General features: G+C 69.8%; 43 protein-coding genes and 1 pseudogene. 19 read left to right on the top strand and 25 right to left on the bottom strand.

From position 1 onward, the window contains the following. Positions 1-267: 267 nt before the first annotated feature. Positions 268-468: a hypothetical protein gene (locus J0695_RS16695; RefSeq protein ID WP_206962850.1), complete on the bottom strand. Its 201-nt coding sequence runs from the start codon at positions 466-468 to the stop codon at positions 268-270. 100 nt (positions 469-568) lie between these two features. On the opposite strand from J0695_RS16695, the gene J0695_RS16700 reads away from it, so the two are divergent. Continuing rightward, positions 569-1,660 carry a DUF5937 family protein gene (locus J0695_RS16700; RefSeq protein ID WP_206962851.1) on the top strand — a complete coding sequence of 364 codons (1,092 nt, stop codon included), beginning with the start codon at positions 569-571 and terminating at the stop codon, positions 1,658-1,660. An 11-nt stretch (positions 1,661-1,671) separates the two neighbouring features. Here the strand turns inward: J0695_RS16700 and J0695_RS16705 are convergent, their stop codons facing one another. Beyond that, positions 1,672-2,649 carry a quinone oxidoreductase family protein gene (locus tag J0695_RS16705; protein ID WP_206962852.1) on the bottom strand — a complete coding sequence of 326 codons (978 nt, stop codon included), beginning with the start codon at positions 2,647-2,649 and terminating at the stop codon, positions 1,672-1,674. Positions 2,650-2,740: 91 nt separating this feature from the next. Between J0695_RS16705 and J0695_RS16710 the strand changes: the two genes are divergently transcribed. Beyond that, a complete protein-coding gene (locus J0695_RS16710; RefSeq protein WP_206962853.1) occupies positions 2,741-3,055 on the top strand; it encodes an ArsR/SmtB family transcription factor in 315 nt (104 codons plus the stop codon). A gap of 54 nt (positions 3,056-3,109) precedes the next feature. Here J0695_RS16710 and J0695_RS16715 read toward each other — a convergent pair whose 3' ends face one another. After that, positions 3,110-3,787, bottom strand: coding sequence for a response regulator (locus tag J0695_RS16715; protein WP_206962854.1), 678 nt, complete (start codon positions 3,785-3,787; stop codon positions 3,110-3,112). 44 nt (positions 3,788-3,831) lie between these two features. Then, positions 3,832-5,037, bottom strand: coding sequence for a sensor histidine kinase (locus J0695_RS16720; protein WP_206962855.1), 1,206 nt, complete (start codon positions 5,035-5,037; stop codon positions 3,832-3,834). Positions 5,038-5,133: 96 nt separating this feature from the next. Between J0695_RS16720 and J0695_RS16725 the strand changes: the two genes are divergently transcribed. Next, positions 5,134-6,066: an SAM-dependent methyltransferase gene (locus J0695_RS16725; protein WP_206962856.1), complete on the top strand. Its 933-nt coding sequence runs from the start codon at positions 5,134-5,136 to the stop codon at positions 6,064-6,066. A 23-nt stretch (positions 6,067-6,089) separates the two neighbouring features. After that, entirely contained in the window at positions 6,090-7,232 is a 1,143-nt protein-coding gene (locus tag J0695_RS16730; RefSeq protein WP_206962857.1) for an NADH-quinone oxidoreductase subunit D, read from the top strand. Between the two features lie 41 nt (positions 7,233-7,273). On the opposite strand, the gene J0695_RS16735 is transcribed toward J0695_RS16730, so the two are convergent. The 4 genes from J0695_RS16735 to J0695_RS16750 all read right to left on the bottom strand — a co-directional run bounded on the left by J0695_RS16735 (position 7,274) and on the right by J0695_RS16750 (position 10,685). Further along, positions 7,274-8,197, bottom strand: coding sequence for a hypothetical protein (locus tag J0695_RS16735; protein ID WP_206962858.1), 924 nt, complete (start codon positions 8,195-8,197; stop codon positions 7,274-7,276). Between the two features lie 86 nt (positions 8,198-8,283). Further along, positions 8,284-9,255: an ABC transporter substrate-binding protein gene (locus tag J0695_RS16740; RefSeq protein WP_206962859.1), complete on the bottom strand. Its 972-nt coding sequence runs from the start codon at positions 9,253-9,255 to the stop codon at positions 8,284-8,286. A 41-nt stretch (positions 9,256-9,296) separates the two neighbouring features. Beyond that, the gene (locus tag J0695_RS16745; protein ID WP_206962860.1) at positions 9,297-9,965 is read right to left on the bottom strand and encodes an ABC transporter permease; all 669 of its coding nucleotides are present in this window, start codon (positions 9,963-9,965) and stop codon (positions 9,297-9,299) included. A 3-nt stretch (positions 9,966-9,968) separates the two neighbouring features. Beyond that, positions 9,969-10,685 carry an ABC transporter permease gene (locus J0695_RS16750; RefSeq protein ID WP_206962861.1) on the bottom strand — a complete coding sequence of 239 codons (717 nt, stop codon included), beginning with the start codon at positions 10,683-10,685 and terminating at the stop codon, positions 9,969-9,971. Positions 10,686-10,816: 131 nt separating this feature from the next. Between J0695_RS16750 and J0695_RS16755 the strand changes: the two genes are divergently transcribed. Next, positions 10,817-11,965, top strand: coding sequence for an ABC transporter ATP-binding protein (locus J0695_RS16755; protein ID WP_206962862.1), 1,149 nt, complete (start codon positions 10,817-10,819; stop codon positions 11,963-11,965). Here the strand turns inward: J0695_RS16755 and J0695_RS16760 are convergent. Then, the gene (locus J0695_RS16760) at positions 11,955-13,079 is read right to left on the bottom strand and encodes an alpha/beta hydrolase (protein WP_206962863.1); all 1,125 of its coding nucleotides are present in this window, start codon (positions 13,077-13,079) and stop codon (positions 11,955-11,957) included. The two genes, J0695_RS16755 and J0695_RS16760, sit on opposite strands and share 11 nt — an antisense overlap. Positions 13,080-13,193: 114 nt before the next feature. On the opposite strand from J0695_RS16760, the gene J0695_RS16765 reads away from it, so the two are divergent. The 6 genes from J0695_RS16765 (at position 13,194) to J0695_RS16790 (ending at position 18,032) form a co-directional block, all read left to right on the top strand. Continuing rightward, a complete protein-coding gene (locus J0695_RS16765) occupies positions 13,194-15,035 on the top strand; it encodes a phosphatidylglycerol lysyltransferase domain-containing protein (protein ID WP_206962864.1) in 1,842 nt (613 codons plus the stop codon). Positions 15,036-15,065: 30 nt separating this feature from the next. Next, a complete protein-coding gene (folP, locus tag J0695_RS16770) occupies positions 15,066-15,926 on the top strand; it encodes a dihydropteroate synthase (protein ID WP_206962865.1) in 861 nt (286 codons plus the stop codon). Beyond that, positions 15,923-16,387 carry a nuclear transport factor 2 family protein gene (locus J0695_RS16775; RefSeq protein WP_206962866.1) on the top strand — a complete coding sequence of 155 codons (465 nt, stop codon included), beginning with the start codon at positions 15,923-15,925 and terminating at the stop codon, positions 16,385-16,387. Before folP ends, J0695_RS16775 begins: the two co-directional genes overlap by 4 nt. Positions 16,388-16,552: 165 nt before the next feature. Beyond that, positions 16,553-16,912, top strand: a complete 360-nt coding sequence (gene folB / locus J0695_RS16780) for a dihydroneopterin aldolase (RefSeq protein ID WP_105868679.1) — start codon at positions 16,553-16,555, stop codon at positions 16,910-16,912. Then, positions 16,909-17,523 (top strand): 2-amino-4-hydroxy-6-hydroxymethyldihydropteridine diphosphokinase, encoded by a 615-nt coding sequence (gene folK / locus J0695_RS16785; protein WP_206962867.1) that lies wholly within the window; start codon positions 16,909-16,911, stop codon positions 17,521-17,523. Before folB ends, folK begins: the two co-directional genes overlap by 4 nt. Positions 17,524-17,549: 26 nt before the next feature. Next, a complete protein-coding gene (locus tag J0695_RS16790) occupies positions 17,550-18,032 on the top strand; it encodes a DUF3180 domain-containing protein (RefSeq protein WP_206962868.1) in 483 nt (160 codons plus the stop codon). 48 nt (positions 18,033-18,080) lie between these two features. Here J0695_RS16790 and folE read toward each other — a convergent pair whose 3' ends face one another. From folE to dacB, 6 genes are all read right to left on the bottom strand, one after another. Then, positions 18,081-18,686 (bottom strand): GTP cyclohydrolase I FolE, encoded by a 606-nt coding sequence (folE, locus tag J0695_RS16795; protein ID WP_206962869.1) that lies wholly within the window; start codon positions 18,684-18,686, stop codon positions 18,081-18,083. A 93-nt stretch (positions 18,687-18,779) separates the two neighbouring features. Further along, positions 18,780-20,810: an ATP-dependent zinc metalloprotease FtsH gene (gene ftsH, locus J0695_RS16800; protein WP_206962870.1), complete on the bottom strand. Its 2,031-nt coding sequence runs from the start codon at positions 20,808-20,810 to the stop codon at positions 18,780-18,782. Positions 20,811-20,992: 182 nt separating this feature from the next. Continuing rightward, positions 20,993-21,535: a hypoxanthine phosphoribosyltransferase gene (hpt, locus tag J0695_RS16805; protein ID WP_206962891.1), complete on the bottom strand. Its 543-nt coding sequence runs from the start codon at positions 21,533-21,535 to the stop codon at positions 20,993-20,995. 128 nt (positions 21,536-21,663) lie between these two features. Continuing rightward, positions 21,664-22,707, bottom strand: coding sequence for a tRNA lysidine(34) synthetase TilS (gene tilS, locus J0695_RS16810; RefSeq protein ID WP_206962871.1), 1,044 nt, complete (start codon positions 22,705-22,707; stop codon positions 21,664-21,666). A 165-nt stretch (positions 22,708-22,872) separates the two neighbouring features. Then, positions 22,873-24,012, bottom strand: a complete 1,140-nt coding sequence (locus J0695_RS16815) for an Rv3626c family coenzyme F420 biosynthesis-associated protein (protein ID WP_206962872.1) — start codon at positions 24,010-24,012, stop codon at positions 22,873-22,875. A 75-nt stretch (positions 24,013-24,087) separates the two neighbouring features. Beyond that, positions 24,088-25,497, bottom strand: coding sequence for a D-alanyl-D-alanine carboxypeptidase/D-alanyl-D-alanine endopeptidase (gene dacB, locus J0695_RS16820; protein WP_206962873.1), 1,410 nt, complete (start codon positions 25,495-25,497; stop codon positions 24,088-24,090). A 92-nt stretch (positions 25,498-25,589) separates the two neighbouring features. Here dacB and J0695_RS16825 point away from each other — a divergent pair, with 92 nt between their 5' ends. Together J0695_RS16825 and J0695_RS16830 are read left to right on the top strand one after the other, a co-directional pair. Continuing rightward, positions 25,590-26,084, top strand: coding sequence for an inorganic diphosphatase (locus J0695_RS16825; RefSeq protein WP_206962874.1), 495 nt, complete (start codon positions 25,590-25,592; stop codon positions 26,082-26,084). A 170-nt stretch (positions 26,085-26,254) separates the two neighbouring features. Beyond that, positions 26,255-27,904 carry a threonine/serine exporter family protein gene (locus tag J0695_RS16830; RefSeq protein WP_206962875.1) on the top strand — a complete coding sequence of 550 codons (1,650 nt, stop codon included), beginning with the start codon at positions 26,255-26,257 and terminating at the stop codon, positions 27,902-27,904. Positions 27,905-28,108: 204 nt separating this feature from the next. Here the strand turns inward: J0695_RS16830 and J0695_RS16835 are convergent, their stop codons facing one another. Continuing rightward, the gene (locus J0695_RS16835) at positions 28,109-28,810 is read right to left on the bottom strand and encodes a DedA family protein (protein ID WP_206962876.1); all 702 of its coding nucleotides are present in this window, start codon (positions 28,808-28,810) and stop codon (positions 28,109-28,111) included. 159 nt (positions 28,811-28,969) lie between these two features. Here J0695_RS16835 and J0695_RS16840 point away from each other — a divergent pair, with 159 nt between their 5' ends. Then, positions 28,970-29,335, top strand: coding sequence for a YbjQ family protein (locus J0695_RS16840; protein WP_206962877.1), 366 nt, complete (start codon positions 28,970-28,972; stop codon positions 29,333-29,335). A 72-nt stretch (positions 29,336-29,407) separates the two neighbouring features. On the opposite strand, the pseudogene J0695_RS16845 reads toward J0695_RS16840, so the two are convergent. Beyond that, positions 29,408-30,212, bottom strand: a pseudogene (locus J0695_RS16845) (MerR family transcriptional regulator). Positions 30,213-30,311: 99 nt separating this feature from the next. Between J0695_RS16845 and J0695_RS16850 the strand changes: the two are divergent. The 3 genes from J0695_RS16850 (at position 30,312) to gad (ending at position 33,695) form a co-directional block, all read left to right on the top strand. Then, positions 30,312-31,595 (top strand): ion channel protein, encoded by a 1,284-nt coding sequence (locus J0695_RS16850; protein ID WP_206962878.1) that lies wholly within the window; start codon positions 30,312-30,314, stop codon positions 31,593-31,595. A 62-nt stretch (positions 31,596-31,657) separates the two neighbouring features. Beyond that, complete coding sequence (gene wrbA, locus J0695_RS16855) at positions 31,658-32,260, top strand: NAD(P)H:quinone oxidoreductase (protein ID WP_206962879.1); 603 nt, start codon at positions 31,658-31,660, stop codon at positions 32,258-32,260. Positions 32,261-32,282: 22 nt separating this feature from the next. Continuing rightward, positions 32,283-33,695, top strand: a complete 1,413-nt coding sequence (gene gad / locus J0695_RS16860) for a glutamate decarboxylase (RefSeq protein ID WP_206962880.1) — start codon at positions 32,283-32,285, stop codon at positions 33,693-33,695. 19 nt (positions 33,696-33,714) lie between these two features. On the opposite strand, the gene J0695_RS16865 is transcribed toward gad, so the two are convergent. From J0695_RS16865 to J0695_RS16890, 6 genes are all read right to left on the bottom strand, one after another. Next, complete coding sequence (locus J0695_RS16865) at positions 33,715-34,503, bottom strand: ABC transporter permease (protein ID WP_206962881.1); 789 nt, start codon at positions 34,501-34,503, stop codon at positions 33,715-33,717. Beyond that, positions 34,500-35,417, bottom strand: a complete 918-nt coding sequence (locus J0695_RS16870; protein ID WP_206962882.1) for an ATP-binding cassette domain-containing protein — start codon at positions 35,415-35,417, stop codon at positions 34,500-34,502. The genes J0695_RS16865 and J0695_RS16870 overlap by 4 nt, the downstream gene beginning before the upstream one ends. Positions 35,418-35,500: 83 nt before the next feature. Further along, positions 35,501-36,127, bottom strand: a complete 627-nt coding sequence (locus tag J0695_RS16875; RefSeq protein WP_206962883.1) for a PadR family transcriptional regulator — start codon at positions 36,125-36,127, stop codon at positions 35,501-35,503. 5 nt (positions 36,128-36,132) lie between these two features. Then, entirely contained in the window at positions 36,133-36,672 is a 540-nt protein-coding gene (locus tag J0695_RS16880) for a DinB family protein (protein WP_206962884.1), read from the bottom strand. A gap of 111 nt (positions 36,673-36,783) precedes the next feature. After that, the gene (locus tag J0695_RS16885; RefSeq protein WP_206962885.1) at positions 36,784-38,241 is read right to left on the bottom strand and encodes an aldehyde dehydrogenase family protein; all 1,458 of its coding nucleotides are present in this window, start codon (positions 38,239-38,241) and stop codon (positions 36,784-36,786) included. A 68-nt stretch (positions 38,242-38,309) separates the two neighbouring features. Then, positions 38,310-39,173 carry a Sco1979 family transcriptional regulator gene (locus J0695_RS16890; RefSeq protein WP_206962886.1) on the bottom strand — a complete coding sequence of 288 codons (864 nt, stop codon included), beginning with the start codon at positions 39,171-39,173 and terminating at the stop codon, positions 38,310-38,312. A 326-nt stretch (positions 39,174-39,499) separates the two neighbouring features. Between J0695_RS16890 and J0695_RS16895 the strand changes: the two genes are divergently transcribed. Further along, positions 39,500-40,009, top strand: a complete 510-nt coding sequence (locus tag J0695_RS16895) for an ATP-binding protein (protein ID WP_206962887.1) — start codon at positions 39,500-39,502, stop codon at positions 40,007-40,009. A 98-nt stretch (positions 40,010-40,107) separates the two neighbouring features. On the opposite strand, the gene J0695_RS16900 is transcribed toward J0695_RS16895, so the two are convergent. Further along, a complete protein-coding gene (locus tag J0695_RS16900; RefSeq protein ID WP_206962888.1) occupies positions 40,108-40,350 on the bottom strand; it encodes a DUF397 domain-containing protein in 243 nt (80 codons plus the stop codon). A 202-nt stretch (positions 40,351-40,552) separates the two neighbouring features. Here J0695_RS16900 and J0695_RS16905 point away from each other — a divergent pair, with 202 nt between their 5' ends. Continuing rightward, positions 40,553-41,035, top strand: a complete 483-nt coding sequence (locus J0695_RS16905; protein ID WP_206962889.1) for a hypothetical protein — start codon at positions 40,553-40,555, stop codon at positions 41,033-41,035. Positions 41,036-41,045: 10 nt separating this feature from the next. Here J0695_RS16905 and J0695_RS16910 read toward each other — a convergent pair whose 3' ends face one another. Next, positions 41,046-43,112, bottom strand: coding sequence for an FUSC family protein (locus tag J0695_RS16910; RefSeq protein ID WP_206962890.1), 2,067 nt, complete (start codon positions 43,110-43,112; stop codon positions 41,046-41,048). Positions 43,113-43,226 lie beyond the last annotated feature (114 nt).

Consider the following 43,226-nt stretch of genomic DNA (forward strand, 5'->3'; position numbering starts at 1 on the left):
GCTCCGCCCCCGGACCCCCGGTCCTCAATCGCCGGACGGGCTTGATTTTTCCCCCGGTTCACGGTCGCCCGCGGGCTGAATTTTCCTGTCCTGTGCAGCCCACATCAGGCAAAACCAGCCCGTCCGGCGATTGAGGACAAGCGGCGGGCTTCATCTTGCTGCTCCGGGATTGCCAGGTGCAGGCAAATCAAGCCCGTCAAGGGGGTCCCCCCTGCTCGAGCGAAGTCGAGAGCTTGGGGGAGATTGAGGACACGCGACCGGAGGTCGCTAGTGGAAGACGCGGGCGAGCGCCCGGCGGAGGCGGCCGCGGGCCGGGCGGTGGCCGGCCGCCAGGGCCGCAGTGAGGTCGCGGTGGTCGCCGAACTCGCGGACCACCTGCCAGTCGTGGCGGCCCGGCAGCGGCGGGGCCTGCTCTCCGCGCTGCGAGGCGCGATAGGCGTCGAGCATGTGCTGCTGGATGGCGTTCATGGGGCCACCGTGCGCCGCGGGCCGCGCAGTTGGCGCGTGGATTGACAGGGCGCGTCAATCGGTGGAGGCGTTGTCAGTGGGGGCAGGCACCATGGATGACATGAGCGTCTGCATCGACATCACCGGGCTGCCCCACGAGCGGATCACCTTCGGTCCCTCGCCCCTCGCAGAGCTCGGCGCCGCGCTGCACGCGCTGTCCGAGCCCGCCCATCACGCCCGGCTGCACGGCTGGATCACCACGACCAATGCTGGGCTGAAGCCCGAGCTCGCCGACCGGCTGACCGAGGCCGACTTCCTGTGGCGGTCCACCCGTTCCGACATCCTGCTGCCCGCCAGGCCGCGGGCGACTCTCACCGAGGAGCTCGACGACCTCGACCGCATGGAGGACGAGAAGTTCGTCGGTGCGGCGCTGGAAATATCGTGCGCCAGTCTCTACAGCGAGGGCGCGCCCTCCCCGCTGGTCGACGCCCGGATGCGGGAGCGTGCGCTCGATCTGGCCGCCGCGCGCGGACCGCGCCAGGCCGCGTTCGTCCGGCGGATGCTCGCCGATCCACCTGCTGTACGGGCCTGGATCCGCCGGCTTCTGGAGGACTGCGAAGACGCCTTCTTCGCCGACACCTGGGCGCGGGTGCGCGTCCAGCTGGCCGCCGACGCCCGGCACAAGACCGAGCTGCTGCGCCGCAAGGGGCTCGCGGAGGCCGTCGCCGCCGCCTCCCCCGCCCTGACGCTGGAGGAGGACGAGAAGGGCGTGCGTGTGGTGGTCGACAAGCTGACGCACGGCCGGACCACGGCCGCCGGGTCCGGGCTGACCTTCCTGCCGACCGCGTTCGGCTGGCCGCACCTCTTCGCGCTGCACGCACCCGGCTGGCAGCCCGTCGTGCAGTACCCGGTGCACACCCCGGACCTCGGCGCCGGGGCCGCGCCCGTCGAGATGGTCAAGCTGCGCCTGGAGGCGCTGGCCCACCCGATGCGGATGCGGATCTGCCGGAGCCTGGCCCGGGGGTCGTACACGACGAGCGAACTGGCCGACGCTTACGGGATCACGGCACCCGAGGTCTCGCGCCATCTCGCCGTGATGAAGAAGGCGGGCCTGCTGACGACGCAGCGGCGCGGGCGGTACGTACTGCACCAGCTGGACGCGGCCGTGGTGGCCCGGCTGGGGAGCGACTTCCTGGAGGGGGTGCTGCGTTAGGGGGTGCTGCGTTAGGGGGCGACGCGCAGGAGGAGCTTGCCCGTGGTCGTGCGCGTTTCGATCAGGCGGTGCGCCTCCGCCGCGTCCGACAGGGGCAGTTCGGCGGTGACCGGGAGTTCCGCCTTGCCGTCGGCGACCAGGGCGAAGGCCCGGTGCGAGAGGTCGCGCAGTGCGTCGGGGGCGGTGCCTGCGAGCGTCAGGATCGAGAAGGACGTCACCGAGCGGGCGCCCGGGTCGAGGTCGGCGCGGCCGAACTGCCAGGGGCCCTCGTCGCTCGAATTGCCGAAGTTGACGATCCGGCCGAAGGGGGCGAGCGAGTCCAGGCTGCGGCGCAGCGCCTCGCCGCCGTCGGAGTCGAGGATCAGGTCGGCGCCGCGTCCTTCGGCGGCGCGGGCGAGCTGGTCCGCCCAGTCGGCGCCGACGAAGACCTGGTCGTAGCCGTACTTGAGCGCGTACTCGGCCTTCTCCGGGCGCGATACGACGCCATAGACGGCGCCCGCGCCCGCGAGCTTCGCCAGCTGGCCGACGACCGTGCCGACGCCGCCCGCCGCGCCCTGGACCAGGACGGTCTCACCGGCGCCGAGCCGGCCCACCTCGTGGACGAGGGCGTGCGCGGTGGGCAGGACGGTGGGGAGGGTCGCGGCCGTACGGAGCGAAAGGCCGGCCGGGACCGGGAAGACGGTGGTGGCCGAGGCGACGGCGACCTCGGCGTAACCGCCGCCGGCGGTGAGGGCGGCGACCTCCTGGCCGACGGTCAGCCCCTCGACGCCCGCGCCCAGTGCGCGGACGCGGCCCGCGACTTCGAGTCCGGGGAGGAAGGGGAGGCTGGGAACGCGGTAGCCGGTGCTGCGGGCCTTGAGGTCGGCGAAGTTCACTCCGGCGTAGGCGACGTCGATCGAGACCTGGCCCGGGCCGGGCTCGGGCGTCTCCACCTCCGCCTCGCGCAGGACCTCGGGGGCGCCGAACTCGGTCACCTGGATTGCACGCATGGGAATCCCCTCCGGGTAAGGTGTTCGACGAAAGACGAACACTCGAAGTGTATGACCGTGATCGAACACCTGGCAAGGAGGGATCCGCCCCATGAGCCACCGCGCCGCCCCGGAACACACCCACCCCGACGACGTCCCCCTGCTCACGGCCCTCTCCGCGCTGGCCGATCCGGTGAGGATCCAGATCCTCAGGGAGCTGGCAGGGTCCCAGGAGTGGACGCGCACCTGCGGTTCCTTCGACGTGGACGTCCGCAAGGCAGCGCTGAGCCACCACTTCGCCGTACTGCGCGGAGCGGGCGTCGTCGAGCAGAAGGACGAAGGGGCGCGCCGGTTCAACCGGCTGCGCGGAGAGGAGTTCGGGACGCGCTTCCCCGGGCTTCTGGAGCTGGTGCTGCGCGGGGACTGAGCGGGCAGGGGCCCGGGTGGGCAGGGGCCCGAGCAGGCAGGGAGCGGCGCGGCCTCAGTGCGCGCCCGAGCCGCCTGCCCGCACAAGACCGGTCTCGTACGCGAGGACGACCACCTGGACCCGGTCCCGCAGGTTCAGCTTGGTGAGGATGCGGCCCACATGCGTCTTGACCGTGGCCTCCGACAGGACGAGGCGGGCCGCGATCTCGCCGTTGGAAAGCCCCTGGGCGACCAGCAGCATGACCTCCCGCTCCCGCTCGGTCAGCCGCTCGATCTCCTTGTGCTTCGGCTCGCCGCCCGCGCTCGGCAGCATCGGCGAGAAGCGGTCGAGGAGACGCCGGGTCGTCGAGGGGGCGACCACCGCGTCCCCGCTGTGGACCGAGCGGATCGCCGCCAGGAGCTCGCCCGGCGGCACATCCTTGAGCATGAAGCCGCTGGCGCCCGCCTTCAGCCCGGAGAACGCGTACTCGTCAAGGTCGAAGGTGGTCAGGATCAACACCTTCGGTGCATCGGGCGCCTCGCAGATCCGCCGTGTCGCCTCGACGCCGTCCATCCTCGGCATCCGTACGTCCATCAGCACGACGTCGACCGCCGTCGCCCGCAGGTTCTCGATCGCCTCCGCGCCGTCGCCCGCCTCGGCGACGACCTCCATGTCGGGCTGGGCGGCCAGCACCATACGGAAGCCGGTACGGAGGAGCACCTGGTCGTCGACGAGCATGACGCGGATTGACATGGCGGGGAGTGCCTTTCTGGTGGCTGGTGGCTGGCGGCTGGCGGCTAGTGGGCGGGCTTGAGCGGGAGCAGGGCGCTGATCCTGAAGCCTCCACCGGGCCGCGGCCCGGCGTCCAGCGTGCCGCCGACCATCCCGATGCGCTCGCGCATACCGATCAGGCCGTGCCCGGCCCCGTCGGCGCCGCCGTCCTCGTACATCTCGTGCGCCGCGCCCCGGCCGTCGTCCTCGACGAGCAGCCCGAGCCCGTCGTCGAAGTAGACCAGGCGCACGCTCGCGCCCGCGTCCGGGCCACCGTGCTTGCGGGTGTTGGTGAGGGCTTCCTGCACGATGCGGTACGCGGTGAGCTCGACGCCGCTGGGCAGCGGGCGCGCGGTCCCCTCGACGCGGAAGTCCACGGTCAGGCCCGCGGTGCGCACCTGCTCGACGAGATCCTCGATCTGCTGGACATCGGGCTGCGGTACGTACTCCCCCGCCTCCTGGTGCTCGCCCGTGCGCAGCACACCGAGCAGCCGCCGCATCTCGGCGAGCGCCTGGCGGCCGGTGGACGAGATGGTCTCCAGAGCCTGTTTGGCCTGGTCGGGCGAGGCGTCCAGGACATAGGCGGCCCCGTCGGCCTGGACCACCATCACCGAGACATTGTGCGCGACGACATCGTGCAGCTCGCGCGCGATCCTGGCGCGCTCGGCGGCGACGGCGACCTTGGACTGCGCCTCGCGCTCCCTCTCCAGGCGCGCCGCGCGGTCCTCCAGCTGGGCGAAGTAGGCGCGGCGGGTGCGCATCGAGTCGCCCATCACCCAGGCGAGGACGAAGGGGACCGTCATGATCACAGTGAGGGCGATGAACTGGAAGACACCGCGGGCGCCCGAGTCCGGCCAGCGCATCTGCGAGAGCGTCGCCGCGACGAGCCCGCCACCGAGCGCGGTGCGCGAAGCCCAGCGCTTCCCCTCGGCCGCGACGGTGTAGATGACCACCAGCATCGCGAAGTCGGCCGCCGACGGCCGTACATCGAGAACAAGCTGTGCCAGGCCCATCACGATGGCCAGCAGCAGCATCTTCTCGGGGGCGCGGCGGCGCAGCGCGACGACGGTGCACAGGCCCAGGAAGATCGGCAGGGATGCGATGAGCTCGACGCGGCTTGAGTCGGTCAGCATCGCCGCGTACTGCATACCGGAGAGCCCGAGCAGGAAGACGGCCCAGAAGCTGTCGACCCATGTCGGGTGTCTGCGGATGAAGTCATAGAGGCGTTGCACGTAACCCAGCGTAGGGATGCCGGACAGGTTCAAGGGTCAACCGGAGGACCGATCCGGTGACCGTCGGCGTACTCCCCAAGGTGGAGACTTGATGGCGTGACTGATGAGTGGCGCGGGTGGCGGGAGTCGGCGGAGGCCGCTCTGTACGGGGTGGACGGCTTCTATCTGCGGGCCGAGGGACCGGCCGGGCACTTCCGTACGTCCGTGCACGCATCGCCGCTCTTCGCCTCGGCGGTGGCCCGGCTGGTGACCGGTCTCGGCATCGAGGAACCGGCCGTGGTGGACATGGGGGCGGGACGCGGCGAACTGTTGACGGGGGTGCTCGCGGCGCTGCCCGAGGGCTTCCCCGTACGGGCGTACGCCGTCGAGCGCGCCCCCCGCCCGGCCGGCCTCGACCCCCGTATCGACTGGTGCGCCGAGCCGCCGGCGGGCGTGCGCGGACTCCTCTTCGCCAACGAGTGGCTGGACAACGTCCCCGTCGAGGTCGCGGAGTCCGACCCCGACGGGGTGGTGCGGTACGTGGAGGTCCGCCAGGACGGCGAGGAGCGCCCTGGCGCCCCGGTCACCGGGGCCGACGCCGACTGGCTGGCCCGCTGGTGGCCGCTGTCGGGGCCTGGCGAGCGCGCCGAGATCGGCCGCCCGCGGGACGAGGCCTGGGCGGCGGCGGTCGCCACGCTCGACGCGGGACTCGCGGTCGCCGTCGACTACGCGCACGCACAGGGCGCCCGGCCGCCCTTCGGCACGCTCACCGGTTTCCGCGCGGGCCGCGAGGTCCGTCCCGTACCCGACGGATCGTGTGACATCACGGCCCATGTCGCCCTGGACGCCTGCGCGCTGCCGGGCGCCGAGCTGCTGTCCCAGCGCGAGGCCCTGCACCGGCTCGGGGTGCGCGGCGAGCGCCCGCCGCTGTCGCTGGCGTCGACGGATCCGGCTGCGTACGTGAGGGGACTGGCGGCTGCGGGCGAGGCCGCCGAGCTGACCGCGCGCGGCGGTCTCGGCGACTTCGGCTGGCTGCTGCAGCGGGTCTGAACAGCTCTGAGAGACTGTGGCCCATGACGGAGACGACGGTAGGCATCGGCGGCGCCGCGGAGACCACCGACATGGTGCTCAACATCGGCCCCCAGCACCCATCGACCCATGGGGTGCTGCGCCTCCGCCTGGTCCTCGACGGGGAGCGCATCCAGCAGGCGGAGCCGGTCATCGGCTATATGCACCGCGGTGCGGAGAAACTCTTCGAGGCGCGCGACTACCGCCAGATCATCATGCTCGCCAACCGGCACGACTGGCTCTCCGCCTTCTCCAACGAGCTGGGCGTCGTGATGGCCGTCGAGCGGATGCTCGGCATGGAGGTCCCGGAGCGCGCGGTGTGGACGCGGACGCTCCTCGCCGAGCTGAACCGGACGCTCAACCATCTGATGTTCCTCGGGTCGTACCCGCTCGAACTGGGCGGGATCACCCCGGTGTTCCACGCCTTCCGTGAGCGCGAGGAGCTCCAGGCCGTGATGGAGGAGGTCTCCGGCGGGCGGATGCACTACATGTTCAACCGGGTCGGCGGCCTCAAGGAGGACCTCCCGCTGGGCTGGCTGGGCCGGGCGCGCGACGCCGTCGCCTCGGTGCGTTCGCGGATGGACGTGTACGACAAGCTGGTCCTCGGCAACGAGATCTTCCGCGGCCGCACGCGCGGGGTCGGCGTGCTGTCCGCCGAGGCCGTCCATGCGTACGGGGTGAGCGGCCCCATCGCGCGCGGCTCCGGTGTCGACTTCGATCTGCGCCGCGACGAGCCGTACCTCGCGTACGGCGAACTCCAGGACACCCTCAAGGTCGTCACCCGGACCGAGGGCGACTGCCTGGCCCGCTTCGAGGTGCTGCTCGGCCAGACCCACAACGCGCTGGACCTGGCGGACGCGTGCCTGGACCGGATGGCGGAGCTGGCGCCGGGGCCGATCAACCAGCGGCTGCCGAAGGTCCTCAAGGCCCCCGAGGGGCACACCTACGCGTGGACCGAGAACCCGCTGGGCATCAACGGCTACTACCTGGTGTCCAAGGGCGAGAAGACGCCGTACCGCCTCAAGCTGCGCTCGGCGTCGTTCAACAACATCCAGGCGCTCGCCGAGCTGCTGCCGGGGACGCTGGTCGCCGACATGGTGGCGATCCTGGGTTCGCTCTTCTTCGTCGTGGGCGACATCGACAAGTAATCGACAAGGAGCGGCAGGCCTTCCCCGGGCGGGTCCGACGCCTAGGAGATCGCGCTCCGCAGCTGCGCGACATCGATCTGCTCGGTCTCGTCGTGCGCGGTCAGGTCGATGACCTGACCGATTCCGCGGCTGTCGGCCGACTTCTCGTTGCGTACGGCTTCGAGTGCCTCGGCGCCCACCACGTCCGCCAGGTCCTCCTTCTCCAGGTCCGCGGCGGCCTTCTGCGCGACCTGGTTGCCGAAGAAGTCGAAGTTGCCCAGCTGGCGGCGTACGGCCCTGTTGTGCGTCGGGGCGTACGGAACGACCGCCGTTGCCGGGACATTGCGGGGCACGGGAAGGGCGGACGTCGGGCGGGAGTGGTCACTCCCGGCGGCCGCCGAGGGCTTCCCCTTGTGGTCCTCCGCCTCCCCGGTCCGGTCGCAGACCAGGTTCTCCAGGGCGCGAGCGGCCCTGGCGTACGCCGCGGGCGTCGGTGTGGAGACGGCCGCGGGCAGGGCCCGTACCGGTGATGCCGCCTCGATCGCGAGGAGGCGGCGGCTCTCCAGGACACCGGCCCGCTCGGTCTCGGCGTTGGCGTAACGGCGCAGCAGCGCGGCGTGCTCATTGCGCAGACCGGCCAGCTCGACGCGCTTGGCGCGGAGCCTGCCGTCCAGGCGGGTGCGCAGTTCGCGCGATTCCTCGAGGTCGGCCTCGAGCTCGGCTATGCGCTCCTCGGTCTTCCACTCGTCGGCCACGCGCGCGCGCGTCAGCTCGGCGACGCGGCGGCCCGCGGTCCGGTCCCAGCCGCGCATCAGTACGGCGCCGCCGACCGCGGCGGCAGCCGCGGCCGCGACGAGGCCGCGCAGCACCACAGGGTCGGCGAACAGCCAGGCGCCGGCGGCGCAGAGGATCGACGCACCGGCAATGGCCGAGGGCTGGAGGAGCTGGTGCAGGGGTGGGGAATGGCGGTGTCGTCCACGTGGCATGGGCGAAATTTACCGTGCGGAACCGCCGAATGGATGACCGCCCGGCCTATTGTTCCCAGCCGGTTACCTCCATTCCCCACAATCTCCTACTTGATCAGGCCCTTGGACTTCAGGTACTCCTTCGCGACGTCCGCCGGCTTCGCGCGCTCGCTGTCCACCTTGCGGTTCAGAGCGACCAGATCGTCGGTCGTCAGGGCCTGGGTGAGCTTGGCCAGAGCGTCGGCCACCTCGGTCGCACCCGCGTCCTTGGCATTGACCACAGGAAGCACGTTGTCCGCGTTCTGGAGCTTCTTGTCGTCCTCCAGGAGTACGAGACCGAAGCTGTCCAGCGTCGCGTCGGTCGTCGTGGTCAGCACCAGCTGGTCCGTGCCGTCCTTGACCGCCTGCTTGGCCTGCGGGGTGCCGACGCCCTTGGGGTCGATGCCGGTGACATCGATGCCGTACTTCGACTTCAGACCCGGCGCGCAGAACGGCCGGATCGTGCATTCGTCACCCGCGGCGATCTTGACCTTGACCTTCGACTTCCCCAGGTCCGAAAGCGTCTTCAGCTTGTTCTTCGCGGCGAATTCCTTGGTGACCGCGAAGGCGTTCTGGTCGACCGCCCCGCCCGCGGGCAGCACCTTGAGGCCGCGAGGCTCGGCGAGCTTGGTCAGCGCGGCGACGGTGGCGGCGACATCACCGGAGGCGACCGGAGCCGCCTTCGCGCCGTTCGCCTTGGCGTTGAGGAACTCGGCGAGCGTCGCCGCGTACTCCGGTACGACGTCGATCTCGCCCTTCTCCAGGGAGGGCTCGTACAGCTCGCGGTTCTTCACCTCCGTGACGGAGGTCTGGTAGCCGGCGTTCCCCAGCACCTGTGCGTACAGCTCGGCCAGCACCTTGGACTCGGTGAAGCCGGCCGCGCCGACGACGAGCGAGCCCTTCTTGGCGGTGTCCGAGCCGCTGGACGAGGCCTCGCCGCTCTTGTCCTTCTCCAGGCTGTCGCCGCCGCACGCGGCCAGCGAACCCGCGAGGGCCACCACACCGAGTACCGCGCCCGCTATGCGCGAGGTTCTGCTCATGAGCTCCACCGTCCAAGGAAGTAAAAGGAAGTAAGAAGTGATTACGCGGTCTTGCGCCTCGGGTCGAGCAGCCGGTCGGCCGCCACCAGAAGTCCCTCGACGACGAGGGCCAGCGCGGCAACGAGCAGTGCGCCCGCCACCACCTGCGGAGTGTTGTACGTGTTGAATCCGGCCGTGATGATCCGGCCGAGGCCGCCCCCGCCCGTCATCGCGGCCAGCGTCGCGGTGGCGATCACCTGGACCGCCGCGGACCTGAGCCCGGTCATGATCAGCGGGTAGGCAAGGGGCAGTTCGACCCGGAGGAACAGCTGGCCCCCGGACATCCCCATCCCCCGCGCAGCCTCCACAACCGAGCGGTCCACCTCGCGCATTCCCGTGTACGCGTTGGTGAGCAGCGGCGGTACGGCGAAGAGCACCAGCGCGATGACCGTCGGCACATCGCCCTGCGACCGCAGTGGCGTCAGCATCAGCAGCGCCAGCACCGCGAAGGTCGGTATCGCCCGCCCCACGTTGGAGATGTTGACAGCGAGCGCCCCGCCCTTGCCCAGATGCCCCAGATACAGCGCGAGCGGCAGCGCGATCAGACAGGCGAGCCCGAAGGCGAGCCCGCTCACCGTCAGATGCTGCGCCAGCCGGTGCCAGACCCCGCTCTCCCCCGACCAGTTGGCCCCCGTGCTCAGCCACGGCCAGGCCTCCCCGATGTTCCTCATGGCTCAGCCCGCCTTCACCGCGGTGGCGGCTTCGGCCGAGGCCGCCCGCGGCGTACGTATTCGGGTCCAGGGCGTCAGCAGCCGCTGCACACCGAGCAGCAGCAGATCGGCGACCACCGCGAGCAGCACGCACAGCACCGAGGCCGTCAGCACCTGAGCCTTGAACAGCGTGTCCACCCCGTCCCCGATGAGGTTGCCGAGCCCGCCCTTGCCCACGATCGACCCGACGGTCGTCAGCGCCACCGTCGACACGGTCGCTATGCGCACCCCGGCCAGCAGCACCGGCAGCGCCAGCGGCAGTTCGACCTCCCAGAGCAGCCGCACGGGCCCGTACCCCATCCCGCGCGCCGCCTCCTTCGCGTCCTCCGGCACCGCTTCGAGCCCGGCCAGGATGTTCCGTACGAGAATCGTCAGCGAATACAGCACCAGGCCCGTGATGACGAGCCCGGCCGAGAGCCCGAACAGCGGCAGCAGCAGCGAGAACATCGCCAGTGAAGGCACCGTGTAGAGGGTCGTCGTCAGCCCGAGGACGGGCCCGGCGAATCCGCGCCCCCGCCGCGCGAGCAGCGCCAGCGGAAAAGCGATCACCAGGCCGATCGCGACGGAGATCGTCGTGATCCACACATGCTGGACCGTCGCGTCGATCAACTCCTGCTGACGGGAGCGGAGATATTCCCCGCAGATCCAGTCATTGGTCACCAGACAGTTCGCGCTGCTCACCCGCCCCCACCCCCTCGTACTCTCTTCGAACTCACGTCTGGCCGACCCTATCCCTGACCACTGACAATCACCGAGGGCCGTCGCATTGCAGCAACATGGCCTTCACAATCGGCCCGGCACAATGGGGAATCATGATTCGTTTCGAGCACGTGACCAAGCGGTACGCGGACGGCACCATGGCCGTCGACGACCTCTCCTTCGATGTCGCCGAGGGTGAACTGGTCACGCTCGTCGGTCCTTCCGGCTGCGGCAAGACCACCACGATGAAGATGGTCAACCGCCTCATCGAGCCGACCGGCGGCCGGATACTCCTCGACGGGGAGGACATATCCGCCATCGACCCCGTCCAGCTCCGCCGCCGTATCGGCTATGTCATCCAGCAGGTCGGCCTGTTCCCGCACAAGACGGTCCTGGACAACACCGCGACCGTCCCGCACCTCCTGGGCGTCAAGAAAGCCCAGGCTCGCGCCCGCGCCGCCGAACTCCTCGACCTGGTGGGCCTCGACCCTTCCGTCTACGGCGGCCGCTACCCCGACCAGCTCTCCGGCGGCCAGCGCCAACGCGTCGGCGTGGCAAGAGCCCTGGCCGCCGACCCGCCCGTGCTCCTCATGGACGAGCCCTTCGGCGCCGTCGACCCGGTCGTCCGCGAGCACCTGCAGAACGAGTTCCTCGCGCTCCAGAAATCACTGCGCAAGACCGTCCTCTTCGTCACCCACGACATCGAGGAGGCGGTCCGCCTCGGCGACCGCATCGCCGTATACGGGCAGGGCAGGATCGAGCAGTTCGACGCGCCCGCCACCGTGCTCGGAGCGCCCCGAACCCCCTATGTGGCTGATTTCGTCGGCGCCGACCGCAGCCTCAAGCGCCTCTCCGTCACCCCGATCGAGCGCGGCGACCTGGAGCAGCCGCCCATCGTCCACCTCGACGACCCGCTCCCCCTGCCCACAGCCATCGACCGCTGGGCGGTCGTTCTCGACAGCGAAGAGAATCTGCACGGCTGGATCTCCGCCGAACAGGCCGCGTCCGGCAAGGGTCTGGTGCGCGACCACGCCCGCCGCATGGAGGCCTGGCTTCCCGTCGGCGCCTCGCTCAGGCAGGCGCTGGCCACCATGCTCCAGCACGACGCCGGCTGGATCGCGGTGATCGACGAGGACAGCGTCGGCCGCTTCCTCGGCGCCCTCACCCCCGCCCGCCTGCACGAAGCCCTGCGCCGCTCGACCGCGGCCGACGCCAGGGACATCCCCCGTACCGAAGTGGAGCTGGAGACCATCAGCCGGTGAGCCTGCCGCTCAGCCACTCCAGGGTCGCCGGGATCTCCCGGCGCCAGGTGTTGAAGTTGTGGCCGCCGTTCTCCAGCACCATCGACGAGACCCGGGTCGGCGGCTTCGCTTTCGCAAGGAACTTCATCGTGTTCTTGTAGTTGCCCTCGCCCTGCCTGCTGGTGGTCACCATCAACGAGACGTCGGGTGCGGGCAGTTGTCCCAGGCTCCGGAGCAGGTCCGCGCGGTGCCGGGCCTTCGCGTCGCCGTGGAAGAGATCACCGGTCGTCACGTCCTCGGCGGCCTTGTAGTACGCGGAGAGTCCGGCACCGGCGCCGTACACGTTCGGGTGATGCATCGCGATCTTCAGCGCGCAGTAGCCACCGGTCGAATCACCGACGAAACCCCAGCTCCGCGCCGTGCTCCCGACCCGGTACGACGTGTGCACCGCCCGCGGCACATCCTTCGCGAAGAAGGTCTCCGCCTGCGGCCCGCCCGGCACGTCCACACACTCGGTGTCACGCGGCGGCGCCACCGTCGGCCGCATCATCACCAGCACCATCGGCTGCATCCGCCCGGCCCTGGCCAGCTTCAACGCGGTCTGCGGGTAAGCCAGTCCCTTGATCAGGTTCATCGCCACACCGGGATAGCCGGTGAGCACCACGGTCGCGGGGAAAGTCCGTTTCGCGTACTTCGCCTGGAAGTACTCCGGCGGCAGATAGATGTACGCGGGACTCGCGATCCGTGACGCCTGCCCGTCGATCAGGACCTTCTGGATCTGTCCACTCACCCGTGGTCCGCGGCCCCCCTTGACGTCCAACTCCTGTTTCCCCAGCACCTGTACGCTCCTGCTTCCCGAACGCGCCGTTCCGGCGGCGTGGTCGACGACCACGCCGGGGGTCTGTTCCCTGCCGACGAGGTCGGCCCAGGATCCGTAGAAGAGGAACGAGTTGTTGGCGAGGAGCCCGACCATGGTGAAGATGGCCAGCTGCGTCGCCAGGAGCAGCCCGATACGCCCCACCACGGCGCGCCAGGTGCGGCGGGCCAGTCGCGGCCAGAACAGAATCGTCACGACGAACAGCACCGTCGCGAGCACTACCGCCAGCGCAAGGACCTTGTGGCTGGTGAGACCCATGTGGAGATCAAGCTTTCTTCCATAGATTTTCCGGGGAACGGGTGAACCGGCTCCCCTGAAGCGCCGTCCTAGTGGACACAAAATGTCCGGATCTCTTGCGGAGCCGTGGGAAGCATGTCTGTCAGGCTAGATGGGGATAAATCAGCAACGGTTCCGATTCGTGTACGGCGGGCCATGCAGGGCCCCCGCCCCGAAAAGGTGCCCTCACTCGTCGGAACGGCCTGCGCTGTCGTGGGTCTCCTCGACATCGCGGGCGGGGTCTTCCCGCGCTTCAGGCACAGCAGGATGCACGCGGTCGCGGAGGTACTGCCAGGGACGCTCGGCCCGTTCACGGCCGCGCTGGCCCTGAGCGTCGGCGTACTGCTGCTGCTCCTCGCGCACGGTCTCAAGCGCCACAAGCGCAGGGCCTGGCGGGCCGCGGTGATACTGCTGCCGGCCGGCGCCGTCGCACAGTTCACCTGGCGTCACTCGGTCCTGGGATCGGTGATCTCGCTGGTCCTGCTCTTCCTGCTGCTGCGCCACCGCACCGAGTTCGTGGCCCTCCCCGACCCGCGCAGCCGCTGGAAGGCGCTCGCCAACTTCGTGCTCCTGGGCGCGGGTTCGATCAGCCTCGGCCTGGTCATCGTCAGCGTCCACCCGCAGCGCACCATGGGCACGCCCAGCGTCGCGGACCGTCTGCAGCACGTGCTGTACGGACTCTTCGGCTTCGAGGGGCCCGTCGAGTACGCCGGTGACACCTCATGGACCGTCGCGTACTCACTGGGCGCACTCGGCCTGCTGACCGCCGTCACCACCATCTATCTGGCCTTCCGCCCCGAGCACCCGGCGGCCCGCCTCACCGACGAGGACGAGCGGCAGCTGCGCGCCCTGCTGGCGAAGCACGGCGGCCGCGACTCGCTCGGCCACTTCGCGCTCCGCCGCGACAAGGCCGTCGTCTTCTCCCCCAGCGGCAAGGCGGCCGTCACCTACCGGGTGATCTCGGGCGTGATGCTCGCCTCCGGCGACCCGATCGGCGACGTCGAGGCCTGGCCCGGCGCGATCGAGCGCTTCATGGACGAGGCCAAGGCGCACTCCTGGACCCCCGCCGTCATGGGCTGCAGCGAGACGGGCGGCGAGGTCTGGACCCGCGAGACCGGACTCGACGCGTTGGAGCTGGGCGACGAGGCGGTGGTCGACGTAGTGGATTTCTCGCTCGCCGGGCGCGCGATGCGCAACGTACGCCAGATGGTGAAGCGCATCGAGCGCAATGGCTACGAAACCCGCGTCCGGCGCGTTCGTGACCTCGGCGAAGCCGAATTGGTCGACATCAGGGCGGCCGCGGAGGCCTGGCGCGGCACCGACACCGAGCGCGGTTTCTCCATGGCGCTCGGCCGGATCGGCGACCCGGGCGACGGCGACTGTGTGATCGCCACCGCCCACAAGGCCGACGCGGCATCCCCGTACGGCGACCTGAAGGCGATCATCCACTTCGTCCCCTGGGGGCGCGACGGCATGTCGCTCGAACTGATGCGCCGCGACCGCTCGGCCGACCCCGGGATGAACGAACTGCTGATCGTCGCCTCGCTCGAAGCCTCTCCCGCCCTGGGCATCGAGCGCGTCTCGCTGAACTTCGCGATGTTCCGCGCGGCACTCGCACGCGGCGAGAAGCTCGGCGCGGGACCGGTCCTGCGGGGCTGGCGCGGGCTCCTCGTCTTCCTCTCCCGCTGGTTCCAGATCGAGTCCCTGTACAAGTTCAACGCCAAGTTCCAGCCGCGCTGGGAGCCCCGCTTCGTCGTCTTCCGCAACAACAGCGACCTCCCCCGGATCGGCATCGCAGCGATGCAGGCGGAGGGATTCGTGAACTTCGCGCTCCCCCGTCCCTTCGCCCGCCGCCGGGTCGCCGTGCCCCGCCCCTGCACGCACATCCCGCCTCCCTCCCCGTCCAGAGCCAAGGACGCCGAGTTCAACCCGGCGTAAGGACGCTCCGCACGGGCCTAGGCTGGACACATGAGTACGTTGCGCGGGCGGGGGAAGGTCCAGGGACTGCCGGAGTGGGACCGCTGTGCGGTCATGGGGGTCGTCAATGTGACCCCGGACTCCTTCTCCGACGGGGGCCGCTGGTTCAGTGCCACGGCCGCCGTCAAACACGGCCTGGACCTGGTCACCGAGGGAGCCGACCTGGTGGACGTCGGCGGTGAGTCCACGCGCCCCGGCGCCTCCCGGGTGGACGAGGACGAGGAGCTGCGGCGGGTGCTTCCCGTCGTACGCGGCCTGGTCTCCGAGGGCGTCACCGTCTCCGTCGACACCATGCGTGCCACGGTCGCCGAACAGTCCGTCGCGGCCGGCGCGGTCCTGGTGAACGACGTGAGCGGCGGCCTCGCGGACCCCGCGATGATCCCCGCCGTCGCCGCCACGGGCGCGCCCTTCGTCGTCATGCACTGGCGCGGCTTCAGCGAGGCCATGAACAGCCGTGCGGTCTACGCCGACGTGGTGGCCGAGGTCGTCTCGGAGCTCCGCGACCGGATGGAAGCGGTCATCGAGGGCGGGATCGCCCCCGAGCGGATCGTCATCGACCCCGGTCTCGGCTTCGCCAAGCAGGCCGAACACGACCTGGCCCTGGTCGCCCACCTCGCCGAGCTCCACGCACTGGGCCGGCCGCTGCTGGTCGCCGCGTCCCGCAAGCGCTTCCTCGGCCACGTACTCGCACACGAGGGGGCGGCCCCGCCGCCCGCCCGCGAGCGCGACGCCGCCACCGCCGCGATCTCCGCGATCTCCGCCCATGAGGGCGCCTGGGCGGTGCGCGTCCACGAGGTACGGGCGACGGCCGACGCGGTACGGGTCGCCCGCGCCGTCGAGGGCGCCCGGTGACCGCCCCGGCCGATCTCGAAGCGGTCGAGCTCGCCAACACCGCCTTCTACGAGACGATGGAGCGCGGCGACTTCGACGAACTCTCCGACCTCTGGCTGGACGGCGACTCCGACGTGGAGATCTCCTGCATCCACCCGGGCTGGCCGGTTCTCACGGGACGCGGCGAGGTGCTCCGCTCGTACGCCCTGATCATGGCGAACACCGAGTACATCCAGTTCTTCCTGACCGATGTGAAGGTCGCGCTCGCCGGTGACATCGCCCTGGTGACCTGCACGGAGAACATCCTCAGCGGCGGCCCCGCCGAGGAGAGCGGCGAGCTGGGCCCGCTCGTCGGCCAGCTGGTCGTCGCCACCAATGTCTTCCGCCGCACCCGCGACGGCTGGAAGCTCTGGTCGCACCACGGATCACCCGTTCTCGCCGAATCCGACGAGTCCGACGAAGGAACAGACAGCGAGGATTGAACAGGGGCCCCCAGGGTATGGGCGGGTACCACCCGACCCGACGCCTGTCCACAGCCCCCGTGGGCGGGCGCTGTCAGTGCTCGCAGGTAGATTCGAACGAGGACGTTGTGCCGACCGCACTCGGCGCATGCGCCCTACTCACCGATTGAAGCAGGAGTGATTCGCGTGGATCGTGTCGCGCTGCGCGGCCTCAAGGCCCGTGGGCACCATGGCGTCTTCCCCCGGGAGCGCGAGGAAGGCCAGACCTTCATCGTCGACCTGGTGCTCGGCCTCGACACCCGCCCCGCGGCGGCCGACGACGACCTGGCGAAGACCGTGCACTACGGCGTGGTGGCCGAGGAGGTCGTGGACGTCGTCCAGGGGGAACCGGTCGACCTGATCGAGACGCTCGCCGAGCGGATCGCCCAGCAGTGCCTCAAGCACGAAGGCGTCCAGGAGGTGGAAGTGGTCGTCCACAAACCGGACGCGCCGATCACCGTCCCCTTCGACGACGTGACCATCACCATCACCCGGAGCCGCGCATGACTGCCAGTTTGTACGGGGGCTCCCAGAGCGACCCGACGGTCCAGCCCGTGCCCGCCTCCGTGACCGAGCAGGTCGACGCCGCTGACGTGACCCTCTCCAACCCCAAACGGGCCGTGCTCTCGCTCGGCTCCAACCTGGGCAACCGTCTGGAGACCCTGCAGGGCGCGATCGACGCCCTGGAGGACACCCCCGGACTCCGGGTCAAAGCGGTCTCCCCGGTGTACGAGACGGAGCCGTGGGGCGTCGCCCCGGGCTCCCAGCCCTCCTACTTCAACGCGGTCGTGGTCGTGAAGACGACCCTGCCGCCCTCCTCGCTCCTGGAGCGCGGCCAGGCCATCGAAGAGGCCTTCGACCGGGTACGGGACGAACGCTGGGGCCCGCGCACGATCGACGTCGACATCGTGGCGTACGCCGACGTCCTCTCCGACGACCCGGTCCTCACCCTTCCGCACCCGCGCGCCCATGAGCGGGCCTTCGTCCTGGTGCCATGGCACGACGTGGAGCCGGAGGCCCAGCTGCCCGGCCGCGGCGCGGTGGCCGAGCTCCTGGTCGGCCTCGGCAACGAAGGCGTACTGTCCCGCCCCGATCTGGAACTCCGCCTGCCCGAGTGACGTTGCCCTCTGGGAGGCATCAACCTGTGAAGCAACTACGACTCGGCGTACTGGCCGGCCTGTTCGTCGTGGCCGGAGTCCTGTCCTGGGCCGGCGCCCGGCTGTGGGACTCGGTGGGCACGCTGCCGAGCGTGCCGCTGGCCGCGCCGATCGTGCTGGCGCTGATCGCCGTCACCCTGCTCGCGACGGCGCTCTCGCTGCGTGCCCGGCTGCGGGCCCAGCGGGAGCGCCGGCCCGGCGCGAAGGGCGTGGAGCCGCTGATGGCGGCCCGCGCGGTGGTCTTCGGCCAGGCGAGCGCGCTGGTCGCGTCGCTGGTCTGCGGGATGTACGGCGGCACGGGCGTCTTTCTGCTCGGCCAGCTCGACGTCTCGGCCCGCCGGGACCAGGCGATCTACGCCGCCTTCTCGGTGGCCGCCGGAATCGCGGTGGTCGCGGCGGCCCTCTTCCTGGAGCGCGTGTGCAAGCTCCCCGAGGACGAGAACGACACCAGCCAGGGCGCGCCCGCCTAGGACGCCCCAGGCCCCAAGCCCCAGGTCCGAGGTCCGAGGTCCGAGGATCTACCGGGCCATGATCAGGCTCATCGCCTCGGCGCGCGTCGCCGGGTGGCGCAGCTGCCCGCGCACCGCCGAGGTGATGGTCTTCGCGCCGGGCTTGCGCACCCCGCGCATCGTCATGCACATGTGCTCGCACTCGATGACGACGATGACACCGCGCGGCTCCAGGATCTTCATCAGCGATTCGGCGACCTGGGTGGTCAGCCGCTCCTGCACCTGCGGGCGCCGGGCGTAGACGTCCACCAGCCGGGCCAGCTTCGACAGCCCCGTGATCTTGCCTTCCACGGACGGGATGTACCCGACGTGGGCGACGCCCGTGAACGGCACCAGATGGTGCTCGCAGTGGCTCTGCACCTCGATGTCCTTCACCAGGACCATCTCGTCGTGGCCGAGATCGAACGTCGTCGTCAGGACGTCCTCGGGCTTCTGGCGCAGCCCCGCGAAGAGCTCCTTGTACGCCCGTGCCACGCGCGCGGGGGTCTCCTGGAGGCCCTCGCGGTCCGGGTTCTCGCCGACCGCGATGAGAAGCTCGCGTACGGCGTTCTCCGCGCGCTTCTCGTCGAACGCGCCGATCGTGCTCTCGCCGTCCAGCGTTATCGGGTCGGTCATCGGTGTGCCTCGCTCCTCGTCAACAAAAAGTGCAGCGCCCCCCAGGCTAGAACCTGGGGGGCGCGATGTGCATTCCGGGGCTGCCGGGGCTGATCAGCTCTCGGGACGGTCCTCGGGGACCGGCTCGGGGACTGCCTCCACGGCGGCCGTGGCCGCACCGTTGGCGCCGGTGGCGCCGGTGGTGAGTGCCAGCTCTCGCGGTGAGAGCACCGGCGGACGTGTCGAGGGCGTACGCCGGGACGATCCGGTCCACGCCGGGCGGGCGGGACGCCTCACGATGCCGGCGAAGACCTCGGCGATCTGCTCCTTGTTCAGTGTCTCCTTCTCGAGGAGAGCCAGAACCAGGTTGTCGAGGACGTCGCGGTTCTCGACCAGGATTTCCCAGGCCTCGTTGTGCGCCGTCTCGATGAGCTTCTTGACCTCTTCGTCGACGAGCGCCGCGACCTCTTCCGAGTATTCGCGAGCGTGGCCCATCTCCCGGCCGAGGAACGGCTCGGTGTTGTCTCCACCGAACTTGATCGCGCCCAGACGCTCGGTCATGCCGTACTGCGTGACCATCGCGCGAGCGGTGGTCGTGGCCTTCTCGATGTCGTTGGCCGCGCCCGTGGTCGGGTCGTGGAAGACGAGCTCCTCGGCCGCACGCCCGCCCAGCATGTATGCCAGCTGGTCGAGCATCTCGTTGCGGGTCGTGGAGTACCTGTCCTCGTCAGGAAGCACCATCGTGTAGCCGAGTGCACGGCCGCGCGACAGGATCGTGATCTTGTGGACCGGGTCCGAGTTGGGGGAAGCCGCCGCGACCAGGGCGTGTCCGCCCTCGTGGTACGCGGTGATCTTCTTTTCCCTGTCGGACATGATCCGGGTCCGCTTCTGCGGTCCCGCCACGACACGGTCGATCGCCTCGTCCAGCGCTTCGTTGTCGACGAGCTTCAGATTGCCGCGTGCGGTGAGCAGCGCGGCTTCGTTCAGCACGTTGCCAAGGTCGGCGCCGGTGAAACCGGGGGTGCGACGGGCCACTGCGGCCAGATCGACGTCCGGGGCGACCGGCTTGCCCTTCTGGTGAACCTTGAGGATCTCCAGACGGCCCTGCATGTCCGGACGGTCGACCGCGATCTGGCGGTCGAAACGGCCGGGCCTGAGAAGAGCCGGGTCAAGGATGTCGGGACGGTTCGTGGCGGCGATCAGGATGACGCCGCCCTTCACGTCGAAGCCGTCCATCTCGACCAGGAGCTGGTTGAGGGTCTGCTCGCGCTCGTCGTGACCGCCGCCCATGCCGGCACCGCGGTGCCGGCCGACGGCGTCGATCTCATCGACGAAGACGATCGCCGGGGCGTTCGCCTTGGCCTGCTCGAAGAGGTCACGCACACGGGACGCACCGACACCGACGAACATCTCGACGAAGTCGGAACCCGAGATCGAGTAGAACGGGACGCCCGCCTCACCCGCGACAGCGCGGGCCAGCAGCGTCTTGCCCGTACCCGGAGGTCCGTACAGCAGGACACCCTTGGGGATCTTGGCGCCGACGGCCTGGAACTTCGCCGGCTCCTGCAGGAACTCCTTGATCTCCTGGAGTTCCTCGACCGCCTCGTCGGCCCCCGCCACATCGGCGAAGGTCGTCTTGGGGGTGTCCTTGGTGAGCAGCTTGGCCTTGGACTTCCCGAACTGCATGACGCGGGAGCCGCCGCCCTGCATCTGGTTCATCAGGAAGAGGAAGACCACGACGATGAGGACGAACGGCAGCAGCGAGAGCAGGATGCCCAGGAAGGCGTTCTGCTTCTCCACCGAGACCGTGTAGCCCTTGGGGATGTCCCCGTTGGACGACTCGGTCTGCAGCTGCGCCGCGATCTGAGTGCCCTGTGCGTCGCCGATGTAGTTGGCCTGGAATTTGCTGCCGGACTCGCCGTCGACCTTTTGGCCGTCCTTCAGCTGAATCTTGATGACGTTCTGATCACCTGTGGTGATCTTTGCCTGCTCGACCTTCTTGTCAGTGATCGCCTGGACGACCTTGGAGGTGTCCACTGACTTGTAGCCGCCTGACGAGCCGACGACCTGCATCAGCACGACCACGGCCAGGACGGCCAGCACGATCCACATGACCGGCCCACGGAAGTATCGCTTCACGTCCATCCATACGGGGCGGACTTACGCCCCGTCCCTCCTGCCCGTAGGTAAATGCTGCTGTGAGTAAAGACTGTTCTTCGGACGGTACCCCAGCATGGGCGCCCGCGACCGCCTTCCCCTGCTCCAACGGCGGGATGGCGGTGAGGGTTCCCGTTCGGGGCCTGCTCACCCGGCGGAACCGGAAAGCGTCACTCGCCGCCGTAAACGTGCGGGGCGAGCGTCCCGACGAACGGGAGATTGCGGTACTTCTCGGCATAGTCCAGGCCGTACCCGATGACGAACTCGTTCGGGATGTCGAAACCGATCCACTTCACGTCGATCGCGACCTTTGCGGCATCCGGCTTGCGCAGCAGGGTGCAGACCTCGAGCGAGGCCGGCTCGCGGGAGCCGAGGTTCGACAGCAGCCAGGAGAGCGTCAGACCCGAGTCGATGATGTCCTCGACGATCAGGACGTGCTTGCCCTTGATGTCGGTGTCCAGGTCCTTGAGGATCCGGACGACACCCGAGGACTGCGTGCCCGCGCCGTAGGACGACACCGCCATCCAGTCCATCGTGACGTCGAGGGAGAGCGCACGCGCCAGGTCCGCCATCACCATCACAGCGCCCTTGAGGACACCGACGAGCAGCACGTCCTTGCCCGCGTACTCCGCGTCGATCTTCGCGGCGAGCTCCGCCAGCTTCGCGTCGATCTCTTCCTTGGTGATGAGCACCGACTGGAGGTCGGCGCCCATGTCTTTCTGGTTCACCCGGGTCACTTTCACTTGGGTGCTGGGCCTGTCCCGGCATTTCGGCCGGGGGTCCGGGGGCCCGTGACGCCAGTTTCTGGTGCCACAGTCCCCGGGAAGACACAGCGTGCGGTTCAGCCTTGCCGAATGACCAGTCTGCCACCCTGCCGCTGAGCCTCGACGCGGCCGGGCAGGTTGATGGCCCCCTGCCCCCGCCACCCGGTGATCAGCCGGTCCATCTCCTCGATGTGCCGGGCGAAGAGCGAGCCCGCGGGGGAACCGGCCGCGATGGCGTTGCGCCGCAACACCCGGCGCCGTACCGCGGGCGGCAGCGCGTAGAGCTTCACGCACTCCAGCTGCCCGGTCTCGTCCCGTACGGAGAGATCGGCGTCCAGGGCCCAGGCGTCCAGGGCGTCGGCATCGTCGCGGGAGAGCTGTGCGGTGCGGGCCAGGGCCTCGACCACGCCTTTGCCGAGGGATTTCTCCAGCGCGGGCAGCCCCTCGTGGCGCAGCCTGGAGCGGGTGTACGAGGGGTCCGTGTTGTGCGGGTCGTCCCAGACGGGGAGCTGCTGGATCAGACAGGCCTTGCGGGCCGTCTGGCGGTCCAGCTGGAGGAAGGGGCGGCGGTAGCGTCCGGCCGCCCCCGAGACGGCCGCCATGCCGGAGAGCGAGCGGATGCCGGAGCCGCGGGCGAGGCCGAGGAGGACCGTCTCCGCCTGGTCGTCGCGGGTGTGGCCGAGGAGGACGGCGGTCGCGCCGTGGCGCTCGGCTGCGGCATCCAGCGCGGCGTACCTCGCGTCGCGGGCGGCGGCTTCGGGGCCGCCCTCGCGGCCCACGGTCACGGCGACGGACTCGACAGGGCCGAGGTCCATCGCGGAGAGCCGGGAGACCACCTCGGCGGCGCGGATGTCGGAGCCGTCCTGGAGGCCGTGGTCGACGGTGATGCCACCGGCCCGCACGGGCAGCTTGCGCGCCTCGAATGCGAGGGCGGAGGCGAGAGCCATGGAGTCGGCGCCGCCGGAGCACGCGACGAGCACGAGGGGCGTGGGGGGCACCTCGTGCGCGGTGGGGTGCGCCTGGGGATGGGTCGGGGGATGGTCCAGAGCTTCGTTGAGTACGTCGTTCAGTACGCGGCGAACCGCCAGGCGTATCGCTGCGACCGCAGGATGGGGACCCATGTCCGGTGCCCTTCGGTGGAGTTGGGGGGTGCACTTCCGTCACACAGAGTGCGTAGATGGTGACAGAAGCGGGCCGTTACCCGAGCATTGCACGCCTACCCACCGGCCACGGTCCCTCAGATGGGTGATTCGAGGGGCGTTCTCCTGCCGTCGGCCGCGTCCGGGTCAGGAGTCTGCTTTACGGTGCACCCGCGCGATCCAGTCCGCCGGTTTGGCGATCTCCGCTTTGGTGGGGAGCGTGTTCGGGGAGGTCCAGACGCGGTTGAAGCCGTCCATGCCCACCTCGTCCACCACGGCCCGTACGAAACGCTCGCCGTCGCGGTACTGCCGGAGCTTGGCATCGAGGCCTAGGAGCTTGCGAAGCGCCTGGTCAAGGCGGGAAGCGCCCTTGGCGCGGCGCTGCTGGAACTTCTCCCGGATCTCGTTCACGGACGGCACGACCTGCGGGCCCACACCGTCCATCACATAGTCGGCATGCCCTTCCAGAAGGGACATTACGGCGGTCAGCCGGCCAAGGATCTCGCGCTGGGCAGGGGTCTGGACCAGCTCGACGAGGGAGCGGCCGCCCTCGTCGTCCTCGCCCTCGGGCCTGTTGCCCGTGAGCGACTGGGCGGCCTCGCGCAGCCGCTCCAAAACGGTCATAGGGTCCACTTCGGTCTGATCCAGGAATGACTGGATCTCGCCCTCGAGGTGGTCACGCAGCCACGGCACGGCGGTGAACTGGGTGCGGTGGGTCTCCTCGTGCAGACAGACCCAGAGCCTGAAGTCATGGGGATCCACGCCCAGTTCGCGCTCGACCTGGACGATGTTGGGGGCCACCAGGAGCAGCCGTCCGCCGCCGGTCTCGGACGCGGGCAGATCGCGGGACGCGGGCGCGAAGGTCTCGTACTGCCCGAGGACCCGGGAGGCCAGGAAGGACAGCAGCATCCCCAGCTCCACACCGGTGACCTTGCCGCCGACGGCGCCGAGCACCGCCCCGCCCGCGGAGTTGCCGCGCCGTTCCTGCATCTTCTCCAGGAGCGGCTTGAGGATCTCCCGGAAGCCCGCCACATTGGCCCTGACCCAGCCGGCCCGGTCGACGACCAGGACCGGGGTGTCCTCCGGCTCCTGCCCTTCCGGGATCATCCTGGTGAAGGCGCGCACATGCTCCTCGGCCGCTTTCGCGTGCCGGCGCAGCTCCGCGACAACCGCCCGCGCCTCGTCCCGGCTCACGTCCGGACCTGGCCGCACGAAGCGGATCGCGGTCGCCACCGCGAGATTCCAGTCGACCATCCCCGATGTACCAGCACCACCGATACGCGTCATGCGGTCAACCGTACGTTGCCTTCTTGTCCTGCGGTGAGGTGTTGGGAGGCGTGGGTTGCCCTGTGGCCCGGCGGGTCAGGAGAGTTTCCTGGTGGCCAGTGCCGTGGCCAGCCGGTCGAGTGCGGGCTGCGCGGAGAAAGGGGATGCCGTGTCCGAAGCGAGGAAGGCGAAGGAGAGCAGCCGCCCGTCGGTCGCCACCACCGTGCCCGCCAGGGTGTTCACCCCGGTCAGGGTGCCCGTCTTGGCGCGGACCAGGCCGGTGCCAGAAGCGCTGCCCGTGTAGCGGTCGGCGAGCGTGCCGCTGAAACCGGCGATGGGCAGTCCGGTGAGGACGGGGCGCAGCTTCGGGTGGGCCTGGTCCGCGGCGCGGGCGAGGACGGTGGCGAGCAGGGCGGCGGTGACCTTGTCGTTGCGGTCGAGGCCGCTGCCGTCGGCGAACTGGGCGTCGGAGACCGGGAGTCGGAGCTTGTCCAGCTGGGCCTTGACCGCGCGTCCCGCACCTTCGAAGCTCGCCGGTTCGCCCGCGGCGAGGGCCGTCTGGCGGGCCAGAGCCTCGGCCAGGTCGTTGTCGCTGTTGGTCAGTGCGCGTTCGACGAGGGCGGAGAGCGGGTCGGAGTACGTACGGGCGACCGGGACGGAGCCGGCGGCCGGCCGGGCGGGGGCGGATCCGGGGTCCGCGGTGACGCCCCGGTCCGCGAGCATCTCCGCGAACGCACGGGCCGTGTCGCCCGCCGGGTCGCCGGTGCGCGGGGCCGGACCGTGGTCGCTGCCGTCCACGCGGCCCTCGTCCGTCATCAGGGCGACCACGGGGGCGATGTTGTTGTTGATACCGATCGGGTGGATTTCCGGGCCCTCGTAGAGCGAGGTGTCGTACGAGAGGTCCACGGAGGTGACACCGCGGTCGCGCAGGACCCGGACGGTGTCGTCGGCGAGCGCCCGCAGCCGGTCCTTGGAGAGGGTGGGGTCGCCGCCGCCGACCAGGGTGAGGTGCTTGCCGTCCGGGGTCGCGTCGACGGTCGTGGCGATGCGGTGGCCGGGGCCGAGGACCGAGAGGGCCGCGGTGGTGGTGGCGAGCTTGACGGTGGAGGCGGGGGTCATGGCGCGGTCGGCGCCGGATCCGTACAACAGCCTGCCGGTCGCGGTGTCGATCACCGCGGCGGTACGGACCGAGCCGAGCGCGGGGTCGGTCAGGAGCGGGTCGAGGGCCGCGGCGAGGGTCTGCTGTGCCGGTACGTTGGCACAGCAGACCCTCGCCGCGAGTACGCCGGGGGCGCTCGGGGCGGGCGCGGGGGCGCGGGTGCGCGCCGGGTCCGGGTGATGTGCGCCACCTACGGAGACCCGGGGGCCTGCCAACTCCCGCTCGGCCTTACGCTGACCTGAGTCCCAGGGCCCGGCCAGCGCCACCGCCCCGGTCGCGGCAAGAAGGCCGAGCACGGTGGAAACCGCTACGTACTGCCGTGTCGTGAGCGTCTTCAGCTTCGGCATCGGCACCTCGGAGCAGCCCCTTTCGCGATCACACACCTGCGTGAGGGACACTTAACCACCAGACGCTTGTGTTGATCATGGAGGAGCCACCCGTGGAGTTCGACGTCACCATCGAGATCCCGAAGGGTTCGCGGAACAAGTACGAGGTGGACCACGAGACCGGCCGGATCCGCCTGGACCGTCGACTCTTCACCTCGACCAGTTACCCCGCGGACTACGGATTCGTCGAGAACACCCTGGGCGAGGACGGCGACCCGCTGGACGCCCTCGTCCTGCTGGACGAGCCGACCTTCCCCGGCTGCGTCATCAAGTGCCGCACGATCGGCATGTTCCGTATGACGGACGAGGCCGGCGGCGACGACAAGCTGCTGTGCGTCCCCGCGACGGACCCGCGCGTCGAGCACCTGCGCGACATCCACCACGTGTCGGAGTTCGACCGCCTGGAGATCCAGCACTTCTTCGAGGTCTACAAGGACCTGGAGCCCGGCAAGTCCGTCGAGGGCGCCGACTGGGTCGGCCGTACCGAGGCCGAGGACGAGGTCAGGGCCTCCTACAAGCGCCTTGAGGCGCAGGGCGGCGCGCACTGACGCGCTGTTGCGACTGAGCTGTTCCTTCGGGCGGCGTACTCCTTCGGGAGTACGCCGCCCTTCGGCGTATCAGGAGCCGCCCGACCGGGGCAGGATGCGCAGGTCAGCGCCGTGCGGGTTGGTCATGACCGTGGTCATACTGGGCAGGCACGTGACACAGGTGAGGAGGGTTGGTGGCTGAGAGCGACGGTCCCGAGGACCGCAAGCCCGCGTCCGACGAGGCGCGGAGTGCCTTTTCGGCGCCCGCCGGGGTGGGCCAGCCGAACGAGGGCGAGGCGTCCACCACCTCCGAGTTCGCCGTCCCCGCCGGGCTCGCCGCCGAGGCCTCCGCCGGACCCGAGGGGTCCGCCTTCACCCACCCGCACACGTACAGCGTCCGTGACTCCCCCACCGCCTTCACGCCGGCCCATGGCATTCCCATGATCAAGCTGGCCAAGGAGGCGCCCTGGCAGGACCGGATGCGCACGGTGCTGCGGATGCCGGTCAGCGAGCGGCCCACGCTGGAGCCCGCGCAGAAGCAGGACGACGCGGGACCCGCGGTGCCGCGCGTGCTCGACCTGACACTGCGTATCGGGGAGCTGCTGCTCGCGGGCGGCGAGGGCGCCGAGGACGTGGAGGCGGCGATGTTCGCCGTCACCCACGCGTACGGACTCGAACGCTGCGAGCCCAACGTCACCTTCACCCTGCTGTCCATCTCGCACCAGCCGTCGCTGGTCGACGACCCGGTCTCGGCGAACCGGACCGTACGGCGCCGGGGCACCGACTACACCCGGCTCGCGGCCGTCTATCACCTCATCGACGACATCACGTCGGAGGACGTCGAGGTCTCGCTGGAGGAGGCCTACCGGGGACTCGCCGCGATCCGCAGGAACCGCCACCCCTATCCGGGCTGGGTGCTGACCGGGGCCAACGGGCTGCTGGCCGGTTCGGCGTCCGTGCTCGTCGGCGGTGGGCTGCTGGTGTTCATCGCGGCGGCCATCGGCGCGATGCTGGGCGACCGGCTCGCCTGGCTGTGCGCGGGGCGCGGGCTGCCGGAGTTCTACCAGTTCGCGGTGGCCGGGATGCCGCCCGCCGCCATGGGCGTCGCACTGGCCCTGGCCGATGTGAATGTGAGCGGCTCGGCGGTGATCACCGGTGGGCTCTTCGCACTGCTGCCGGGGCGGGCGCTGGTGGCCGGGGTGCAGGACGGGCTGACCGGGTACTACATCACGGCCTCGGCGCGGCTCCTGGAGGTCGTCTACTTCTTCATCGCGATCGTCGCGGGCGTGCTGGTCATGCTGTACGTGGGGCTCCAGCTGGGCACCGACAACCTCGACGCGGAGGCCGCGCTGCACGTCGTATCGCGGCCCGTGGTGCAGATCCTCGCCTCGGTGGTGCTCTCCTTCGCCTTCGCGGTCCTGCTGCAGCAGGACCGCTCGACGGTGTTGCTGGTCGCCCTGAACGGGGGCGTCGCGTGGGTGATCTACGGGGCGCTGACGTACGCGGCCGGGTTCTCGCCCGTGCCCTCCACGGCTATCGCGGCCGGGCTCGTGGGGCTCTTCGGGCAGCTGCTGTCCCGCTACCGGTACGCGTCGGCGCTGCCTTACGTGACCGCGGCGATCGGGCCGCTGCTGCCGGGCTCTGCGACGTATTTCGGGATGCTCTACATCGCCCACAACGACATGGACAAGGGGATGACGTCGCTGGCGAAGGCGGGGGCGCTGGCGCTGGCGATCGCCATCGGGGTGAATCTGGGGGGCGAGATCTCGCGGCTGTTCATGCGGGCGCCGGGGGTTGTGGGGGGTCAGCGGAGGGCCGCGAAGCGGACCCGTGGTTTCTAGGGGGCGGGGTTTGCTCGGGGCTTCGCCCCGGGACCCCCGTAAGCGACCTTCGGTCGCCTGCCCTCAATCGCCGGACGGGCTTGATATGGCTGACGTCCGCTCGCACGTGCACGCGTTTCAAGCCCGGCGAGGCAAAATCAAGCCCGTCCGGCGATTGAGGACAAAAAAGCGGCCGGAGGTCGCTTGCCCCGCCTCAGACCCGCGTCAGCGCTTGGCGTGGCGGCCGCGTTCCGGGGACTGGGGCTGCGACGGCGCCTGGGCCTTGGCCTCCGGGCGGGGCTCCTTCTTCGCCTTGGAGCGGGCCCTCAGGAACTCGATCGCGATCGGCACCACCGAGACCAGCACGATCGCGACCAGGATCAACTCGATGTGCTTGTTGACGAAGTCGATCTTGCCGAGGCCTGCCCCCAGCAGCGTCACTCCCACGCCCCACAGCGTTCCGCCGATGACGTTGAAGATCACGAACGAGCGGTAGTTCATCCGGGAGACGCCCGCGATGATCGGCGTGAACGTCCGGACGATGGGGACGAAGCGCGCCAGGACCAGGGACTTCGGGCCGTACTTCTCGAAGAACTCGTGCGCCTTCTCCACGTTCTCCTGCTTGAACAGCTTGGAGTCCGGGCGCCTGAAGAGCGAGGGGCCCACCTTGCGGCCGAAGAGATAGCCCACCTGGTCGCCCGCGATCGCGGCGATCGCCACCAGGACGCAGACCAGCCACAGCGGGGTGTCCAGCTTGCCCGTCGTGACCAGCAGGCCCGTCGTGAAGAGCAGCGAGTCGCCGGGCAGGAAGAACCCGATCAGCAGGCCGGACTCCGCGAAGACGATGACCAGCAGGCCGATGAGGCCGAAAGTGCTGATCAGGTAGTCGGGGTCCAGCCAGCTCGGTCCGAGCGCGAGAGTGTTCACGGGGTTCCGGGCTCCTGGGTCAGTCGGCAGGCACGGGTGTGCGGGTAAATGGCTGGCCAAAGTTATCAACGCAGATCCAGCTTCCCAGGTTCCACCGCTTCCCCGGGCGTGCGCCATGTGCAGATCGGGACAAAGCTGTGCGTCAGGAGGTGATGCCTGATGAGCATCGAGGATTTCGGCGGCGGCCAGGCCGCACAGGCCGATGTGCTGGTCGTGACCACGAACGACGTACCCGGCTTCGAGGTGCAGCAGGTCATCGGTGAGGTGTTCGGGCTGACCGTGCGCTCCCGCCATATCGGCAGCCAGATCGGCGCCGGGCTGAAGTCGATGATGGGAGGCGAGCTGAAGGGGCTGACCAAGACGCTGGTGCAGACCCGTAACCAGGCCATGGAACGGCTGGTCGAGCAGGCGCGGTCACGGGGCGCCAATGCGGTGCTGATGATGCGCTTCGACGTCACCGAGGCCGCTGACCTCGGGACCGAGGTGTGTGCGTACGGCACGGCGGTCGTGATCGCGAAGAAGTAGCGCAAGAAGTAGCGCAGGAAGTAGCAGCGGACGGGGCCGTTGCGGGCCGGGGCGCGCCCCGGCCCGCAACCGTCAGTCCCGTCGGCGTGCCGCGTTCGCGCGGATCGCGTCGCGCAGGTGCTCCGCCAGGCCGGGGCGAAGCGATTCGTAGTACGACCGGAACTGGGGGTCCGAGACGTACATCTCACCCAGACCGGTGTGGATCTTGGGGTGGCATGCGAAGAACCACTTGGTGGTGTGGGCGCGGTGCGCCTCCGCCAGGTCCATGGCCCGCTCCCCCGCAGGGTCCTCGCCGTCCGCCATCACGGCGTTGTAGCGCTCGCCCCAGTCGGCGATCTCGGCCTGCATCTCCTTCCAGTCGTCCTTGGTGTAGCGGGCGACCCTGCGCTGCGACTCCTCGTACGACGCCGTGCCGCCCCAGCGGCGGGCCGACTCCTCGGCGTACGCCTCCGGGTCCTTGTCCCCGAAGACCTCGAACTTCTCCTCGGGGGTGAGATTGATGCCCATCTTCCGTGCCTCCAAGGGGGTCCCCCCTGCTCCTTAAGAGCTTGGGGGAGTGTTCGACGGCCTCGGCCATCCGGGTCAGCTCGGCGATCCGGGCGGACAGCAGCTCGTGCCGGCGCCGCAGGTGCTCCCGCAGGTCCGTCGCGGGGTCGTCGAGCAGGGCCGCGATCTCGTCGAGCGGGAAGCCGAGCTCCCGGTAGAACAGGACCTGCTGCAGCCGGTCGAGGTCGGCGTCTTCGTACCGCCGGTGGCCCGCGTGGCTGCGGCCGCTCGGGGAGAGCAGGCCGATCTCGTCGTAGTGGTGCAGCGTGCGCACCGTGACGGATGCGAAACCGGCGACCTGGCCGACCGAGTAACTCTTCGTCTTCTGCATGACTGCTTCCGCGCTCCCTTCCCGACGAGCCTCGGGCCTCACGTGACGTGAGGTGCAAGTCGTGTGCTGTTTGTCGTATTTGGATGGTTATGGTGAGCCGTGGCCACCGAAGTGCAGTCCCCCGCACCCGATTCCGCACCCGCCTCCGCGCGCGCCCTGCTGCCGCTGATCCTGCCCTCGCTCGCCGTCGGCGTCGGCGCAAGCCTCGTACTGCTGGCCGTGAGCGTGCTCGCCGAGAAGCTCCAGGACGTGCTCTGGACGACACTCCCTGACGCGCTGGGCATCGGCGGGTACTCCTCGCTCTGGATGATCATCATGCTCACCGCCACCGGGATCGCGGTGGGACTCGTGGTGTGGAAGGTGTACGGGCATGCCGGCCCCGATCCGGCCACCACCGGACTCGTCGACCCCCCGATGGCCCCCGGCATCGTGCCAGGACTGCTGGTGGCGACCGCGCTGGCGCTGGCGGGCGGGGTCAGCCTCGGCCCCGAGAACCCGATCACCGCCGCCAATATCGCGCTCGCCTACTGGCTCGGACAGAAGGCCTCGGCGAAGCTCCCCGGCGCGATGTGGGTCTCGCTCGCCGCCGCGGGCACCATCGGGGCGCTCTTCGGGACCCCGATCGCCGCAGCCCTGATCCTCTCCGAGACCTTCACCGGGCGGCCGGGGCCCGGTTCGCTCTGGGACAAGCTGTTCGGGCCGCTGGTGGCGGCCGGTGCGGGCGGGCTGACGACCGTACTGATCGCCCACCCGAGCTTCGACATCAAACTCCCCGCCTTCGATGGACCGGGCTGGGGCGATGTGCTCGCCGCCCTGGTGGTGGCCCCGGTGGCGGCGGCGCTCGGGATGGTCGCCGTGTACGCGTTCCCGTACGTCCACCGGGCCTTCCGGGGACTGAAGCACCCGGTCCTCATGCTCACCGCGGGCGGCCTTGCGCTCGGCCTTCTCGGGGCGCTGGGCGGGCATCTCACGCTCTTCAAGGGGCTCGACGAGGTCAAGGTGCTGGGGGCCGACCCGGAGGGCTGGTCGGCGGGGGCGTTCGCGGCGATGACCGTGATCAAGCTGGCCGCGCTCGTCGTCGCCTCGGCCGCCGGGTTCCGGGGCGGGCGCATCTTCCCCGCCGTCTTCGCGGGCGTCGCGCTGGGGCTGTGCGCGCACGCCCTGGTGCCGGGTGTCCAGCCCGCGCTCGGCGTGGCCTGCGGGGTGCTCGGGATTCTCATGGCCGTCACCCGGCAGGGCTGGCTGAGCCTCTTCACGGCCGCCGTGCTGATCGTCGACATGAATGTGCTGCCGCTGCTCTGCGTGGCCACCCTGCCCGCCTGGCTGATCGTGGCCGGGCGGCCCCAGATGCAGCTGCGTGAGGACGGCTCCCCGCTCCGGTAGGGGTGCAGTAGGGGCGATATGTCCGTATCGTCGCCTCAGGGGGCCGATCAGGAGGTACACCCATGCCCGCGCCCAAGGTCGCCGTCATCTACTACTCGGCCACCGGCACCGTCGCCACCATCGCCAAGGCCATCGCCGAGAGCGCCGAGGCGGCAGGCGCCGAGGTCAGGCTCCGTAAAGCCCAGGAACTCGCCCCGCAGGCCGCGATCGACTCCAACCCCGCCTGGGCCGCCAATGCGGCGGCCACCGCGGACATCCAGGAGGTCTCGCCCGACGACATGGTCTGGGCGGACGCGGTGATCTTCGGTTCGCCCACGCGGTACGGGAACATCGCGTCCCAGCTGAAGCAGTTCATCGACACCCTGGGCGGCCTCTGGCAGGAGGGGAAGCTCGCCGACAAGGTCTACAGCGGCTTCACCGCGAGCGCCACGGCGCACGGCGGCCAGGAGTCCACGCTCCTCGCGCTCTACAACACCGTCCACCACTTCGGCGGGATCCTCGTCGCGCCGGGGTACACGGACCCTTCGAAGTTCGTCGACGGGAACCCCTACGGCACCTCGCACGTGTCCGGGCAGGGCGACATCCCGGTCGGCGACCAGACGCTGACGGCCGCCCGGGTGCAGGCTGAGCGGGTAGTGAAGTACGCACGCGCACTGGTGGGCTGACCAAGAGCGAGGAGTACGGGCGATGGCACTGCACAGGGGAAAGAGCGACGACGCGGAACAGTCGCTGGCCGTCAACCCCTTCTTCGGGGAGGCCAATCCGGTCGCCGGGATGGCCACGGCCCCGCCCAAGCACCGGCTGCCCGATACGCCGCTGACGCCCGCGACGGCGTATCAGCTCGTCCACGACGAACTGATGCTGGACGGCAACTCCCGGCTGAACCTGGCCACTTTCGTCACGACGTGGATGGAGCCCCAGGCGGGGATCCTGATGGCGGAGTGCCGGGACAAGAACATGATCGACAAGGACGAGTACCCGCGCACCGCCGAGCTGGAACGGCGGTGCGTGGCCATGCTCGCCGATCTGTGGAACGCACCCGATCCCGGGACGGCGGTGGGGTGTTCGACCACCGGGTCGAGCGAGGCCTGCATGCTGGCCGGGATGGCCCTGAAGCGGCGCTGGGCGAAGCGGAACGCCGACCGCTATCCGGGTGCCGGGGCCAGGCCCAATCTCGTCATGGGCGTCAACGTCCAGGTCTGCTGGGAGAAGTTCTGCAACTTCTGGGAGGTCGAGGCGCGGCAGGTGCCGATGGAGGGCGACCGGTTCCACATCGATCCGCAGGCCGCCGCCGACCTCTGCGACGAGAACACCATCGGCGTGGTCGGCATCCTCGGTTCCACCTTTGACGGGTCGTACGAACCGATCGCCGGCCTCTGCGCGGCACTGGACGCCCTGCAGGAGCGCACCGGGCTTGATGTGCCGGTCCATGTGGACGGGGCATCGGGCGCCATGGTCGCACCCTTCATCGACCCCGAGCTGGAGTGGGACTTCAGGCTGCCGCGGGTCTCCTCCATCAACACCTCGGGGCACAAGTACGGGCTCGTGTACCCGGGAGTGGGCTGGGCGCTGTGGCGCTCGCCCGCCGAGCTGCCGGAGGAGCTGGTGTTCCGGGTGAACTACCTGGGCGGCGACATGCCCACCTTCGCGCTGAACTTCTCCCGGCCCGGCGCCCAGGTGGTGGCGCAGTACTACACGTTCCTGCGGCTGGGGCGCGAGGGCTACCGGGCCGTCCAGCAGTCGACCCGGGACGTGGCGCGGGGGCTGGCGGAGCGGATCGAGGCGGTGGGTGACTTCCAACTCCTCACCCGGGGCAATGAGTTGCCCGTCTTCGCCTTCACCACGGCGGACGACGTGAAGGCGTTCGACGTCTTCGATGTGTCCCGCCGGCTCCGGGAGCGGGGGTGGCTGGTCCCCGCGTACACCTTCCCGGAGAACCGGCAGGACCTGTCCGCGCTGCGGATCGTCTGCCGCAACGGCTTCTCCGCGGATCTGGCGGAGCTGCTGATGGAGGACCTCGGTTCACTGCTGCCCGAACTGCGGCGGCAGAGCGGGCCGTTGAAGCGGAGCGAGTCGGTGGCGACGGCCTTCCACCACTGAGGACTCACCGGCTGAGGACTCACCGGCTGAGGCGGCGGAAGCGGCGTACGGCGAGCGGGAAGAAGAGCGCGGTCAGGGCCAGGGGCCAGGCGACCGCCAGCAGGGTCGCGTGGGATGCGGCCCAACTGGTGCCTGTCACGGCCGGGTTGCCGAAGAGGTCGCGTACGGCTGTCGCCGTCGCCGACATCGGGTTCCACTCCACGGCCGCGCCCAGCCAGCCCGGCATCGACTCCGGTGTCGCAAAGGCATTGGAGAGGAATCCGACCGGCCAGACCAGGATCTGGACGGCCTGCACCATCTCGGGGCGCCCCGCCACCATCGCCAGATGGATGCCTATCCAGAGCATCGCGAAGCGGAAGAGGAGCAGCAGGGCGACCGCGCCCAGGAAGGACGCGGCACCGCCGTGCGTACGCCAGCCGATCGCCCATCCGACGCCGATCATCACCAGCAGGCCCGCCGCCGACTGCAGCATGTCGGCCGCGCAACGGCCCACCAGGACCGCCGAGTTGGCCATCGGCATCGAGCGAAAGCGGTCGACCACGCCCTTGCCGAGGTCCTGGGTGACCGCGAGCATCGTCCCTTCCAGGCCGAAGGCCATGGTCAGGGCGAGCATGCCGGGGACCAGGAAGTCGACGTAGTCGCCCTGCACCCCGGCGCCGCCGCCGACCAGGAAGCCGAACATCAGCAGCAGCATCACGGGGAAGACCAGGCCGACCACGACCTGCACGGGCTGCCGCGCCCAGTGGGCGAGTTCGCGCCGGGTCATCGTCCAGGAGTCGGTGAGTGCCCAGGCCAGTGCGGTGCTCATGCGTGCTCCTTCGTGAGGTGCAGGAAGACCTCGTCGAGTGTGGGGCGGCGGATCGCCATGTCCTCGGCCTCGATGCCGGCCGTGTGGAGGGCCCGTACGGCCTGCGTCAGCGCCGCCATCCGGTCCTTGGCCGGGGCGCTCAGCAGCCGGCGGTCGGTGTCGACCGTGAGATCGAGTGGCAGTGCGGACGCCGCGGCACCGAGCTGGGCCGCGTCCCGCAGGACGATGTCGATGCGGTCGCCGCCCAGGTCCGACTTGAGCGCGTCCGCCGTGCCCTCGGCGATCACCTGTCCGGATCCGAACACCGAGATGCGGTCGGCCAGTTGGTCCGCCTCCTCCAGGTACTGCGTGGTCAGCAGTACGGTCGTGCCGCCCCCGACCAGGGAGCGCACCGCGTTCCACACCTCGGTGCGGCCGCGCGGGTCGAGGCCGGTCGTCGGCTCGTCCAGGAACAGCACCTCCGGGTCGGTGATCAGCGAGGCCGCCAGGTCCAGGCGGCGGCGCATTCCGCCGCTGTACTGCTTGACCGCCTTGCGGCCGGTGTCCGAGAGGCCGAAGCGGTCGAGGAGTTCGTCGGCCCTGGCCCGCGCGCGCCGCGCGCCCAGGTGGTGGAGGCGGCCGAACATCTCCAGGTTCTGCCGACCGCCGAGCTCCTCGTCCACGGCCGCGCTCTGGCCGAGGAGGCCGATCCTGGCCCTGACGTCGGCGGCCTTCCGTACGACGTCGAAGCCCGCGATCTCCGCCCGGCCCTCGTCGGGGCGGAGCAGCGTCGACAGGATGCGGACGGCCGTGGTCTTGCCCGCGCCGTTGGGGCCGAGCACCGCGTGCACCGTGCCGGGCGGGACGTTCAGGTCGAGGCCCTTCAGGGCCTGCTTCTCTCCGTACCTCTTGCCGAGTCCCTCGACGATGATCAAGCTGTGCTCTCCCCGCTCCTAGTCAAACTTGATTAGCTGCGGATGGAGAAGGTACTGCCCGTTCCTTCATTCGTCAAACTTGATTAGTCAGGATCTTTCGTCGCGTACGGGTTCTCCTGGCCCTCCGCCAGGACCCCGACGAAGGGCTCGCCCTCGCCCGCGAAGACGTACGCACCGGACTCGATCCGCCCGATCAGGCCGCGCGTCCACTCGGCCCCGCCGTCCGCCGTGTGGATCCAGAAATTCATGATCTCGCCGATGTGGCCGAGCTGCTCCGGGCCTTCCTCGGGCACATAGTGCTCGGTGACCGCGGAGCGCCAGGCCTCGATGGCGGCGATCCGCTGCCGGAGCAGTTCGACGGCCTCGGCGCGCTCCAGGTCGACGATCATGCCGAGCGCCGCCGACATCACGTCCATCTTCTGGTCGTACGAGACGAGCGCGTCGCGCAGCAGCCGGAAGTACTCCTCGCGGCCGGCCTCCGTCAGCTCGTACTCCGTGCGGGGCGGGCCGCCGGCCGTACTCGGGGCGATCTCGTGCGCCAGCAGCACGCCCTGCTTCGCCATCTGCTTGAGGGCGTGGTAGATCGAGCCGGGCTTGGCGTTGGACCACTCGTGCGCGCCCCAGTACTCCAGGTCGTTGCGGACCTGATAGCCGTGCGCACGCCCGTGCTGGCGGACCGCTCCGAGTACGAGCAGACGGATCGCTGACATGGAGGTCACATTAGGCGGTCCAGGTCAACCAGCTCGAACGCGGTCTTCCCGTCGAGCGACTCACGGATGATGTCGGCGTGGCCCGCGTGCCTGGCGATCTCCTCGACCAGGTGCAGCATCAGCCAGCGGTGGGAGACCTTGCCGTCCTTGGGGAACCACGGCGCGGGGGGCAGCGGGAACGTGATGTCGAGGCTGGGCGTCGTGCGGACGAATTCCTCGGTCTCCCGGGTGACCCCTTCCCAGAAGGCCAGCAGCTGCGGGATGGTCTCGTCGCCCACCAGACGGAAGCTGTCCCCCCAGGTCTCCTGGTCGCGGGCGTGCTCATTGGGCTTCTGCTGGGCCATCCGCAGCCAGTTGAGCTCCATCTCCGCCACATGCTTGAGCAGCCCGGAGAGCGAGAGCTCACTGGCGCTGGGGCGGCTCGCCGCCTGCTCCTCGGTCAGACCGATGACCGAGCGCCGGATCGCGCCGCGCTGGGCCTCGACGAAGGCCAGGAGCGCTCCGCGCTCGTCGCCCTGGGTCTCTGCGTTGACGTGCGTGACCATGGTGTTCCTCCCGGTTGGTGTAGGCACAAAGCTACGGACCATTGAGGACAGGTTCTGTCCTCAATGGTCCGTGGAAACGCAGTCGCTTGAAGCAGTTGCTGGACGTAGTTGCTAGAACGGGAATCCGCTGCGGCCGTGCTGGATGGAGATCCACTGCTGGGTGGTGAAGGCGTCGGCCATCGAGTCGCCGTTCAGCCTGCCGAGACCCGAGCGCTTCTCGCCGCCGAAGGGGACGATCGGCTCGTCGTGGACGGTGCCGTCGTTGATGTGGATCATGCCGGTGCGGATCCGCTTGGCGAGGCGTACACCGCGCTCCACATCACCGGTGTGCACCGCACCGCTCAGTCCGTACGGGGTGTCGTTGGCGATCCGTACCGCCTCCTCCTCCCCGTCGAACGGGATCAGGAGCGCGACCGGGCCGAAGATCTCCTGATGGAGGAGCGGGGAGTCGGCCGGCAGGTCGGTCAGTACGGAGGGCGAGACCAGATTGCCCTCGGTGGTGCCGTGCAGCAGGGCGGTCGCGCCCGCGGCCACGGCCTGCTCGACGACCGAACTGACCGCTTCAGCCTGGGAGTTGTTGATCAGCGGGCCGATGTGGGTCGCCGGGTCGGCCGGGTCGCCTGTCTTGAGGGTCTTGACCTTGGCGACGAACTTCTCGGTGAACTCCGCCTCGACCGAGCGGTCGATCAGGATGCGGTTGGCCGCCATGCAGACCTGGCCCTGGTGCACGTAACGGCTGAAGACCGCCGCGTCGACCGCGTAGTCGACATCGGCGTCGTCCAGGACGATCAGCGCGCTGTTGCCGCCGAGCTCCAGAATGGCGTGCTTGAAGTTCGCGGCGCAGACCGTGGCCACGTGCTGGCCGACCTTGTCGGAGCCGGTGAAGGAGATGACCTTCGGGACCGGGTGGGTGAGCAGCGCGTCGCCGATCTCGGCGATGTCGGTGACCACGACGTTCAGCAGCCCTGCGGGCAGGCCCGCGTCCTCGAAGAGCTTCGCCACCAGGGTGCCGCCGCAGATGGGGGTGTTCTGGTGGGGCTTGAGGACAACGCCGTTGCCGAGCGCGAGGGCGGGCGCGACGGACTTGAGGGAGAGCAGGAAGGGGAAGTTGAAGGGGCTGATGACGCCCACGACACCGACCGGCACGCGGTAGACCCGGTTCTCCTTGCCGTCGACCGGCGAGGGGATGATCCGGCCCTCGGGGCGCAGCGACAGCTGGACCGCCTCGCGCAGGAACTCCTTGGAGAGGTGCAGCTCGAAGGCGGCCTTCAGCCGGGTGCCGCCGAGTTCGGCGACGATGGCCTCGGCTATCTCGTCCTCGCGCTCCTCGACCAGACGCAGGGCGCGCTCGAAGACGGAGCGGCGTGTGTAGGGGTTGGTGTCGGCCCAGACGACCTGCGCACGCTCGGCGGCACGGTAGGCCTGGTCGACCTCGTCCGCGGTGGCGACGGTGATCGAGGCCAGCTTCGTATCGTCGTACGGATTGAAGTCGATGATGTCCCAGGAGCCGTTGCCGGACTTCCACTCGCCGTCGATGTACTGACGGTCCAGGTCACTGAAGAAGGACATGAGATCCCCTACTACGCAAGCAGATGCGCGACGCCTAAGGCCTGATGTCGCGTCATCGTACTGGTGTTTCAGGGGAGTTGAAGTAGACCCCTCAACAGGTCCCTGGTCTTCTCGGGGGTCGCGCTGTCCCGCCGGATCTGCCCGAACGCCCGCTCGTACTGGGCGACATCCTCACTCTTGTCCAGATAGAGCGCGCTGGTGAGCTGCTCCAGATAGACCAGGTCGGACAGGTCCGACTCCAGGAAGCGCAGCATCCCGAAGGACCCGCTCTCGCCCGCGTGCCAGCCGGAGGAGAACGGCATCACCTGGAGCGTCACATTGGGCATCTCGGAGACTTCGAGGAGATGCAGCAACTGGGCCTGGATCACAGCCGGGTTGCCGTCCGGGGAGCGGAGGAGCGCTGCCTCGTCGAGTACGGCGTGGAACGTCGGGCCCCGCTCGTCGACCAGGACCTTCTGGCGCTCCAGGCGCAGGGCGACCCTGCGGTCGACGGCGGCGGGGGAAGCATCCGGGTTGCCGCGGGCGACCACGGCGTGTGCGTACGCCTCGGTCTGCAACAGACCGTGCACGAACTGCACTTCATAGATACGGATCAGGGATGCGGCGCTCTCCAGGCCGACGTACGTCTGGAACCAGCCGGGCAGGACATCGCCGTAACTGTGCCACCAGCCAGACATATTGGCCTCCCGGAGGAGGCCGAGCAGCGGCTCCCGCTCGGCGTCGTCGGTGACGCCGTACAGCGTGAGCAGATCCTCGACGTCCCTGGCCTTGAAGCTCACCCGTCCCAACTCCATGCGGCTGATCTTGGATTCCGATGCGCGGATCGAATAACCGGCCGCCTCGCGGGTGACGCCACGCGACTCACGCAGCTTCCTGAGTTGAGACCCCAGCAGGATGCGGCGTACGACGGATCCGTTCTCTCCGGTCGACACTGCGTCATCCCTCCCCTAACCGATGGTGTGTGCGATGCCGCAGTCTGCCACCAAAACGCTTCAGCCTGTACTCAAACGATTACGGAGATGGCAAAAGAGCAAAACCGGCGAGTAGGAAGAGAGAAAAAAGTGGAAGAACCTTGATGGGAGATATGAGCAAGAACCATCACGGCAGCACCCAAGTCCGGCGCGTGCACGTGCATCTGCCCTTGCATCTGCCCTACGCATTCGGAACCATGGTCCCCGCGCACCTGCGTTCTCGTACCACCGCCCGCTCGCCACGGCACATTTGGCTGCCACGGCCGCGATTCCCGGGAGTGCCTCGCATGGGGACGAATGGATCGACCGTGCTCGAGTCGTTGGAGCCATTAAGGCAGGGCCTTCCCCCCATCGACCCCGCAGCGGTTTCCAGCTCCGCCTCGTGCGCGCTGCCCACCCGCTACGAAGCGGTCGGCGGGGCGAGACAGTTCACCAGGTCGACGCTGGCCGGCTGGGATCTCAGCGACCGTTTCGACGATGTCGCCCTGGTCGTATCGGAGTTGGTCACCAACGCGCTGCGCCATGCACTGCCCTCCGACACCCCGCGCGACGACGGCGACGAGCCGCCGGTGCGGCTGCATCTGATGCGGTGGACCTCGCGGCTGGTGTGCGCGGTACGCGACCCCAGCCATGTGTCCCCCGAGCCGCAGGAGCAGGAGTCGGACGACTTCTCGGCGGAGTCCGGGCGCGGGCTCTTCCTGGTGGAGTCCTTCGCGGACAGCTGGGGGTGGCACCCGCTCGCGGGAGCGCTGCGCGGCAAGGTGGTCTGGGCGCTGTTCCGCCTGCAGACGGACTGAACGGACCGAACGGGCTTAAAGGGCCGAACGGACTGAGACGACCGACCGGGGTGCGGCCCGGGTCGGACAGTCGGCCCGTCGGACAGCCGGCCCGTCGGCTATGCGTCGGCTATGAGGTGGTCGAACTCCCCGGCCTTCGCACCTATCAGCATCGATTCGATCTCGGCCGGGGTGTAGACGAGGGCAGGACCCTCCGGGTGGCGTGAGTTCCGTACCGCCACCTCACCGCCCGGCAACCGGGCGAACTCCACACAGGAACCCTGCGAGTTGCTGTGCTCCGACTTCTGCCAGACGACCCCGTGAAGCTCCGTTGCCGCCATGCCGTTGTACGCGTGGTGCACAGGAAGCTCCCTGGTAGTGCAGATGTCAACTGCATCGGATCATAGCTGCGTTCACGTGCGGGTGCATGGGAAGATGCACGTGCACGCGGGGTGTTCGACTCGCTACAGCTATGACGCGAACGGCGGCCTTACGGCTCCGGTCGCGCAACTCCTCCTGGTAGCTTGACGCGTTCGCGTAGTCGACTCACAGGGGGAATGAGCAGTGCGCAGGCTCGTACGTACGACCGCACTCACCGCCGTCGCGACCGCCGCCGCACTGGCGCTCGCCGGCTGTTCCAGCAGCGACAAGGACACGTCCGACAACGGCTCGGCCACCGCGGCGGCCTCGAAGTCACCGGCGCCCACCGGTGACAGCGGCAGCAGCACAGGCGGCGGCAGCGGCAAGTCCGCCGACATCGACGGCACTTGGGTCGCGCAGACGGACGGCAAGACCATCGCCCTGTCGGTCAGCGGCAAGATCGCCGCCATCGCGGGCGAGCACGTCTGCACGGGCACCGTCGCCGACATGGGCAAGCAGATGCTGACGCTGAAGTGCGCGGACGGGAACACCGACCGCACGATGGGTGCGGTGGAGTCGGCCGACGGCAAGACGCTGGTGGTGTCGTGGGACGCCGGCATCAAGGACACCTTCACCAAGCCCGGCGACATGAAGCTGCCGAGCGGGATCACGCTGCCCAAGACCTAGTCCCTGCCGCTTAGTTCCTGCGCCCTTCCTCGTCCAGGGCCTCGGAGAACTCCTCCAGGGATTCCAGGACCAGGCCCGCCCCCTTGCGCACCACCCGGTCGGGCACCCCCTCGCCGTCCCAGGCGGCGAGGGCCTCGCGCACCTCGTCCCACTTCGGGGCGCGCCGGTCCCGTACGGCCTTCGCGCCCTTCTCGGTGGAGTGGCGCAGCGCGTCGGCCAGCACAGCGGCGGCCGGGACGGGGGTCGTGGAGCGTTCCGGCAGATGGGCCTCCATCAGCATGGAGACGCGGCCGAGGCGGTCCAGGGCGTGCGCGGCGTCGTCGGCGGCGGCACGGGAGAGGCCCCGGTGGCGTACCGGCTCGGTGGCCGCACGGGCGAGCGCCTCGTGCCAGGCGACATCCGCCGCGCGTACCGCGAGCAGCGATTCCCGTACGTCGGAGCGGCGGGCGCCCGCCGGGTCCGCGTAGTGCGAGACCACCTCGGCGGAGTAACGGCCCACCGCCACAAGCCAGTCGGCGAGGCGGGTGCGCAGCCGCGGGGTCTCCCAGGCCGGGTAGACGGCGTACGAGATCATCGCGAGCAGCCCGCCGAGCAGGGTCAGGATGACGCGGTCGGGGACGGTCTGCGTCCACTCCAGACCGCCCATGCCGAGCAGGAAGACCACATAGGCGGCGACGAAGATCTGGCCGACGGCGTACCCCGTGCGCATCAGCAGGTACATCAGCCCCGCGCTCAGCACCGCGAGGCCCGCGGACAGATACATGCCGGGGTGGGCCAGCTGCACGACCGCGGTGGTCAGCGCGACGCCGACGAGGGTGCCGCCGAAGCGGGCGATCGCACGGCCGTACGTCTGCGTGAAGTCCGGGCGCATGATCATGACGGCGGCCATCGGGGCCCAGTAGCCGTGGCCGAACGGCAGGACCTCGCCGAGCAGATAGCCGATCGTGGCGACGACCGCCATACGCAGCGCGTGCCGGTGGATGGGCGAGTCCCGGCGGGTGACCTCGCGGCGCATCGAGCGGACGACGACGGGGACGAGCCGGGTGAGGCTGGGGCGCAGCAGCGGTTTGGCGGGGTCGTCCACGGTGGTGCCCGTGCCCTGCGCGGTCTCCACGACGTCCCGCAGGAGGGCGATCAGGCGCACGGCGGAGCGGTGGGCGGGTCCGGTGAGGACGGCACCGGTGTCGGGGGTCTTCAGGGCCGCGAGCGCGGGGGCCGGGATCTCCATCGGCTTGCCGTGCCGGATGGCGTGGGCCGAGGCATCCAGTACGGAGGCCGCCGCGGCCAGGATCTCCCGGGCCCGGTCGCGTTCGGGCCCCTCGGCGGGTGCGCCGACCGAGGGGTCGGCGAGGGAGGCGATCACGGGCCTCATGCGCTCGGCGATGCCACGGGTGCCGTGCAGTTCGGAGGGGCGGCGGCGGGCCTGGCGCGCGCTGACGGCGGCGGCGCTGCGGGCCGTCATGAAGGGGATGGCGTCGAAAGGGGCGTGCGGGTCCTGGCGGAGGCGGCGGGCGTAGTCGGCCTCGGCGGCGAGGGCGTCGGCGAGCGCGTCGCGCTGGGCGCCCCATCTCCGTACGGGAAAGATCACGATCAGCGCGGCCTGGACGAGGCCGCCGAGCGCGATCATCCCTGCGTGGCCTGCGGCGTTGGAGACGGAGGTGGGGAGGGTGACGGTGACCAGCATGATCGCGACGTTGGAGGAGGCGATGATGCCGGCGGTGGGGCCCGCGGCCCAGGCGAGGCCGGCGAGGAACGTCCAGAGCGCGAGCAGCACGATGAACAGGGCGCCCTGGGTGCCGGTGAGATACCCGACGAACGTCGAGACGGCGAGGCTGGCGCCGGAGACGAGGGCCAGGACGGGGCGGGGCCGCCAGCTGCGCTGGAAGGTGGCGACGGCGGCCGAGTAGGCGCCGAAGGCGGAGCTGGCCGCGGCGGCCGGGGTGGAGAGGGCGAGGCTCAGGCCGATGACGATGGCGAGGCCGGTGGCAGCGCGGATGGCGATGAGCGGTTCCAGGCGGCGTCGCTCGATCTTGAGGCCCGAGCGCGCGGCCTCCTTCAGCGCGCGGAGCCAGCTCATGGGGTCGAGGGTAGCGGTGTTTGCGGGCAAACCGGGACTTATGGGTCCTGGGGACCGGGGCGGGCCTGCGCCCCTGGGGGCTCCGCCCCCAGACCCCCGCTCCTCAATCGCCGG

Origin of the sequence: Streptomyces beijiangensis (assembly GCF_017315755.1) — a bacterium.
In the GTDB taxonomy this organism is placed as follows: Bacteria; Actinomycetota; Actinomycetes; order Streptomycetales; family Streptomycetaceae; genus Streptomyces; species Streptomyces beijiangensis.

Coding starts and splice junctions, on each gene's coding strand:
- J0695_RS16695 (WP_206962850.1), bottom strand. CDS start 468: ATGAACGCCATCCAGCAGCACATGCTCGACGCCTATCGCGCCTCGCAG.
- J0695_RS16700 (WP_206962851.1), top strand. CDS start 569: ATGAGCGTCTGCATCGACATCACCGGGCTGCCCCACGAGCGGATCACC.
- J0695_RS16705 (WP_206962852.1), bottom strand. CDS start 2,649: ATGCGTGCAATCCAGGTGACCGAGTTCGGCGCCCCCGAGGTCCTGCGC.
- J0695_RS16710 (WP_206962853.1), top strand. CDS start 2,741: ATGAGCCACCGCGCCGCCCCGGAACACACCCACCCCGACGACGTCCCC.
- J0695_RS16715 (WP_206962854.1), bottom strand. CDS start 3,787: ATGTCAATCCGCGTCATGCTCGTCGACGACCAGGTGCTCCTCCGTACC.
- J0695_RS16730 (WP_206962857.1), top strand. CDS start 6,090: ATGACGGAGACGACGGTAGGCATCGGCGGCGCCGCGGAGACCACCGAC.
- J0695_RS16735 (WP_206962858.1), bottom strand. CDS start 8,197: ATGCCACGTGGACGACACCGCCATTCCCCACCCCTGCACCAGCTCCTC.
- J0695_RS16740 (WP_206962859.1), bottom strand. CDS start 9,255: ATGAGCAGAACCTCGCGCATAGCGGGCGCGGTACTCGGTGTGGTGGCC.
- J0695_RS16745 (WP_206962860.1), bottom strand. CDS start 9,965: ATGAGGAACATCGGGGAGGCCTGGCCGTGGCTGAGCACGGGGGCCAAC.
- J0695_RS16755 (WP_206962862.1), top strand. CDS start 10,817: ATGATTCGTTTCGAGCACGTGACCAAGCGGTACGCGGACGGCACCATG.
- J0695_RS16760 (WP_206962863.1), bottom strand. CDS start 13,079: ATGGGTCTCACCAGCCACAAGGTCCTTGCGCTGGCGGTAGTGCTCGCG.
- J0695_RS16765 (WP_206962864.1), top strand. CDS start 13,194: ATGTCTGTCAGGCTAGATGGGGATAAATCAGCAACGGTTCCGATTCGT.
- folP (WP_206962865.1), top strand. CDS start 15,066: ATGAGTACGTTGCGCGGGCGGGGGAAGGTCCAGGGACTGCCGGAGTGG.
- folK (WP_206962867.1), top strand. CDS start 16,909: ATGACTGCCAGTTTGTACGGGGGCTCCCAGAGCGACCCGACGGTCCAG.
- folE (WP_206962869.1), bottom strand. CDS start 18,686: ATGACCGACCCGATAACGCTGGACGGCGAGAGCACGATCGGCGCGTTC.
- ftsH (WP_206962870.1), bottom strand. CDS start 20,810: ATGGACGTGAAGCGATACTTCCGTGGGCCGGTCATGTGGATCGTGCTG.
- hpt (WP_206962891.1), bottom strand. CDS start 21,535: ATGGGCGCCGACCTCCAGTCGGTGCTCATCACCAAGGAAGAGATCGAC.
- tilS (WP_206962871.1), bottom strand. CDS start 22,707: ATGGGTCCCCATCCTGCGGTCGCAGCGATACGCCTGGCGGTTCGCCGC.
- J0695_RS16815 (WP_206962872.1), bottom strand. CDS start 24,012: ATGACGCGTATCGGTGGTGCTGGTACATCGGGGATGGTCGACTGGAAT.
- dacB (WP_206962873.1), bottom strand. CDS start 25,497: ATGCCGAAGCTGAAGACGCTCACGACACGGCAGTACGTAGCGGTTTCC.
- J0695_RS16840 (WP_206962877.1), top strand. CDS start 28,970: ATGAGCATCGAGGATTTCGGCGGCGGCCAGGCCGCACAGGCCGATGTG.
- wrbA (WP_206962879.1), top strand. CDS start 31,658: ATGCCCGCGCCCAAGGTCGCCGTCATCTACTACTCGGCCACCGGCACC.
- gad (WP_206962880.1), top strand. CDS start 32,283: ATGGCACTGCACAGGGGAAAGAGCGACGACGCGGAACAGTCGCTGGCC.
- J0695_RS16865 (WP_206962881.1), bottom strand. CDS start 34,503: ATGAGCACCGCACTGGCCTGGGCACTCACCGACTCCTGGACGATGACC.
- J0695_RS16875 (WP_206962883.1), bottom strand. CDS start 36,127: ATGTCAGCGATCCGTCTGCTCGTACTCGGAGCGGTCCGCCAGCACGGG.
- J0695_RS16880 (WP_206962884.1), bottom strand. CDS start 36,672: ATGGTCACGCACGTCAACGCAGAGACCCAGGGCGACGAGCGCGGAGCG.
- J0695_RS16885 (WP_206962885.1), bottom strand. CDS start 38,241: ATGTCCTTCTTCAGTGACCTGGACCGTCAGTACATCGACGGCGAGTGG.
- J0695_RS16895 (WP_206962887.1), top strand. CDS start 39,500: ATGGGGACGAATGGATCGACCGTGCTCGAGTCGTTGGAGCCATTAAGG.
- J0695_RS16910 (WP_206962890.1), bottom strand. CDS start 43,112: ATGAGCTGGCTCCGCGCGCTGAAGGAGGCCGCGCGCTCGGGCCTCAAG.